The organism is Synechococcus sp. CC9311 (genome assembly GCF_000014585.1).
Classification (GTDB): domain Bacteria; phylum Cyanobacteriota; class Cyanobacteriia; order PCC-6307; family Cyanobiaceae; genus Synechococcus_C.
The window spans coordinates 57,672-114,648 of sequence record NC_008319.1 but is presented as its reverse complement, the minus strand read 5'-3'; the positions used below and the strand labels follow the sequence as shown (position 1 = coordinate 114,648).

The window sequence follows — 56,977 nt, the reverse complement described above, 5'->3', positions numbered from 1 at the left end:
ATTTGCGGTTTGAACTCCACCCACACCTACGGCAACAGCCACAAAAGCCATCAGCATTAGCAAAAACATCAGCACTCCTTGAAGCACATCGGTGCGGGCCACAGCTCGCATACCACCGCCAACGACATAGAGCACAATCACAACCGTGAGCAGTACTGCTCCCACTTCAAAAGGAACGACGCCTCCAGTGAGACTTTCCAGCAAATACCCCGCACCCAATGGCTGCAGAGCCAAATAAGGAAGGGTGAACAGCACCATTACTGCAAGCACCAATAAGCGCACCCCTTCTCCAGGCAGGAGATGGCCGATCAATTCAGAAGGAGTGATGAGGCCATGTTGAGCGCTGAGTCTCCTCACCCGACAGCCAAGGCTGCCGAAGCTGAGAGCAGCTAATCCTGTTCCAAAAGCCATCATTGGGTAATAGGCAATCCCGATTCGATATCCCGCCCCGGCAAAGCCAAGAAAGAAAAAAGCACTGAAGTTGGTCGCGATCAGCGTGAAAAACAACACGCCGGCACGCAGGCGGCGATCGGCCAAAAAATAGGAGTCGGCGCTGTTGGTTTGTCCCCCAAGACTTTGAGCACCTAGCCAGAGCAAAGCCAGCAGATAGACAACAAGAGAGATGAGCGCAGAAATCAGGGTGGTGGTCATGGGCGGGCGATCCAAGCAGCGATCAGGGTGAGTGCCGCCTGAAGGACGATGAACATCAACACCCAGGCAGGCAGGCCAGCCCAAAACGGCAGGGCCGATGCAGCCTGAAAATGCACCACTAATGCCAAAGCAACAGCAGCGAGCAAGGCCAACCATGGCAAGCGGCTTGGCATGACAACCATGAATCGCACTCCTTCTCAACCTTCATTCTGATCAATCACTTTTTCAGCCCAAGACCCCACACCAAGGCAACTAGAGCGCAGCGTCTCAACGCTGCAGGCTTCATCCTTGAAACACTGGACGCCAAGCCATGAGCACGGAGCATGACACCTCTCTCGAAGCGTTAAGCGCCAGGGGTGTTCGTCAGATCGCTATCACCTGGGACAACCACGCGGGCGAGTCGCTCGTCAAGGTTGTTCCATTGCGCCGTTGGCAACTCGCCATCGACGTTGGCGTTGGCTTCTCGCCGATCTCCGACGCCTTCCGCTCGGACGGAATCATCGATCCGGCACATCGCCTCACTCGACCGGATGGGGATCTGCGCCTCAAGGCTGATCCATCATCACTGGCGATGCTGGAACCCGATCAAGGCTGGGCCTGGGCCGCAGGCGAACGATGGAACCGCAACAGCACTGGTGCCTACGAGGCAGATCAGCGCCACTTCTGCCGCCGAATGGGAGAAACATTGCATCGAAAAGGCCTTTCCCTCACTGCTGGATTTGAACTGGAGTGGGTCGTCATCACCCCAGACAACGATGGCTCCCCAAAGGCAGTGATCGCTGGTGGCCCTTATGGCGCGGACCGCTTGATCGAGGGCCTCGATTACGCCTCGGCACTCCTCAAGGCATTGGATGCAGCCGATGTGGACTGGCTCCAATTTCATCCCGAATATGGCCCCTCACAGTTCGAACTCTCCTTCGCAGCCCAAGCCCCCCTTCAAGCGGCGGACCAACTGATTCGTGCCCGATTGGTGATTCAACGTGTGACACGCCGCTTCGGCTGGTTCAGCAGCTTCAGTGCCAAACCCAGGCTCGACTGGGTTGGGAATGGCGGCCATCTGCACTTCAGTGTCCGAGATTCGCAAGGCCCCTTGCTACAGGAAGGTTCCGGGCCCTATGGGCTGCGTCCTGAGGGCGAAGCCCTGATCGCAGGAGTGCTCGAACAGCTACCTGGACTGGTAGCCCTGGCTAGCCCATCACCCGTGTCTTATCTACGCCTAGTGCCCAGCAGCTGGTCTGCGCCCTTCCAGGTCTGGGGGATGGAGAACCGTGAGGCAGCCGTTCGGTTCATCCCCACTGCGTCAGATCAAAGTGCGGCCCACCTGGAGATCAAGGCAGTCGATCCCACTGCAAATCCCTACCTGTTACTCGGTGCACTACAGGCCCAAGTGCTGGATGCCATGAGACATAAACGCATCCTTCCACCAGAGCAGATCGGCGATCCGGCACTCGTTAACGACCACAGCGTTTGCAGGCTTCCAGCCAGTCTTGTTGAGGCACGAATAGCGCTGGAGCGCGACGCTGTCCTTCTTGAGGCCATGGGCCCGCTGTTGCACGGATCACTCTTAGACAGCCTTGCCGCTGAAATCCACCGGGTAGAAACAAAATCGGAAGAGCAACAAGTGAGTGACAGTTGCTGGTGGCCGATCGTGGGAGGACTGGTGTAGTTGGATTGTTTATGCCTTGGTCTTCTCTGCGCTGATCTGGTCTGCGACCCAGTGCCGGCCTTGCCAAACGCCGGTCAAATCGTAGAGACCTCCCTAATGGAACTTTGCTTAGGGGGCTGTGCTGCCAATACCGCTTACGACTTGGCCAAGTTGGGCGTAGATGTGTGTTTAGGGGGGTGCATTGGAGAAGATCCATTCGGCGACTTTCTTCTGCGAACCCTGGAGGAAGCTGGAGTTCAAACCACTGGGGTAAGCCGCTGCTCCCAGGCCACGACCGCAACATCAGCTGTGATCAATGTGGAGGGGGGTGATCGACGCTTGATCTCAGTGGTGGGAGCCAACCGGCTTTTCAAATGCAGCATGATTCCGGAGGGCCTGATCGAATCCGCAGCCGTCATTCATATCGGCGGCTTTCTCTTGCTAGACGCCCTCGAAAGCGTTCAAACCCAAGAACGCCTTCAACAGGCCCGCGCTAACGGTGCTCTTGTGGTGCTGGATGTCATTGAGGTCAAAGACCCTCTTGCCATGGAACGGGTGCAGCGCGTTTTGCCCTTCACCGACGTGGTGCTCCCGAATCGTGATGAAGCGGCTCTCTTGACTGGGCGTAAGAACCCTTGGGACCAGGCACAGATGTTCGGCGATGCCGGAGCTAGCACGGTGGTGATTACGGATGGTGCTCAAGGGACCTATGTCGTGACCGATGGACTGCGCCTTCGTAGTGATGCTTATTCCACCTCCTTTCTCGGCGGGACGGGCGCCGGGGACGCCTTTGACGCAGGGTTCATTGCTGGGTATCTCAACGGGGAGGACCTAAAAGGCTGCGTACGCTGGGGAAGCGCCATGGGTGCAAGCTGCGTGCGAAGCACCGCAGCGACATCCAGCGTGTTTAGCAAAGAAGAAGCACTCCGCTTCATGGGAAATCACACCCTTCACATCCACGAGGTCTGATAACAGCACCTCATCAGGAGGGCACCATCGGAATCAGCTCAGAATGAGCTATTCAGAAAAGAATCCGATGGTTTGAGGAGAAGCAAGGGATCCCCCATCCGTAGCAACGCCCAACCGTCATCGATTCAGGAAGGTGAGAACATCCTGCTCTTGCGGCTGTGGATCGATGGCTCCGGCACCGCTGCAAACAAGAGCACCGCAGGCTGACGCAAAGTACAGCCGCTCATTCACGGGACGATCCCAACAGTGCAATAGACCCGCAGTGAACGCGTCCCCTGCCCCAGTGGTGTCGATGACCTGAGAAGGCTGAAACACCGGCATACTCCCAGCCTCATGCTCGATAAACCAGCGAATGGGGTTGGCTCCATCGGTTACAACAACATCGGGCTGCTGCGGCAAATCTTTAGCGACAGCAGCAGGATCATCACTGCCGAAGAACCACAACGCCTCCTCCCGAGCCAATTTGATCAGGGAGGCCTGTTCCAACAACGGCTTGATCACCGCCAATGCATCAGCGGTAGGACCAGCTGCTGGATCTGCCTCGGGATCCCAAAACGTGGGGCGCCAATTCACATCTACAGCAAGCGCAAGGCTTGCCGCCTGGGCTTGAGCCAACAACCACTGCAGCGAATCAGCAGAAGTTGGCGTTGCCAATGGAATCGTTCCAACGAGCAACCAGCGAGCCTGCTTCGACACCATCGGCCAAACCGCTTCCAATTCGCCAAGATTCAGCATCTGATCGGCAAACCCCAGGGCGTGATCTCCTGCAAAACCCTGAAACACACGCTCACCATTGGCATGGCGGCGAACCAACACCACCCGACTTGGGTGACTTACATCGCGTTGAAGGGCTTGAACAGCCACACCCCGCTGCTGAAATAGATCACGAAAGGCAGAACCAATTGAGTCTTCACCAAGTCGACCAACCAGACCGACAGGAGTGCCCAATCGGGCAAGAGCACAGGCCACGTTCGCAGGTGCACCGCCCAAACGATCATCACAAGATTCAGGAGCTGCCGTCACGGGATCTCCCCCCAGCGGCCCAAGTCGATCAACCAATGCCTCACCCAGGCACATCACACGAGGAGCCAAAGCAGAAAGATCGGCCATAACAGCAAGTCGGATGTCTTAAGGCTGGCTGCGGCTAAGCGTGATGCCAACCAACTTCACCCCACAAGCAGGCCGCTCAGGAGAGATGGTCCAAAAGCGCAGCAATGATCCGCGCATTTGCTGCAGGAAAGGGAAAGTCAACCAAAGACTCCGGACGCACCCAGCGCACTTGCTGGCTCGCAAGCGGCTGGGGTTCACCCTTTCGCCACTGGCAGAGGTGCACCACAAAACGCAGCTTTTTATGGCTGTAGGCATGGTCAAGACTGATCAACTCCTCTCCCACAGCCACGTCGATCGCCAATTCCTCTTGCAATTCACGGGTAATGGTCTGAACGATGGCCTCGCCTGGCTCCTGTTTCCCGCCAGGGAATTCCCATAGCCCGCCCAATAGCCCCTCATTCAGGCGTTGATCAATCAACACCTCCCCAGAATCGTTCAACACCACACCCACGCCAATCACTTGAAAAGGCACTGCTCGAGGGGTGTCTTTCACGGGGTAGCGCTCCACATCACAAGCAGCGTAAGCAGAGCAATGCATCTGCCAAGGACAGCACGCGCAATTGGGTGAACGGGGAATACAGACGGTGGCACCGAGATCCATCAGAGCCTGATTGAGATCACGAGCCCGACCGGGTGCAGCCTCAACAAGAGCCTCACTCCAGTTCCAGAACAAGCGCAGGTCACGCGTCGGCGGGCGCGAATGAGCCCTAAACCTCGCCAGCACCCGACGCACATTGCCATCCAGGATCGCAAGGGGGCTATTGAAAGCCGAGGAAAGAATGCCTCCAGCCGTACTAAGGCCAATTCCAGGCAAATCCAACCAGAAACCTGGCTCCTGGGGCCAGCTCAGAGGATCTTCGCAGGACTGACAGCCGATTCGCTCTAGCAAAGTCTGGGCAGAGCCATGCAAACGACGGGCTCGGGAGTAATAGCCGAGCCCCTGCCAACTCAAAAGGACCATTTGCGCCTCGGCTTCAGCCAACGACTCGAGGGTTGGGAAGGACTCCATCCAGCGCTGCCAGTAAGGCAAAACCACTTGCAGCTGTGTTTGCTGCAGCATCACTTCAGCGACATGGATCGGATATGGATTCAAGTGCTCGTAGGGCTCAGACCATTTCCCCTCAGGAGTGAACATCCAGGGTTTGAAAGCAGGATCTTTGCGGCCATGCACCTCCCACCAGGCCAACAAGGAGCGGCTCAGTTCCGGTGTCAATGCACTGGGTTCCTCCATTGATCAGCGCGCAAGCTCTCATGATTCCTACCTTCACTGCAGGACCTAACGCTTCCTAGACCAACGCCATTGGCCCAAAGCCACCAGGCAGCACCCGCCAACAGTTCGCCGACTGTGCCCGATAGGAACTGAGGGAGAAGCCAGGGCGTCACTGGTACTCAATAAGAGGTATGGTCCGCGGAACTATCGGTTGCATTGTGCGGGGCTCTTTTGTTGTCGTGCTGACTCTCTCTGTTGCGCTTGCAGCATGCGGGCAGAGCAAGAAATCAGGCCCAACCTTCTTATCCATCAACACTGCAACGATCTCCCAGGGCAACTTCAAACCAAGCATCAAAGCCGTAAGCCCCCTTGAATCCACCACCAATGTGACGCTCAGCCCTGAAACAGATGGTCGGGTGATCAAAAAACTTGTCAGAGAGGGAGATCAAGTTCAAGCAGGTCAAGTGATCCTTGTGCTCGACAACACGCAACTGAGTGCTCAACTTGATGCATCTCAATCACAAGCGCGTTACGACAGAGTGAATGCTGAGCGATACCAATTCCTTTACGAGCAAGGAGCTGCATCAGCGAAACGTCGTGATGCCTACGTCACGAAAGCGATCACATCAAGAGATCAGGCCATCGCCGATAAGGCCACCCTTAACTACAAATTTGTGCGTTCTCCAATTAACGGAGTCATCGGTGACTTGGACACCGTAAAAATTGGCGATTACGTGAAAACTGGAGACATCATCACGGGGATTGTGGACAACTCAACCCTCTGGACATTGATGGAGATCCCCGCATCGCAGGCATCCCAAGTGAAAGTGGGACAACCAGTTCGGCTCGCATCTCAATCCACCCCGCAGGTCACCGGTAAAGGAACAATCACATTTGTATCTCCTTACTATGCAATCCCTAAAGCTGGCAATCCACCCAACACACTGATGGTGAAGGCGGAGTTTCCCAACCTCACCGGACAGTTAAAGACAGGCCAATACGTCACCTCCGAAATTATTACTGGATCAAGCGAGCGGTTAGCGGTACCGGTGCAGGCCGTGATGATGCAAGCCCAACAGCCTTTCGTCTATGAGGTAGTGCCCATCAGCAAAGCGCTACCGAACATCAAACGCTCACCCAACACAACAGCTAAGGCGTTGAAAACACTGGAAAAACTTCCAGGCAACACGCCAATCGTGCTTCAAACCAAAGTGCAGCTCGGGGATCTACAAAACAATCTCTATCCGGTGATATCAGGACTCAAATCTGGGGACAAAGTGGCGATTAGCAACACAAGTCGACTTCGCAGCGGCATGCCTGTGAAGGTTTCAGTGGGATCCAACTGAACCGATGGCCTTTTCCGACAATTTCATCAAGCGACCGGTTCTGACCACGGTCTGCAGCATTTTGATTGTGCTAGTTGGGATGATCTCGATCCCGATGCTGCCCATCGCCTACCTGCCAAACATTGCCGATCCTCTAATCCAGGTCATCGCAAACTATGGAGGCGCCAATGCGGAGGTAACCGAGCAAGCGGTAACGAATCCATTGGAACAACAGATCAATGGCGTTCCCGGAGTGAGCTATATCTCCTCGAACACAGATATGACAGGCAATAGCACAGTCAATGTCTATTTCGATCAGTCAACTGATATCGATATTGATCAAGTCAATGTCCAGAACCGTGTGTCTCTGGCCAACCCCCAACTCCCAGAGCAAGTAAGCGAAGTAGGTGTATCCGTTAAGCAGAGCAACCCGTCGATCCTGCTTGCCTATGAAGTGAGTTCCAGCAAAGGGCAATTTGATGCAGCCTATTTAAATGGACTCGTCTACGAACAACTCTATTATCCACTCTCTCGGGTGGAGGGTGTTGCCACAGTCAATATCATCGGAGGCGCCACTCCAGCATTTTGGCTGTTTGTTGATCCCAACAAACTTGCAGCCAACAAACTCACATCCGAAGACGTAATCAATCAAGTTAAGTCTCAAAACAGTGTGGCTGTTGGAGGACTTGTTGGAGGCCCGCCGGCCTCAGGCGATCAAGCCTTCACCTATCCGATTGTGGTGAAAAACAACGGCAACCTTATCTCCATCGATGACTTCAACAATCTCATCCTCAACCGCTCGCCATCTGGCAATCTGCTCAAACTGAAGGATGTCGGCGAAGTGCGCTACGGGAGCAACACCTTCTCTGCGCAGGCTGTTGATCAAAACGGACACGAAGCGCTCACGATTGCTGTCTATCAGACCCCTGCCAGCAATGCTCTCGACGTCTCTGAAGCAGTCGTTGATCAAATCAACCAATTCAGAAGCACGTTGCCTCCTGGCGTCACGATTGATCAGATTTATAACATCGGCCAATTCATCGAATCCTCCGTGGATGGAGTGATTGACGCTCTCGGACTTGCCATTGTGCTGGTTCTGATCATCCTGTTTCTGTTTCTACAGAACTGGCGCGCCACCGTGGTGCCCAGCCTGGCGATTCCGATTTCTCTCGTGGGAACATTCGCATTCCTCAACGTTTTCGGATTTTCGATTAATCAGCTCACGCTGCTGGGTCTCGTACTAGCAACAGGCCTCGTGGTGGATGACGCCATCGTGGTGATCGAAGCCGTCTCCACCAACATCGAGAAGGGAATGAAGCCCCGCGAGGCAGCACTCGCTTGCATGGGCGAACTCTTCGGTGCACTCCTTGCAACCGCCCTCGTGCTGATGGCGGTGTTTGTACCGGTTGCCTTTTATCCCGGTGGGACCGGGATCATCTACAAGCAGTTCGCACTCACGATCGCCTTTTCGGTTGCCATCTCTGCCTTTAATGCCCTGACGTTTTCACCCATGCTCTCGGGTCTGATCCTTTCGCAGAAAAAACCACCGGAACCCAAGGGGCGCAGCTGGATTGTGGTGGGAGTGATCGTGGGCTTGGCCTTTGGCCGCTTTAGTGCTGCTTCCTTTGGGAACTGGACTTACATCGCTGGCATTGTGATCGGTGCTCTCGCGGGTTCGAACCTGCCGCTTATCTTCAAGGTGTTTAACAGCAACTTCGAGCGTCTCGAAACCACCTACTCAAAGCTCCTCAAACGGATGATCCAAGCCCGCCGCATTGTGCTGGCTGGCTTGGTTGTAGGAATCGTGGTGACCAGCTTCGCCTTCACCATCCTTCCTACAGCCTTTATCCCCGATGAGGATCAAGGTTATGGGATGGGAATTTTCCAACTGCAGAACGGGGCTTCCCTGGTGGAAACCAAAAAGCTTGGAATGCAAATCGCCAAGGTTCTCAGTGAAGAAGACGATGTAGCCAATGCATCGATCATCAACGGCTTTGGATTCAACGGCTCCAGTCCCGATCAAGGCATCTTTTTCTTCGGTCTCCAGCCCTTGGAAGAGCGCAAAGGCGCTGAACACAGTTCAGATGCCATCGTGGATCGCCTCAATGCAAAATTAATCCAATTAAGCGACGGCCTCGCTAAGGCTTCAGGCCCACCAGCAGTACCTGGATTCTCACCTCAAGGAGGTTTCTACTTCCAGTTCAACGATCTCAGCAACGGTACCTATAGCTTCAACGACCTCTCCAATTTGTCAGGCCAACTCATCAAGACGGCTAATGCAAGTGGAGACTTTTCCAACGTCTATACACAGTTCACTCCAAGCGCTCCAGCGATCGGCCTCAATATCAATCGAGAGGTGATGTATGCACTCAACGTCGACTTCCAAGAGGCGATGGACACCATTTCCGCGCTGGCCGGTAACAACTACTCCGGCATCACCTACGAGAGTGGTCAAGTTCGCAACATCTACGTACAAGGCACGCCAAATCAGCGACAAAACATCGACGACATTCTTAGCTTCTACGTTCGATCAAAGGATGGCGACTTAGTCCAGGTGTCCCAATTTGCTGAAGCCGAGCTCAGCAGTGCCCCGCCAATTATCAGCCACTACGACTTGAATCGCACAGTACTGATTCAGGGCGCAGAAGCCATCGGCAAGAGCAGCGGTCAGGCCCTGAGCAAAATCCAGCAATTGTTTAACGCTGAAAATTACACCAACATCGGTTCAGCCTTCACTGGTCTGGCAGCTCTGCAGCTCTCAGCCGGGAACGCCAGCATCCTGGTGTTTGGACTTGGTGTGCTCATTGTGTATCTGGTGCTCTCAGCCCAGTACGAGAGTTACATCACACCAGTCATCATCCTGGCAACGGTTCCCCTGGCCATGCTTGGCGCTCTCGCCTTTCTTGCGATCCGTTCAATCGATTTGAACATCTATGCACAAATTGGCCTGGTCACCCTGATCGGCCTAGCGGCCAAGAATGGAATTTTGATCGTGGAGGTGGCCGAGCAAAAGCTCAAAGAGGGGAAAAGCACCGTGATCGCCGTTGTCGAATCGGCCGAATCTCGACTTCGTCCCATCCTGATGACAGCGATAGCCGCCCTCGCTGGTTTCTTACCTCTTGTGGTCGCCAACGGCGCAGGAGCGAATGCACAACAATCTCTTGGAACCGTCATTTTTGGTGGATTGATCGTTGCAACCGTGCTCTCAGTAGGGGTTGTCCCACCCGTTTATGTGCTGGTTAAGGACCTGGAGAGCAGGCTCTTATCACCAAGGGAATGAACACTCCTTTGGCTCCGATTCAGATGCTTTGGACCTGGAAGTCTCATCAAATTGGCTGGTCATTGGTGGGAGATCGAACGGCACCAACAGCCGTGCTCCTGATCCATGGCTTTGGAGCCAATACAAATCATTGGCGCTTCAACCAACCAGTCCTCGGCAAGCAAGTTCCCACCTATGCCATCGATCTACTGGGTTTCGGCAGGAGTGATCAGCCACAGGCACGGCTGAACGATGAACCCGCTACTGCAAAAACAGTTCAATACTGTTTTGATCTATGGGCCCAACAGGTCGCAGATTTTTGTCACAACGTGATCGATCGCCCCGTGGTTCTCGTTGGCAATTCAATCGGTGGTGTTGTAGCGCTAAGAGCTGCTCAACTTCTTGGAGAGGAACACTGCAAAGAAGTGGTGTTAATCGACTGCGCTCAGCGACTGATGGATGACAAACAGTTAGCGACACAACCGGTCTGGATGGCCTGGATTCGCCCCCTCCTTAAAACTCTGGTGAGTCAGCGCTGGCTGAGTACAACCCTTTTCCGAAACGCGGCCCGCCCAGCTCTCATCCGTAGCGTGCTCAAACAGGCCTATCCGAGTGGTAGCAATGTGGATGATGAGTTGGTGTCTCTTCTACTGAGACCCAGCCAACGGCATGGAGCTTCAGAAGCCTTCCGCGGGTTTATCAACTTATTCAATGATCACTTAGCACCGGACTTACTCAAAAATCTGTCGATTCCGGTCCATATGATTTGGGGCGAAGCTGACCCATGGGAACCAGTTAAAGAAGCCAAAGAATGGAAGGAAAAATATGAATGTATTCAATCACTTTTGGTGATTCCCCATGCAGGACATTGCCCCCATGACGAATCGCCAAAACCAGTGAACAAACAATTGCTGCTAATAGTCAATCAGCAGGCAACGTAGGCCTCAACTTGAGGGCTAAGGCGACGCAATCCAGCTAAACCATCACGCTCTAGGTTGCGCACGCGGTCACGGCTAATGCCGATGATGCGGCCAATACCCGTGAGGCTCATCGGCTCTTCTCCATCCATTCCATAGCGCATTCGCAACACTTTTCCCTGCAATTCAGGCAGCTGGCTCAATAGATCCCGCAGGTCTCCCTTCAAGCATTCACCTTCCACCTGATCTGACGGCAGTTCACCATCACCCGCCAGAAGTTCCAGCAGTTCGGTGTCGTCGCCATCGCCCACCTTCATCTCCAAACTCACAGGCTGGCGGGCACGGCACATCAGATCCTTCACTTCCTCCTCTGGAAGTTCCACAAATGACGCCAGTTCCGTCACCGATGGGGTGCGGCCGAGCTCTTGGCTCAACTCCCGTTGGCCTTTCTTCAGCTTGTTCAACATTTCGGTGATGTGGATCGGCAAGCGAATGGTTCGGCTCTTCTCCGCAATCGCGCGGGTGATGCCCTGACGAATCCACCAGTACGCATAGGTACTGAACTTGTAGCCCCGGGTGGGATCAAACTTCTCCACTCCACGCACCAAACCAATCGTTCCCTCCTGGATTAAATCCAGCAGTTCCATATTCCGCTTGGTGTATTTCTTCGCGACGCTCACCACCAACCTCAAATTGGCGGCCACCATCCGCTCCTTGGCGCGACGGCCAGCCTGCAGTTTTCGCTTCAGTTGCGCCGCACTCACACCAGCAGCTTTGGCTACCTCTTCTCTCGCGACCTCCTCACCACCACGCTGATCCTTCAGTTCCGCTTCTAACGCCTCTAAATCCATCAGCTCCTGCACCTGACGGCCCAGGGTGATCTCCTGCTGATGGCTCAACAACGGCACTCGGCCGATGTCTCGTAAATACGAACGAACTAAGTCGACTTCAGCGCCGGAGGCGCGACCAGTGGAGGCAGATGCGGGGCGGGAAGCAACAGCAGCAGCAGGAGCCATGACGCTTCATTGAGTTCTGTAAAGAGTAACCCTAAGAAACGTAAACGAACTCTCAGAAAGCAAGCGCAGCGAGTAAATGAGTAGAAATACTCGTGGCTTCGAGCAACTGGGGCGCATGCAGCAGCAACCACTCCGCTGTTTTCAGGTAGATGAACACGCCCGCCACATCTGTGGCAGTGGTGATGAAAGGAGCGGACATCAACGCTGGATCTAGGCCCATACGGCTAAACAGCAACGGCAAGGCAGCACCAGCCGTGGCGGCCAGGGTGGTAATTGCAAGCAAACTGATCCCGACCGCCATCCCGACAAGGGGGCCGTCGCCACGCCACCAAGCGAATGGCACCACGACAAAAAGCATCAGCAGACCAAGTAGGGCCCCGGCTAGCGCCTCTCTGACGACAGCACGCAAGGGGCCCAACGGTTGAATGCGCTGCGTGCTCAATCCACGAATCACCACAGTGGAACTCTGGGCACCCACATTCCCACCAGTCCCAATCAATAAAGGAATGAATGCCGCGAGCATCACAACCTCACGCAGCACTGCATCGTTCATCGCGATCACCTGGGTTGTGAAGATATTTGCAATCACCAACACCGCGAGCCACAACACGCGGCGCCGCGCCACCGTGAACAAATTGCTCTGAAAGTAGTCATCCTCATCACCAGCCTCCACCGCACCAGCGGCATAGAGGTCACGGGTGGCCTCCTGCTCGATCACATCGATCACGTCATCCACCGTGACGATCCCGACAAGACGACGTTCCCGGTCCACAACAGGCACAGCCAGGAAGTCATAGCGCTGAATCGCACGGGCCACCTCCTCCTGATCGGTATCGGTGCCAACGCTCACAACCTCTCGCGTCATCACATCACCGATGCAATCGGTGGGGTCGGCAGTGACCAAATCACGCAATGACAAGATGCCGGTGAGATGGCGCTGCCCATCGGTTACGTAGAGGCTATAAATCGTTTCCGTTTCTGTCGCACGGCGGCGAACGATGGTGAGAGCTTGAGCAGCACTATGAAATTCCTTGAGATCGATGTATTCCGTTGTCATCAAGCGGCCAGCCGTTTCGGGGGCATAGCCAAGTAATTGGGCGGTCACACGCCGCTCGGCAGGACTGAGCTCCACCAAAAGACGGCGCACCACTTTGGCCGGCAACTCATCAAGCAGGCGCACCCGGTCATCCGGGGACATCTCTTCCACAAGCTCCAGAACCTCACTGGAGCGCAGCCGTTCCAACAAGCTTTGCTGAATGGCTGGCTCTAGGTATTCGTACACCTCAATCGCTTCGTCCTTCCCGAGCAAGCGAAAGGCGAGTGCCTGCAGCGTTCGCGGAAGGCAGCCCACCGCTTCCGCCACATCCACGGGCTGAACCGGAGCCAAGAGCAACTTGACACCGTCGTAATTGCCAACAGACAACATCGATTCCAGTTGCTGAGTGACAACCTCAGCCACCAAATCATTCGTCACGCTCACACCGCTGCGGCCGTGGGCTTCTTCCATGCTGTCCGCCCGGCCCTTCCCAGTGTAAGTGGGGCTGGAGCCGGTTATCGTCGGCGCCGATTGAACCCTCAACGCTTATGGCTCCCAACATCAGCAACGTGTCCGTCAACACCCCCGACGGCGCCAACAAAACACTCGGTTCTTACTCCGGCAAGGTGCTTTTAATCGTGAACGTGGCTAGCCGCTGCGGATTTACTCGCCAGTACAGCGGTCTGCAAGCGTTGCAAGACAGCTACGCCGCTCAAGGGCTTCAGGTGTTGGGATTCCCCTGCAACGACTTTGGCGGTCAAGAGCCCGGGTCTTTAGAGGAGATCAAAAGCTTCTGCTCCACCACTTACAACGCCAGCTTTGAGCTGTTCGACAAAGTGCATGCCACTGGAAGCACCACTGAGCCCTACACCACCCTCAACAAAACAGAGCCTGCGGGCGATGTGGCTTGGAACTTTGAGAAGTTCCTCGTAGGCAAAGACGGCACGGTCATCGCAAGATTTAAAAGCGGAGTTGAGCCCGATTCAGATGAGCTGAAGACTGCGATTGAATCCGCCCTTAACGCCTAACCAAACTCCGGCCGACTAAGACTCCCAGGGCTGCGGCACCAAGCCCCAGCCCCAGGGTGAGGCCAATCAACCCCAGGGCAGAAAGCCAGTCACCTTGGGCGATGAAGGTCACGCAATGCACCATCCAGCTACTGAACGTGGTAAGCGAACCGCAGAAACCAATCCCGATCAACAACTGACGCTTCGGTCTTAGAGGAAGCCCGACCAACCAACCCAAAATGAACGCTCCGAGCACGTTCACAATCAGGTCTTTGTCATGGAAGTGAGACGCAATTTGCCAGCGCATCACAGCACCAGGAACAGCACCAAGCGCCACTAGAGCCAATTCGTTCAGGTCTTGCCGAAGGCTGAGCTGTCCGGTCACAGAGGAAGAAGATTGAGGCATCAGGCGATCCCCTCGGCCAATCCAAGGCCATAGCCAAGACCAGCCGCAATCAAGCCACCCAGGATCGAGCCCACGCCGAGGAGCAGCGATTCACGCCAATTTCTCTGCTTCAGGGTGTTGAGCAACTCAACGGCAAAGGTGGAAAACGTACTGAGGCTGCCGAAAAAGCCCACTGCCACCAACAAAGTCAGCGCCGAAACAGCTTTAGACGTTGAACAGGGATCATTCACCTGCAGTCCCAGCACTAGACCTAGGGCAAAGGCTGCTACGAGATTGACTGCAAACGTTCCCCAGTGCTTGAGGGGAACCATCGGCTCAAAGTGATTGACAATTCGCAGCCGAAGCCACGCGCCAGGAATGGCACCAATCCCCACCATCACAACCTGACCAGCCGTGAAGGAGTCAGCCACGTAGCCAACCGCGAACTGGCTGAAAGCCAGCTGGCAGGCCCTGACCTGAGGACATCTGAACTTGAATCCAATCGCGGCCGTCGTCTCCACGCCAATGACGCAACAGCTGTAGCGGCGTGCCTAACTCCAACCGGCGCAGGGCAGGGGCCTCAACCAGCGGACTCGATCTCAGCACACAGCACTCACCACTGAGTAGGGGACTTTTGCCTTCCTGCCGGCGTAAGAGAGGAAGCCTCCTCTGAGCTCCACCAGCAGGCAAGGCCGCTGGTGCCATTAATGCGACTCCCAGCAACCAGCCCCAACGCAACACAGCTCCTGTCGACATACGCATCAGATGTCGAGTGACGCCATATCCAAGTCCGCGCTATGGGTTTCGATAAATTCCCGGCGCGGCGCCACTTTGTCGCCCATCAGGATCGTGAAGATTCGATCGGCCTCCAGCGCATCTTGCACTTCCACCCGTTTCATCATGCGCGTGGAGGGATCCATCGTGGTTTCCCACAACTGCTTCGGCATCATTTCACCGAGACCCTTAAATCTCTGAATGTTGTAATTGGCTTTCTCACCAAATCCAGCCAGGGTTTTCTGCAATTGCTGCTCGTTGTAGCAATAGGTATGGTTCTTTCCTCGCTCAACTTTGTAGAGCGGCGGACAGGCAATGTAGATATACCCACCTTCAACCAATTCTTTTTGATAGCGATAGAAAAAAGTGAGAATGAGGGTTCGAATGTGTGCTCCATCCACATCCGCATCAGTCATGATTACAACCCGATGATAACGAAGATTTTTGACATCAAAATCTTCACCTTTAATCCCCAAGCCAAGCGCAGTAATCAGCGCTTGAATTTCAGTATTTTTATAAATCTTGGCGTCATCAGTTTTCTCGATATTGAGAATTTTTCCGCGCAAAGGAAGAATCGCCTGAAAACGACGATCGCGCCCTTGCTTGGCGGAGCCTCCAGCAGAGTCTCCCTCCACGATGTAAATCTCAGATTCAGAAGGATCTCTGGAACTGCAGTCGGCCAACTTGCCCGGCAGCGTTGAACTTTCCAGCACGCTTTTACGGCGCACCAACTCACGCGCCCGGCGAGCCGCTTCCGCCGCGTTGAAAGCCTGGATTGCCTTCTCGAGGATCATATCGATCACCCCTGGATTGAATTCCAAGTACTGACTCAGCGACTCTCCAACCAAGTTGTCAACGATGCCCCGAACCTCGGTATTACCAAGCTTCGTTTTGGTCTGACCTTCAAATTCAGGCTCGGGGACTTTTACCGAAAGCACAGCAGTGAGGCCTTCGCGAATGTTTTCGCCAGCCAAATTCGAATCAGCCTCTTTACGCTTACCTCGCTTCTTCGCAAACGTATTAAGGGTACGAGTAAGAACGGTTTTTAAGCCTTCAATATGAGTACCACCATCCACCGTACGGATGTTGTTAGCGAAGCCAAGAATGCTGTCGGAATAAGCATCAACGCACCACTGCAATGCCGCCTCCACAGACACACCATCTTTTTCGGAATTGACATAAATGATTTCTGGATGCAGAGGATCTTTCTCCGCATTCATATAGGCAACGTATTCCTTGATTCCACCTTCGTAGAAATAGAGCTCCTCACGAGGCTTGCCCTCTTGATCTCGTGCAGCCTGTCGCTCATCGCGGAACACGATGCGCACACCACCATTTAGATAAGCCAGCTCACGCAAACGGGCCGACAGCGTGGAGTAATCAAACTCAATTCCAACCGTGAAAATTTGGTGATCAGGCTTGAAGCAAACGCTCGTGCCTGTAAGCCCTTTTTCTTCAGCTGGCTGAGGCTCTGAAGCAAGGCTGCCGATAGCGGCACCGCGCTCAAAGCGCTGGCGATGCACCTGGCCTTGACGGCGCACGGTGACTTCAACCCACTCGCTCAGGGCATTCACGACAGAAACGCCAACGCCGTGCAAACCACCCGAAACCTTGTAGCCACCGGCTCCAAACTTGCCGCCGGCATGCAACACCGTGAGCACGGTTTCCAGAGCGCTTTTGCCCGTGCGGGGGTGAACGTCCGTTGGGATTCCGCGGCCGTTGTCACTCACAAACGCTGAGCCGTCTTCCCCGAGAACAACCGTGATTTCGTTGCAATGCCCTGCTAGGGCCTCATCCACGGCATTGTCCACCACCTCGTACACCAGGTGGTGGAGCCCACGGGGACCAGTGGTGCCGATGTACATGCCCGGGCGCTTACGCACCGGCTCCAGGCCTTCAAGAACCTGAATCTGTTCAGCGCCGTAGGCGGCTTGAACTTTTGCGGCTTCGCTCATGCGCTCGTCGTCGGCCCGGCCACCTTTTCAACCTCAACTTACCACCGGTATCCCAGAGACGCTCGCAGAAGCCTCTGACGCGTCATTTTTAAAGGGGATGCACCCCATCGTTTCTTCGATGAATCAGATCAACTCTGAATTTGGCCCCGATGCCGGTGCAAAGGCACCCCTCGTTGTGGCGCTCGTTGGGCCAACGGCGAGCGGCAAAACCGCGCTCGCGCTTGAGCTTGCTGAGCACTTCCAACTGGAGATCCTCAACATCGATTCTCGCCAGCTTTACCGAGAGATGGATATCGGCACGGCCAAACCCACAGCCGAGCAACAACAGCGCGTCACCCATCACCTCCTCGACCTGCGCTCCCCTGATCAACCGATCACGCTTCAGGAATTTCAGCAAGAAGCCACTGCGGCCGTGAGCCAGGTTCTCAAAGAGCGAGGCGTTGCTTTTTTAGCTGGAGGCAGCGGCTTGTACCTCAAGGCTCTCACCCAAGGACTGCAGCCTCCAGCCGTGCCTCCTCAAGCCGAGCTTCGCCGCCAGCTGAGCTCACTCGGTCAAGCGAACTGCCACCAGCTCCTCCAACAGGCCGATCCCCAAGCAGCCGCCAAGATCGCCCCTGCCGATGCGGTTCGCACCCAACGTGCTCTGGAGGTGCTGTACTCCAGCGGCAAACCGATGAGCGCGCAACAGTCGACCAATCCCCCGCCCTGGCGCGTACTGGAGCTCGGACTCAATCCCATGGAGCTGCGCTCACGCATCGCCCAACGGACTCTCCAGATTTATCAGGAAGGCTTGCTTGAAGAAACGCGGCAGCTGAGCCAGCGCTATGGGCCTGACCTCCCCATGCTGCAAACGATCGGCTACGGCGAAGCACTAGAGGTGCTGCAAGGAGGCCTAAGCGAAGCTCAGGCTATCGCTACCACCACCCGCCGCACCCAGCAGTTTGCCAAGCGTCAACGCACCTGGTTCCGCCGCCAACACAGTCCCCACTGGCTCACAGGTCAGGATGCCCTCAGCGAAGCGATACGTCTGATCGAAGCGGGTCTAGGCTGAAGGGCAAACTCTGCTGAGCACCGCTTTCAATCAGCAGCCCTTCACAACACTGAATGCCTCCACGTCCTCGCTTTGATCGTCGCGCCCCCGTCCGGGAGCTCCCCAACATCAATGACCGCATCAATTACCCACAGCTAAGGGTTGTTGACGCAGACGGAGAACAACTCGGGGTGATCGACCGGGAACAAGCATTAGAAGTTGCGCGCGAACGCGAACTCGATCTCGTGCTGGTGAGCGAGAAAGCCGATCCTCCGGTTTGCCGGATCATGGACTACGGCAAATTCAAATTCGAGCAAGAAAAGAAGGCCAAAGAAGCGAAGAAAAAGTCGCATCAGACCGAAGTCAAAGAGGTCAAGATGCGTTACAAAATTGACCAGCACGATTACGACGTCCGGATCGGGCAAGCCCAGCGCTTTCTGAAAGCCGGCGACAAAGTGAAATGCACGGTGATTTTCCGAGGCCGGGAAATTCAGCACACTGCTTTGGCTGAGGTGTTGCTGCGACGGATGGCCAAAGACCTGGAAGAGCCAGCCGAGGTGCAACAGCCCCCGAAGCGCGAGGGCCGCAACATGATCATGTTTCTCACACCCCGCAAAGCACCTCTGGTGAAGAAAGACAAGGACGAAGAAGTAGTGAACAAAGCGGTGCGCACGATTCCTTCACCAGCACGCCGGATCAACACTCAAGACTGAGCTGCGTCGAGAAGCAGTCGCCATCCCTCCTGAGCTGAGGATTGGTGATATTGATCACGGGCTTCACACATGAAGCCGTGATCAGCTCCCTCAAAGACGCTGTAGCGCAAACGCAATCCAGTGGGATCACCCGCTTTCAGTGCAGATTGAATCGCCTGTTGATCTGAGTCTGAGATCAGGGAATCAACGCTGCCGCACAAACAATGCAGCTCTCCTTCCACTGAGGGCAACAGCTCCAAGCTTGGGGCTCCGCCACCGGGCCGCCCACGGCTAACCCCTGCTCCATAAAAATCCAAGCTGACCTGCACATCAGCCAGGGTGGCGGCCAGTAGAGCGGCATGTCCCCCGAAGCAGAACCCCACCACAGTGATCCGCAGCGGTTGGCCAGTGGATGCAAGGGCCAGCCGTAACCAATCGATTGAGGCCTGGACATCCGTAAGGATCCCCTCGGTGCTCGTGGTCTCCTTATGACGCCGACCTTCGCGGGTGGACTCAGGGTCATACCCCAGCTCAAGCTCTGGAGCAGTCCGCGCAAAGAGCGGCATCGCTAAGGCCGGAACACCAGCCGCCGACAAGCGGTCGGCCACACCCCGCACCCAACGATTCAAGCCAAAGATCTCAGGTAGCACGATCGCTGCATGGGTTGCTGGCTTTGCATTGCTGGTGGGCGCCCACCAGCAATGCAGCGGCACCGGACCCGTGTTCACCGTTACCCAAGCCCCTGGCGATGGCTCGGGCAACACAGGAGGAAGAACGGAAGACATAGACATCAGCGCGTGAAGATAAGCCGCTAGATCGGGGCAAGGATCAGCTCAGCAATTGTCACCAAGCCGTCCAGTCCTTAAGGTGGCCACATCAATCCGGTCCACCGGCGTGCGATTCCACATCCAACAGGAAAGCGACATACCGGCATCGACCCAGCTCTACAACCAGATCTGTTTCGCTATTGCCGCCCGGCACTACCCGCCAGGGCATCGTCTTCCGAGTACGAGACAGCTCGCGATGCAGACCGGCTTGCATCGCAACACCATCAGCAAGGTGTACCGCCAACTGGAAACCGATGGCGTGGTGGAAGCGATGGCAGGTTCCGGGATCTACGTGCGTGATCAACAGAAGCCACGGGAGATCCGAACCCCTCCCCATATCCGCAATCGTGGCGTCACCGATCTCGATCGAGAGGTGCGCAAATGCGTGGATGGCCTGCTCAACGCGGGTTGCACCCTGCAGCAAACCAGAGAAATGCTCACGCGTGAAATCGATTGGCGCCTGCGCTGCGGCGCCAGGGTGCTCGTGAGCACCCCTCGAGAAGACATTGGCGCTTCGATGCTCATCGCAGAGGAACTCGAACCCAACATCAACGTGCCTGTGGAAGTGGTACCAATGGAAGAGTTGGAAAGCGTGCTCGAGAACGCCAGCAATGGCACGGTGGTGACGAGCAGATACTTCCTGCAGCCCGTAGAAGAGCTTGCCAAGAAGCACGGTGTGCGCGCTGTTGCGGTGGATCTCAACGACTTCAAGGCTGAATTGGGGATGCTCAAAGAGCTCCGCCAAGGCAGCTGCGTTGGCCTTGTGAGCATCAGCCCCGGCATCCTGCGAGCCGCCGAGGTGATCCTGCACAGCATGCGCGGCAATGACCTGTTGCTGATGACGGCGACTCCAGACATCGGCAGCCGGCTACTAGCCCTTCTGCGCGCCTCCAGCCACGTGCTCTGTGATCGCCCCAGCATGCCGTTGGTGGAACAAAGCCTCCGTCAAAACCGCTCCCAGCTGATGCGCATGCCCCAAGTGCACTGCGCCGAGAGCTACCTCAGTGGTGACACGATCGAACTACTCCGCAAAGAAATCGGCCTGATCAGCCACTGATCAGGCACTGATTCGCCGCGAAAAGGGTTGCCCGCACGAGATGATGAGTGCACTAGCCACAGGCTCAAAGCAGCAAGGCCATGCTTGATCAAATTCGGGCCGACTTTGCAATCATCCGCGAACGGGATCCTGCGGCGCGCGGACCTTTGGAGATCCTGCTCTGCTACCCAGGCTTTCAAGCGATCAGCTTGCACAGGCTGAGCCATCGGCTTTGGCGCTCCCGCCTACCCCTGAAATTGCCGGCACGCCTGCTTAGCCAGCTGGGGAGAGGAATCACCGGGGTGGAAATCCACCCGGGAGCCACGATTGGCCAAGGCGTGTTCATTGATCACGGCATGGGGGTGGTGATTGGTGAAACGAGCGAAATTGGCGATCGCTGCCTTCTTTATCAAGGCGTGACCCTGGGCGGAACTGGCAAAGACAGCGGCAAGCGTCACCCAACCCTCGCCAACAACGTTGTGGTGGGAGCTGGCGCCAAGGTGCTGGGAGCCATTGAGGTGGGCGCTAACACCAGAATTGGCGCTGGATCCGTCGTTGTGCGCAGTGTTGAGCAGAACTGCACTGTTGTAGGCATCCCCGGGCGGGTCATCCATCAAAGCGGCGTACGGATTAACCCCCTGGCGCACTCAGCTCTACCTGATGCTGAAGCCAATGTGATCCGAAACTTGATGGAGCGGATTGATCAACTTGAAAATCAGGTAAGCGAATTGCAAAGCTGCCTGAGCGCTGTTGCCGCAGGAGGAACCGGAGAAACCATTCGCGAAATAAGCATGGGCAAATCCCAAAACCTCAAGGACAGGGAAATTCTTGAGTTCCTGGGAGATTAACTCTAAGAATTAAGCCGTGGTCGCCTGCGCTGCTGCAGGCGGAGCGGGCCGGAACATAAACATCGAATAGATCACATTGCGGCGCATATTCGTCATCATCTCGAGGAACATATCGTAGCCCTCATTTTTATATTCAATCAACGGATCTTTCTGCCCATAACCACGTAATCCCACCGATTCACGCAGGGCATCCATGGCCTGAAGATGTTCACGCCAGAGAGTGTCAATCTGTTGAAGGATGAAGAAACGCTCAGCCTCTCGCATCAGCCCTGGACGCAACTCCTCAATCTCGCCTTCTTTAAGGTCGTAGGCATTACGTAACTGCTCTTGCAGGAAGGCCTTGAGATCATCCATCGAAAGGCCCTGGAGTTGGTCAGGCTGCAGGTCTTCGAGCAGATAAACAAACTCTTTTACCTTGCTTACCAGTTGCGATACATCCCATTCCTCGGGTGGAAGGTCTGGATTCACATAGGCCTCAACAATCTCATTCATGGTGCGTTCGCCGTAGCCAATCACCTGTTTTTTGAGTTCACGGCCATCGAGCACACGGCGGCGCTCGGTGTACACCGCCTTGCGCTGATTGTTCATCACTTCGTCGTACTCAAACACCTGCTTACGGATGTCGTAGTAGTACGTCTCAACCTTCTTTTGCGCCCCCTCAAGAGAGCGCGTGAGCATGCCCGATTCAATCGGCATGTCTTCCTCCACCCGGAAGGCATTCATCAATCCAGCCACACGCTCACCACCAAAGATGCGCAGAAGGTTGTCGCCAAGCGACAAGAAGAATCGCGTGCTGCCTGGATCACCCTGACGGCCAGCACGCCCACGAAGTTGGTTATCAACCCGGCGTGATTCGTGCCGCTCGGTGCCAATCACGTGCAGGCCTCCAGCCTCGCGCACGCCCATCTCCTCCTGTTTCACCACAGCGTCGTATTCGCCTTTCACCTGGGCGATCGAGGCACGCAACTGGGCAATCTCAGGATCTTCTGTGGGGGCTTTTTCTGCTGCCGTGGCAATGCGATCTTCCAGTTCGATCACGCTGAGAGCGCGATCACCCCAAGCTTTCACCAGCTGCTTGGCAAGCTCCACTAAGGCTTGATCTGTCTCCTCCGTGAGCTGGCAGGGATAGAGGTTGCCAATCGCCTTGGCTTCACTGGGGGCATTGCCGTGGGGACCACTGGCAGGAGCCGTGGCAGAGAACCCGCCACCGCCTTCCTCGCTGCGCTGGAGAGGCACGGGGGGGCGATGATCATCCTCCGGCCGCACCAGCCGGGGAAGTAGCACTTCGCGCAACTTGAGGCGCGCCATGTAATCGCTGTTGCCACCAAGAATGATGTCGGTGCCACGGCCCGCCATGTTGGTGGCGATGGTCACAGAGCCAGCTCTTCCTGCCTGAGCAACAATTTCCGCCTCCCGCTCTACGTTTTCTGGTTTGGCATTGAGCAGGTTGTGGGGGATGTTTTCCTCCGCCAACAGTGCACTGAGTAGCTCACTTTTCTCAACACTGGTGGTGCCCACCAAAACGGGGCGACCTTGCTTATGCACCTCAGCGGTTTCTTTGGCAACGGCACGCCATTTCGCCGTTTCCGTTTTGTACACCTGATCCACCCAGTCCTGGCGAGCACGCACCCGGTTCGTAGGCACGATGGCGGTTTGCAAGGAGTAGGTCTTCTCAAATTCCACTTCCTCCGTTTTGGCAGTACCAGTCATCCCAGCCAAACGGGGATAGAGAAGAAAGAAATTTTGATAAGTAATCGAAGCCAGGGTTTGCGTTTCTGGCTGAATCGCTAAGCCCTCCTTGGCCTCAATCGCTTGGTGCTGCCCATCACTCCAACGCCGGCCTGGCATCACCCTTCCTGTGAACTCATCCACGATCACCGCCTCACCATCGCGAACGATGTAGTTGACATCGCGAACGAATAGTTCTTTTGCCTTTAAGGCATTGGTGATGTAGTGAGCCCAAGGATCCTGAGGGTTGTAGAGATCGGCCACTCCAATTAAGGCCTCAGCCTTGGTAAATCCCTCATCGGTGAGTGTGGAACTGCGCTGCTTTTCATCCACCTCGTAATCACCTTCGGGGTCGATGCCGTCCTTCCCCATTTCGGCGGCCCGCTCTAGAGCGTTCGCCACCTCTGCCGCCTTCTCATATTTCTCCTGGGGGCGTTCCACCTGGCCTGAAATGATCAAGGGCGTGCGTGCTTCATCAATCAGGATTGAGTCGACTTCGTCGATCACACAAAACTGAAACTCACGCTGCACCACCTCATTGATATCTGCGGCCATGTTGTCGCGCAGATAATCAAATCCAAGCTCTGAATTAGTGGCATAGGTGATGTCACAGCCGTAATTAATTCGGCGTTCAGCCGGGGTCATGTCTTGCTGGATCAAGCCCACCGATAGGCCAAGGAATCGATGCACTTGCCCCATCCATTCCGCATCGCGGCGAGCCAAGTAGTCGTTCACGGTGACCACATGTACACCGCGGCCTGTGAGCGCGTTGAGGTAGCTGGGGAGGGTTGCAACGAGGGTTTTGCCCTCACCGGTTTTCATCTCGGCGATTTGCCCCTCGTGCAGCACCATGCCACCGATCATTTGCACGTCGAAGTGGCGCATGCCCAGCACTCGCTTACCGGCTTCACGCACAACGGCGAAGGCCTCGGGCAACAAGTCATCCAATAAAGGCCTTTGTTTATCCAGCGATCCAGCAGCTTCTAAGCGCTGGCGGAACTCAGCCGTACGGCGGCGCAGGTCATCGTCGCTCAGAGGCTCAATCTCCTCCTCAAGCAGATTGATATCTGAAACGATCGGCTGATAACGCTTCAGCTTGCGGGCGTTGGGGTCACCCAGCAGGAGCTTGAGCATGGAAATCGCCAAATCGACTGCGCTACACCCTACTGAGGCCCACCGGATGGGATGGGGATGACGACGGGAAATTAAGGCTGTTTAGCGATCGATCATTTTTGTGAGGAGAAGATCGAATCGAAAGCCTCCGACCAAACCTTGCGAGCAAATAAATAGAGATATCTGTCGCGCGCCTCAAGGCTCAGCGCTGTTCGAAGTGCGGGCGAAGTCGCCAATTGATTGAGAACCAACGACAACTGATCAGGCTGTTGAGACCAAGGCAATCCAGACAGCTGTCCGACCCAGCCCATCCCAGAACGCTTGTTTTGAAAAGCAAGTGACGGAATCCCGGCCGCCATTGCCTCTAACTGCACGATCCCGAAGGCTTCTGTGGAACGATCCGAGGGGAGCACCAAAACGTCTGCAGAGGCGAGTTCTGCCAACTTCGCCGTCTCATCCAAACGGCCCAAGAAATTCACAGCGGAACTCACGCCAAACAACTCGGCACTGAGCGCTTCAAAGGCAAGCCTGCGTGGACCATCACCGACGACCGCCAAAGACCAAGGAGCGTCTAACTGGGAAAGAGCTTCCAACAACCAGTCCAAGCGCTTGTAACTATCAAGCCGGCCGATGAATAACACCCGCAATGGCATTCCTGTTGCGGAGCGCGATGGCAACGCCAATAGAACCTTTTCTTGCTCTGCATTCAGACAACAGGGCAAAACAGCCACACGAGCGGCCTGGCATCCACAACGAATCAACTCTTTCGCCAGTACGGGAGAGGTCGTAATGACTTTGGTTAGGTGTGGGACAACACGAAGGGCCAACCACTGATAGACAGCAAAGAGGCGATTCTTCGAACCTGGTTCCGGGGCAACAAAGCAGTGCCAATGCGCGAACACTGGCCGACGCGGTTGCAAAAGACGGGCCAGCAGTAACACCAACAGCACCCCTGGCGATGGCAAATGCCCATAGAGAGGCCGATGGGAGCGCAACAGGCTCCATAGCGCACGTGATGGCAAAGGAAGCAACAACCGGCCGAAAGGTGGACTGGCCGGCAATACCACTCGCGGATAAGAAACCTGCAAAGGATCAATCTCATCAGCGCTGCGGGATTGCGCATCAAAGCTGAACACCGTTGCTCCCCACTCACTCGCTAATTCATGGGCCACCCGCTCCACTCCTCCATAGCCTGGAGGCCATTCGCGCAGGAGTTGAACAAAAGAGTCCATCACCCATCAACCTGATCTTGAGCAGACAAACGATCAGGAATTGCAGCGTTCACAGGATTAGATCTTTTCTTTTCATCATCTCAGCCAGGCGCAGTTCGCTTGATGTTCGACCCGTGTCGATGATGGTGGACGAATCAAAACGCCATGGCTCGCATCCGACTCGTGCAACATGCCGCCGGCGCCCCAGGCCTGAGATGGTTTGGACTGGGCCCTGATCTCAAGCCAAGCCGCAGCCTGCTCAAGCTGCGTCGCTTGCTACACAAACATGCGTTCTGGGCGCAACAGCGCAACACAGCAGATCTCAAACGGATGCTGGCGGGCAGCAGGGTTGTAGTGAGCCTTTGGCGGGGCAAGCGAATGGTGGGGTTCGGACGAGCCACCAGCGATGGAATCCATCGCGCCGTGCTTTGGGATGTGGTCGTTGCCGGAGACCTTCAAGGCCGCGGACTCGGCAGGAGGGTCGTGGAAGCCCTGCTCAGCGCTAAAGCCATTCGCAACGCCGAGCGCGTGTATCTGATGACCACCAACAGTTCCGGGTTTTACCAACAGTTGGGGTTTGAACCAGCCAGCACTCAGCAATTGCTGATCCGCAAGCAATGAAGCAAACAAACAGCCAGGAAAATAGGAATCAAATCCTATTGAAAGACAAAAACTGCCGCTAGAGAAATATTCCCGCAAAACAACTTTACTTTTCAAAGAAAACCTGTTTTTTAATGAATCAAACCGATAGCGAAGCGATTCAAACATACGCTATTTCCAGGGTTTTAATGAGGCCCTTAGGGAATAGCTTCATACACAATTAAGACTCAATTGATCTCACACAAAGAGAGGGCCAAAGAGCCAAGCAATGTGCAAATGAATAAGAATATTCAGCCCTTCAATGAACGGTTCGTTAAACATTTTTCAATCCATTCTCCAGGCAATTGAGATCGACTCAGCCGCGTTGATCCATGCGTTTTTGAAACTCTTGGCGCCAAACCTCCCAGGTCTTTGAACCTGGCGTTTGCTGAACCATGCGCACTGTTTGCTGACGTATAGCTTCTTCCGGCTGGTTCAGATCGAGACCTGTCATGGCATGAAGCGGTACATACCAATCCGTTCGCACGAATAGCTCAATCGTGTTGCCTTCAGGGTCTGGGACATACAGCGACCAACTCCCGCCATGGTTCAAGGACTCCATGCCTGTTATGCCAAGTTGAGTGAGCGCCTGAAAGGCGTCGATAAGCTTGGGCAGGGTCTCAATTTCGAATGAGACCTGGTTAACCGTCGAAGCGCTGGTTTCCGAACGACCTGGAGCCAGCACGATTTGATGATGCTCCAATAAGGAGCGGGAGAGAAACAGTATTTCCTGATCACCATTCCTAAGGCGATCCGTAACGTAAAACCCGAGAACATCGCAATAAAAGCGCTCCATCACGGACAGGCTTTTCACGTACAGCCCGAGATGAGAAAAGGAGGGCTGCAGCGGCAAGACTGAATTCACAGATGAAGCGACAACGTTGCGGCCAACGTAGCCAGACCACACTCGGATCCCCATGAACTGAAATACCCCTGCTCAGAGGCTGGGTGCTCTCCATTAACAGGCTCCCCCACCACTAGGACGTGTGCAGTAGAGAACCAACGAAAGCCCACTTATAACGAAAAGCGGATGAAGAGATTCGAACTCTCGACCCTCTCCTTGGCAAGGAGATGCTCTACCACTGAGCTACATCCGCAAAGCCGTGTTGAACGCTGTGTTCACTACGACTTGGGCAGCATGCAACACAAAGGGGCCGTTGGTCAATGCCCCGGCAATACCTTCATCAAGGAAGCCATCTCTAAAGCCTCCAATCCGTAGCTCCAACCGAGATTGCTCTTGATCCCTGCACGCTCAAGAGCCTGCTGCATCGTATCGGTCGTCAACACCCCAAAGATCACAGGAACACCAGTGTCACGCGCCACTGCTGCAATGCCTTTACTGGCTTCCGCGACCACCACATCAAAATGGGGGGTGTCACCGCGAATCACGGCCCCGAGAGTGATCACAACCTGATAGAGCCCACTACGGGCCAGGTTTTGGGACACCAGCGGAAGCTCAAATGAACCTGGCACCCAGGCCACATCAAGCTGACTGCTCTCAGCAGTCGTATCAACGCCGTGACGGGATAGGCAATCCAAACATCCACTCAGCAGCTTTGCCGTCACCAGATCGTTGAAACGGGCCACCACAACGGCGATACGAACTTGGCCTAGATCAGTGAAGCGTCCTTCAAATGTGGCCATAAAAAGCCAGGAGCAAGTATGTCCATGCTCCCATCAAGACGTAACCAAATCAGAAGTGATCTTCAGACCACGAAGTAGCTCACGCCCCAGTTGAGCAATACCAGGGCCACCCAGGCGATCCCACCCAGCAGGATCAAGCGGTTGGAACGTCCGCTGTCCTCATTCGAGGCGTACAGCACAGGAACCGCCACGATGAGGGCAAACGACATCACCACCAGGGCCAGCACGGTGAGGGTGTTGAGGATCTGCATGGAGAGAGGTCGACGCCAGGGCGGTGCGAAAGATTCTCACATGCACGAGGAACCCTTGCCCACCTTGGAATCAACCTTCACAGCTTGTGGTGATCCAGCGATGTCTTCCGCTGCTGTGAGTCTTACGATTCACTGATCGCTTAGCCACCCGTGCCCCAACCGGACTTGGCCCTGCAGGGCAACCTTTTTGGGGATGCGGAACCAGCCAGTTCAGCACCAAGCAAGGGCCAGAAAAGACAAGATGAGCCCGATCAGCTCGATGATCACGAGCTGACGCAAGACGCCAAGCAGCGCCCACGCCAGCGTCAAGGCCAACAAGAGCATTCCGAGCCCTCAGCAAGCAGCCAAAGCGAGGAAGCACACTCCGAAGCCTCCACGCCCGCAGGCAAAGACCAAGACAACAGCGACGACGATCTGCCGCCGTGGTCACACCACAGCCAGGTCACCCCGGAGCAACTCACCCCGATGCTCCGCCACTACGTGGAACTCAAAGCCGCCCATCCCGAGCGGATCTTGCTGTATCGGCTCGGTGATTTCTTTGAGTGCTTTTTCGAAGACGCCATCCATCTGTCGCGCCTGCTCGAGCTCACCCTCACGGGGAAAGAGGCAGGAAAACAAATTGGAAGGGTGCCCATGGCTGGCATTCCCCATCACGCTGCTGAGCGCTACTGCTCAGAACTGATTCGCCGCGGCCTTAGCGTGGCGCTGTGCGACCAGCTCGAGGCGGCCCCTGCCAGTGGCTCTGCCAAGGGGACCTTGCTGCGGCGCGACATCACAAGGGTGCTGACACCAGGCACCGTTCTGGAAGAAGGCCTGCTCAGCGCGCGCCGCAACAACTGGCTTGCAGCGGTGGTGGTTGAGCCCGCTCAAGGCCGGCAGCCCTTTCGCTGGGGGCTGGCCTGCGCCGATGTGAGCACGGGCGAATTCTTAGTCCGCGAACAAGACAACAGCGCTGCGCTGCATCAAGAACTCGCGCGGCTTGATCCAGCGGAACTGATCCACCACAACCAAAACAGCGTTGCACCCAGCTGGTGTCCGGAGCGCCTGCAACGCTGCGACATCGGCAATACACCCTTCAGCCAACCCGAAGCAGAAGCGCTGCTCTTGGAACGGTTTCGGTTACAAACCCTCGACGGTTTAGGGCTGCAGAACGTTCCCCTTGCCATGCGCGCCGCCGGCGGACTGATCGCCTATTTAGGCGAGACCTGTCCCCTAGACGACAACGGCATCACACCTCCGCCCTTGGAGAGACCAATCACCTGCTTCCCAGGAGATGCGCTGGTGCTGGATGCCCAAACGCGCCGCAATCTTGAGCTCATCGCCACCCAGCGTGACAACCAATTCCAAGGCTCGCTGCTCTGGGCGATCGATCGCACCCTCACCGCCATGGGCGCGCGTTGCCTGCGCCGCTGGATTGAAGCCCCACTGATGGACCCTTCGATCATTCGCTCCCGCCAGGCAAGCGTGAGCCAATTGGTGAGCAAGCGACCGTTACGGCAAGCCTTGCGGCGCCTGCTGCGGCCCATGGGTGACTTGGAACGACTCGCTGGAAGGGCTGGTGCAGGCCATGCCGGTGCCCGAGATCTCGTGGCGATCGCCGACGGCTTAGAGCGCTTACCTCAACTTGCGAACCTGATCACCAGCCAGCTCGATGGCGGCCCCTCTTGGCTCTCAGATGTACTGGAACCTGATCCAGCGCTAGCGGTAATCGGAGCGAGCATCCGTCATCAACTGATGGACAACCCACCGCTGAGTCTGAGCGAGGGAGGGCTGATCCACGACGGGGTTGACCCACTCTTAGATGGCTTACGCAATCAGCTTGATGACCAGGAGAGCTGGCTGGCAGAACAGGAGCAACTCGAACGTCAGAGCAGCAACAACAGCAACCTCAAGCTTCAATATCACCGCACCTTTGGGTATTTCCTATCGGTGAGCCGGGCCCGTTCAGGCGCCGTGCCAGATCACTGGATTCGCCGCCAAACCCTGGCGAATGAGGAACGCTTCATCACCCCCGATCTCAAGGCAAGGGAGGGGCAGATCTTTCAGATGCGTGCCCGTGCCGCCCAACGCGAGTACGAACTGTTCTGTGAATTGCGAGGGCAGATCGGCGAACATGCTGAAGCGATCCGCCGATCCGCGCGGGCGATCGCAGGCCTTGACGCCCTCACAAGCTTGGCGGAGGCCGCTGCCACGGGAGGTTGGTGCGCTCCTGAGATCACAGCAGATCGAAGCATGGTGATCGAACAGGGACGTCATCCGGTTGTCGAGCAACTGCTGGTGGAGGACGCCTTCACCCCTAACGACAGCAACTTGGGGACAGGTATTGATTTAGTGGTGCTCACCGGGCCGAATGCCAGCGGCAAAAGCTGCTACTTACGCCAGATCGGGTTGATCCAGCTGCTAGCCCAGATCGGCAGCTGGGTGCCGGCGCAGGCGGCAAGGATCGGAATCGCTGATCGCATCTTCACTCGCGTGGGCGCCGTGGATGACCTCGCTGCCGGCCAGTCCACCTTCATGGTGGAGATGGCAGAAACCGCCAACATCCTGCATCACGCCAGCGAACGCTCGCTCGTACTGCTCGACGAAATCGGCCGGGGTACTGCCACCTTTGATGGACTCTCGATCGCTTGGGCCGTGAGCGAACATCTGGCCGGTGATCTCCAGGCCCGCACCGTTTTTGCCACCCACTATCACGAACTGAATGCCCTGGCCGGAGAGCGCTCCAACGTGGCCAACTGCCAAGTGCTTGTGGAAGAAACCGGCAGCGATCTGGTGTTTCTCCATCGCGTCGCCGCTGGTGGAGCAAGCCGCAGCTACGGCATCGAAGCTGCCCGCCTCGCTGGGGTGCCTGCCAGCGTGGTGCAGCGAGCACGCCAAGTGTTGGATCAACTAGCCACCTGACGCAGCAACGCATTCACTGCTGCTGCCACCAGACCTGCCCCGCCGCGGGTGCCGTCCAAGCGGATCTGATCCAGAGTGAACTGCGCTAAGCGACGCTTGCTTTCCGGAACTCCCACAAACCCCACCGGCATGCCAATCAACAGGCTTGGAGCCGGTGCTCCCTCATCCAGTTGATCCAGGAGTTGCTCCAAGGCCGTTGGCGCACTGCCAATGAGCACCAGCGGTAGGGGCTGACCAGCGATCTCAGCTGCCTGGATTAGCTCCGGCCAAGCGCGAACCATCGCCGCCGCCGATCGGGTGGATCCCTGCGGCGACTGAGCCGGCGCCCAATCGAGCAAGCAGCGCACTTCATTGCCAGCGGTACGAGCCGCCATCGGCCGCACCGCCGCTGCCGCCATCGCCGTGTCCGTGAGGATCAGAGCTCCCGCTTTGAGGGCCTGAAATCCGGCATCACAGGCACCGGGGCTGAACTTCAGCAGGGCCGCCAAAGAGGGATCCCCACTGCTGTGCACCAGCCGTTCGAGAACATCTTTCGACATCGGGTCCAAACCGGTGTCTCCCAGCAGGGCCCGAATGCGGCGAATGCTTTCAGTAAAGATCGGATGATCGCTGTTCAGAGGAATCCAGACGCAACTCCGGCATCATCAACGCAAAGCCGCCTCCTGAGCTACCAACTTCTCCATGCCAATCCATCTGCTCTGGGGTGACGACAGCGCTGCCCGCGATCGTGCCGTCGCAGCCCTGATCGAGGAGGCGATTGATCCCACCTGGAGCAGCATCAACCTGAGCCGCCTCGATGGCAGCGAAGCTGGCCAAGCCCAACAGGCCCTGGAGGAAGCACGCACACCTCCTTTTGGGGCGGGAATGCGGGTGGTATTGCTGCAACGCTCACCCTTTTGCAATGCATGCCCAAGCGAACTGGCCGATCGCTTTGAAGCGGCCCTCGAACTCATCCCAGACAGCACCCAGCTCGTTCTCACCAACCCAGCCAAACCAGATGGACGCTTACGCACCACGAAGGCTCTGCAGAAACGGGTGAAGCAGGGTCTCGCCAGCGAACAAAAGTTCCAACTTCCGGCGATCTGGGATGGAGCCGGCCAACGCCAACTGGTGGAGCGCACAGCCGCAGGTCTCAATGTGGATATGGAAGCAGAGGCCGTGTCCGCCCTCGTTGATGCCATCGGCAATGACAGCGCACGCCTCACGATGGAATTACAAAAGCTGGCGCTCCACGCCGAAAGCCATGGGCACAAGCGCATCAGCGCCGAAGCCGTACAGACTCTGATTGAAGGCCAAGCCACCAGTGCCTTGGCCGTGGGCGATGCCTTGCTGGAAGGCGATGCTGGGGGTGCCATTGGCCTCCTGGATGCCCTCATTGATGCGGGTGAACCCGCCCTACGCATCGTTGCCACCCTCACAGGACAAATCCGTGGCTGGCTTTGGGTACTGCTACTGGAACAACAAGGAGAACGCGATGTGGCCGTGATTGCCAAAGCCGCCGGCATTGGCAATCCAAAGCGGATCTACGTGATGCGCAAGCAATTGCAAGGCGGAAACCCGAAACGGCTTTTATCTCTCTTGGGACGACTTTTAAAGGTGGAAGCGATGCTTAAACGAGGAGCTTTAGCAGGAGATGCATTTCGAGAAGGATTGCTGGGCTAATTGCTCATCCGCCTCACGCACTAACAGCATCCACAACCTCACTGTTAATCCATCTCCAATACGTCCAAAGTGTTCTGCCGACGTTGAGCATCACCCCTTGCATAATCATCAAGGCATTGATCTTTCCGAACCAAGAGGCAAGACACATAATCTGATGCGGCTATTAGAGCGGCACGAACAGCTTTGGAAGCTGGAGTTTTTTTCGTTTCGCTCGAAGACTCATTGAAACTCAATGTTCCAGCTGCTGCCAGACCATAAGCACCAGTACCGCTAGCACCTGTTAATCCACCAACCAAACCAGCCAGAGGAGCTAAAGAGCCACCAGATCCCTTTACTTTGGCCGTATTTTTCGCCCTGCCTTCAACAGTTTTATAGCCAACAACTTCACCCGTAGTTGTATCAACAACACGAAGATCTAGTGAAACATACGCCTTAGTTTCTGCCACATCCTTGGAGCCTCCAAACCCCAGAAACCTCATTCCGCTTCCAGACTGCTTTGTTTCCACATTATTTTCAAAGCCGCTTACTCGACCAAGAATGACGTATTGAGAACCAGTCATCTGTCCAGACTTTGCAGCACGATCATTATTTCTAACGATGCCAAGTTCGGCCATCTCCTGCTCGGATAACACAGCCCTAACATTTTGCCTTTCGACCACAGTGAGTCCACCTGCAGCAGACAATTCGTTCGAAAGAGCATCAGCCAGTTGCCTACTCACCCTGGGACTCCACCATGCCAACTGGCCAACTTCGTTTTTAAAATCTGGTACAGATACAGTTGGACCTGCGATCGACGCAAATGAGCCAACAAAAGCAAGTCCAATAAAAAACGAGGGAAAGATTGCAGCCGTCCGATCTTTCATAACAATAAGTATCAGCAAATAAATTAACCACGATTCCCTGAGTATGTAAACAACAGCTTTTCCAAAGTAAATTGAGTCAATGGTCATTCTCAACGCAGCCACAATGAGACAATCTCCTGCTGTTGGAGACCGTTGAGATGGCCCTGCTGGTGCAGAAGTTCGGCGGCACGTCCGTCGGCAGTGTGGAACGCCTGCAGACCGTCGCCCGGCGAATCGCCGACTGCAAAGAAGACGGCAATGATCTGGTGATTGTGGTGTCGGCCATGGGCCACACCACAGACGAGCTCACCGCCAAGGCCAAAGCGATCAGCTCCGATCCGCCGCAGCGGGAGATGGACATGTTGCTTTCCACAGGAGAACAGGTCTCGATCGCCCTGCTCTCGATGGCCCTGCATGAACTGGGGGTACCAGCTGTTTCGATGACCGGAGCCCAAGTGGGAATCGTGACTGAATCCGCCCATGGCAGAGCCCGCATCCTCGATGTGCGCACCGACCGGCTACGCGCCCGGCTTGCAGAAGGACAAGTCGTGGTGGTTGCTGGCTTCCAAGGCACCAGCCTCAGCAGTGGCGGAACCGCCGAAATCACCACCCTGGGCCGCGGAGGTTCAGACACATCAGCCGTAGCCCTAGCAGCAGCCCTGGGTGCGGATGCCTGCGAGATCTTCACCGACGTGCCAGGAGTGCTCACCACCGATCCGCGCAAGGTGGCCAATGCCCAACTGATGCCACAAGTGAGCTGCGATGAAATGCTCGAACTCGCCAGCCTGGGTGCAGCGGTGCTCCACCCCCGTGCTGTTGAGATCGCCCGCAACTACGGCGTGAAGATGGTGGTTCGATCCAGCTGGAGCGATGCACCAGGCACCACGCTTACCAGTCGCAATGCCAAACCGATCGGCCGCGAGGGGCTGGAACTTGGTCGTCCTGTTGATGGCGTGGAGCTCCTCGAAGATCAAGCCGTGCTGGCCCTCTCCCACGTGCCTGATCAGCCAGGGGTTGCTGCTCGCTTGTTCGAAAGCCTGTCTGCAGGCGGCGTGAACGTGGACCTGATCATTCAGGCCACCCATGAGGGCAGCAGCAACGACATCACCTTCACCGTGGCGGAAACGGATCTCGAACAAGCCCGCAGCATCTGCACCACGCTGGTGGACAGCCTCGGCGGCATCCTTAGCTCTGACGGAGGCATGAGCAAGCTGAGTATCAGGGGCGCTGGGATCATGGGGCGCCCCGGGATCGCCGCAGGCTTGTTCGACACGCTCTCGCGAGAGGGGATCAACCTGCGCTTGATCGCTACCAGCGAAGTGAAAGTGAGCTGCGTGGTGGAAGCTTCCATGGGCAGCAAAGCTTTGCAAGCTGCTCAACAGGCCTTTGAGCTGAGCACACAACAGCAACACATCAACCCTCCTGCCAGCGGAGAGGGTGAGCCCGAGGTGAGGGGCGTCGCCCTGGATCGTGATCAGGCGCAACTTAGCGTTCGCCATGTACCTGACCGACCGGGGATGGCGGGTTCCCTCTGTTCAGCGCTCGCCGATGCTGGCATCAGCCTTGATGCCATCGTCCAATCCGAACGCCAGCACGGCGATGGCAGCCGTGACATCAGCTTCATCGTGAAACGCGAGGACCGCGCTGCCTCTGATCAAGCTCTAGCGCCGCTCCTTGCCCAATGGCCCGGTGCCGTTCTCGAAGATGGGCCTGCAATTGCCCGCGTCAGCGCAATCGGTGCTGGGATGCCTGCCACCGCAGGGACAGCTGGGCGCATGTTCCGCTTCCTTGCCGAAGCTGACGTAAACATCGAATTGATCGCCACCAGCGAAATCAGGACCAGTTGCGTCGTGGCCGAATCCGATGGAATCAAAGCCCTTGAAGCCGTCCATGCCGGCTTCCAACTCGGCGGATCTGAATCCCATCAAGCACAGGGCACAGAATCTCCTCTTGAGTTAGAAGCCTTTAAACCCTGATCATCTGCTGCTCCCCACCAGTTTCTGTCGCAACTTCTTGATTCGATCCCGCAGGTTGGCCGCTTCTTCAAAGTCGAGCTTCTTGGCTGACTCCTTCATCTTCAGCTCAAGTTGATCGATGAGCTCAGGCAGGGCGTCGAGCGCCAAGCCATCGACATCTTCCTCTAAAGCCTGGACCGCTTTTCCGGCCACCTTCACCAGGTCGGCATCTGGGCCATCAGCTTTGAGCTTGCGAGACAGTTCGAGAAAACTCAAAATCGAATTGCTGGCTTTCTTACCTGCAGCAGTGGGCGTAATGCCGTGCTTTTCGTTGTAGGTGTGCTGGATCTTGCGGCGGCGCTCGGTTTCTTCAATCGCCTTCGCCATGGAGTCAGTCATGGTCTCGGCATAAAGCAACGCTTTGCCTTCCACATGCCGTGCTGCTCGTCCGATGGTCTGAATCAAGGAGCGCTGGGCGCGCAGGAAGCCTTCCTTGTCGGCATCCAGAATCGCCACCAAAGAAACTTCAGGGAGATCCAATCCTTCCCGAAGCAAATTCACGCCAACAAGTACGTCGTATTCACCTAGACGCAAATCCTGAATGATCTCGATTCGCTCAATGGAGTGAATCTCTGAGTGCAAATAACGCACTCGAACTTTATTTTCTGCCAGGTAGTCCGTTAGATCTTCCGCCATACGCTTGGTGAGCGTTGTCACCAACACCCGCTGCTTCTTGGACGCACGATCACGGATCTCGCCAAGCAAATCATCCACCTGTCCAGTGGTGGGGCGCACCTCCACAAGCGGATCCAGCACACCCGTAGGGCGAATCACCTGTTCTGCCACTTGCCCCTCACTGACCTCCATCTCCCAGTTTCCAGGGGTGGCACTCACGAACACGGTTTGCTTGGCTTTACTCCAGAACTCCTCCGATTTAAGCGGCCGATTATCAGCCGCACTGGGCAAACGGAAGCCGTGATCAATCAGTACCTTTTTACGTGCTTGATCGCCGTTGTACATCGCTAGAAGTTGAGAGCAGGTCACGTGGCTTTCATCCACGATCAACAACCAATCATCCGGAAAATAATCAATTAAACATTCAGGTGCGGATCCAGGTTCTCGACCAGCCAAATGACGGGCATAGTTCTCAACTCCATTGCAATATCCAATTTGCTGCAGCATCTCCAAGTCATAAGTAGCGCGTTGTTCTAAACGCTGAGCTTCGAGCAACTTGCCCTCTCCGTTCAAAAACTCAAGTCGCTCTTTAAGCTCACTACGAATCGCTTTCACCGCATCATTAAGACGCTCTTTTGGCGTCACAAAGTGCTTGGCCGGGTAGATACTGATCGCATCCAAACTTTGGAGGATTTCGCCGGTGGTTGGATCTACATAGCGAATTGCTTCCACCTCATCGCCGAAGAGCTCAACACGCACTAGGCGGTCGTCATAGGCCGGCCCAATTTCCAGCACATCACCCTTAACGCGGAAGCGTCCTCTTCCGGCTTCTGTGTCATTACGGCTGTACTGATTGTTCACCAAATCGCGCAGAGATCCTCGCAAATTCAAGGTCTCACCAACCTTGAATGGCACAGCCGCCTTGAGGTATTCACTTGGAATTCCTAGCCCATAAATACAACTAATCGAAGCCACCACGATCACATCACGGCGCTCAAATAAAGAGCGCGTCGCAGAATGACGCAGCATGTCAATCTCTTCGTTGATCGATGCTGTTTTGGCGATGTAGGTATCACTTACCGGAACGTAGGCTTCCGGCTGGTAATAGTCGTAATAGGAGATGAAATATTCGACAGCGTTGTGAGGAAAGAACTCCCGGAGCTCATTACAAAGCTGGGCCGCCAATGTTTTGTTGTGGGCCAACACCAAGGCCGGACGTCCGGTTTGGGCGATCACATTGGCCATCGTGAACGTCTTGCCAGTACCCGTGGCTCCTAGAAGCGTTTGATAACGCTCTCCACCATTCACACCCTCCACCAGTTTGGAGATCGCCGTTGGTTGATCTCCCTTGGGCGTGTAAGGCGCCGATAGCTCGTAGGCGGGCATGGTCCTGTGGCGTTAAGCCTGAAGGAAGGTTGATCAGGCTACGGCGATTGCTAAGGCAACGGCGCCTTCCCCAGCGCCAAAAGCCAACCATGGGACTGTGCTGTATCAGCTCTAGGCCAACGACCCGATCAAGGCGGCCCTGGTGAAGTCCACATCAGCGAGGCCAAGAGCACGCAAGACCACGGCACTAATCACGCTGTAGATAACCGCGCCACCAATGGCACTGATCAGACCGTTCTTAAGGCGAAAGCCCGGAATCAGCCAAGCGGCCAAACCAAACAAGATGACCGTAATCAGCCAGTTGAACAGAAAAGACACCGGCGAGATCAACCCACCCAGCGAGGTGATGGCCCAAACCGGACCCATCACCACTTTGAGCGGCAGGATCAGCAGCGTGCCCAACAAGCCAATCAACACCGCTGCCCAGAGTGCCGTACCAAAGCTGGCCAGTTCCACACCAAGCGGAAGCGCTGCTACGACCAGCAACACCAGGGCTCGAATCGGCCATTGCAGCAACCAGCCAAGCGTTCCCATCACAGTCCAATCAGCACTGATCGCAACCTAGAAATTTTTTTGGAAACCGCCCAAAAAAGCGACTGGTCAAGGCAGCGGGAGCAAAGCTGCCAAGAACAGGATCGTCGTGCCAGTGCAACCGCAATCAGACGCGGCTGATCACTGGACGCCCCAAAGCCTCGCGCAGCCCGCGCACTACAGCGGTCATCGCCAGCTCATCGTTGAGGCGATTAACCGCTGATCCCACTCCTACACCAGCGGCACCAGAAGCAATGGCCATTGGCACGGTGACAGCAGACAATCCAGAGGCGCAGAGCACGGGGACAGCGCACTCGGCCTGTTGCAGCGCAGCACTGATGCTGTGGGATGCGGCCAAAGTAGGAGCTGCTTTTTCAATCAATCCAAGGCTGCCAGCGCTGAACGGCTTTGCGCTGGTGCCGCCTTCGGTTTGGATCAGATCAGCACCGGCTGCAACCAAATCCACAGCCAACTGCTCTTGCTGATCCAGCGGCAGCACATGGGGCACCGTGACGCTCATCACCACGTCGGGAAGCAGCTCGCGGGTTCGGCGGGTGATGGCCAGCACTTCAGCGGCATCAAAGAGGCGGCCTTGAGGATAGAAAGCGTCGTAATTGCCAATCTCCACCATGGCCGCACCAGCAGCCACAGCGGCAGGAAACAGCTCAGGATCCACCGCAGACACACAAACAGGCACACCAGCGGAGGATTCGATCGCCAGCTTGACCAGCGCCGCATCACAGGCCACATCAATCAAATCAGCACCGCCGCGACCCGCGGCAGCCGCCACCATCGCCACGTTGGCTTGATCGAAGTTCATCAGACCGGCGATCACCTTGAGTGCAGAACGCTGCTCCAGGCTGCGACGGAGCTCAGCTGGCAGCAGAGAAAGGCGGGACATCCCAGCGAAATCAGGTTCCATCATTCTCACACCACACGTGTGATCGCGCCTAAGAACAGGCAAGATCAAATTTCTGTTGTTCCACTCGCTGGCCACACCATGGCTGCATCCAAATCATGGCTGCCTTGGCACGACACCCTGCACCGCCAACTGCTGAGGCAACCGAACCTGCTGCCCGATGGGGAAACATTGCTGATCGCTCTCTCCGGCGGTCAAGACTCCATGGCCTTACTAGGCCTACTCCTGGGGCTTCAGCATCTGCATCATTGGCACTTTCAGCTGTGGCACGGAGACCATGGTTGGCACGATCAATCAGCAGCCACTGCTTCCGAACTCAAGGAGTGGTGCCAAGGCCAGGAGCTGGATCTACAGATCAGCCGCAACACGAGAGATCACACAGGCACAGAGGCCAGCGCCCGATCCTGGCGCTACCAAGAACTTGCCGCATTAAGCCAACAGTTCTGCTGCCGCACAGTTCTCACCGCTCACACGGCGAGCGATCGGGCAGAAACATTGCTGCTGCAATTGGCCCGAGGCACGGATCTAGCCGGCCTTGGCAGCTTGCGGCCCATCAGACCACTTCAAAACAATGACCCCAACGGCACTCGGCTGGTGCGCCCCCTGCTGACCTTCAGCCGAGACGACACAACCCAGATCTGCCAGGACTTGCAACTGCCCGTTTGGCTTGATCCATCGAATGCCAATCCGGCCTTCAGCCGTAACCGCATCCGCAACGATGTGCTGCCGGTGCTTGAGGAGTTACATCCCGGTTGCAGCCAACGCATCGCCCAACTCAGCGAGCGGGTGTCCCAAGTGGAGGACAGCCAACGCACCCTCGCCACACTGGCCCTGGAACAGCTGCGCTATGAACGCGGCTTGCATCGCAAGGCACTCAAGGTTTTGCCAGACGCCACCCGTCGGCTCTTGCTCCATCATTGGCTGCAACAACAAGGCGTTCGCACGCTCTCCGCCAGCCAACTCGACACCCTGAGTGTTGCCATTGGCCCTGGCCGCCCCCCCGGGAGCCGCTCTTTAGCGGAGCACAAGACTCTGCAATGGACCCGAGACTCGGTACAACTGGTGAGCCAGCCGTAACAACCTCGCTTGGACGCTGATTTTCAGGAGCAATACGTCGCCGCTGAACAGGCCTACAGCGCCAGTGAGTTCGATAAGGCCGATGACTTAGCGCGACCACTGCTGGGGCAACTAGACCCACTTCCTGCCTCAGGAGCGGAACGGGAAGCAACCCTGGCCTGGAGAGCCTTTGTGGCCCTGTTGCTCGGTCACATCCACCTCTATGGAAAGGATGATGTCAGCCAGAGCGCCGACTTCTACAGGCTCGTACTTGCCAGCGAGCCGCCGGACACGCTGCGGGAACTTGCTCAACAAGGTCTCAACGAAGCTTTGGAGCGCTCACCTGTTATTGATGTTGCCGTGTCTGCACCATTGGCAGAAGAGCTGGCAACAGTGCCCTTTGCAAACGCATCAAGCCAGTTAGCAGGCAACGATCTCATCCGTGATCCGTTTTTAAACACCCCCGCAAAGCGCGCAGAGGCAGACAACCCCGAAGCTGAAACAATCGAAACGGCCATGCCCTGGCTGAAAGATGAGTCGCGACAGCCAAAGGAATCTCAACAGCCAAAAGTTCTTGACAGCGCTGAAAAGCGGGCTGAAAAATCAGTCAACTTGGAACACGCTCCTCAGAAGGCTTCAGCTCCATCGCTGACACGCGACTTTGATACGGCCCCCAAGCGTTTGGAGGACGGACTGCTGCGCGTCAATCTGAACCACATTTCACAAGTTGGATCGTCATCCGCTCAGACAGCTAATGACGACCAAACAACTTCACTTTCCTTGCAGAAGCGGTTGGGATTGGCCTGGCGTTCCCTACGCCGCCGCTGAACGACGACGACGAGTACGACCAGCTGGCATCTCGGGCTCTGGAGCACTGGTCACAACCACTGAAGACGCAACAGGCTCTTTAACTGGAGCAGGGGTGGGCGCTGGCGTTGCTTCTGCTGTAGGTGCCGGTGTTCCAATCACACGCGAAGGAACCACCCGAGCAGGGGCCGCATTGCGATCACGCCGGACATGGCCGTTGCCGCTATCGCGGCCAGGACCACCATGACGACCGCCACGCCCGCGGGATGCCGGGCGGGTATCAGGTTCTGCATCGGCCCGGCCTTTGTAAACCGGTGTGCCACCAGGTGCCGGCTGAATGAGACAAAGAATCAAAGGCTCCACTTGCATTTCGCGGCGCATGCGACGACCTAAGCCCACTTCCACTTCGCGCTGGACGCCCATCCAATCCACTTCGGGAGAGCCCGCATCCACATGGCGGCAGAGCTGCTTCCAGCGATTTTCAAGCACCCACTTAATTTCACGTTCCGTCCACAGCGACATCTTGCGTGCATCCGCGGTGGTGACCACACCACGCAAGTTGACGCGCGGTGGAGCCACCATCGCCCCATCGGTGCTGATCGCGGCCAAGATCGTCACGATTCCGTCAACGGCAAGCTGTTGACGCTCCTTGAGCACGCGTGCATCAACGATGCCATTGCGCGACTGATCGAGCAGCTCGATACCTGCTTTGACTGGATCACCTTTGCGCATTGAATCCGGAGTGAGCTCAACGACATCTCCGTTATTGATGATCAGCGTGTTGTCTTCTGGCACGCCCATGGAATGGCCCGTGCGGGCATGCTTCACCAACATGCGGTGCTCACCATGCACAGGCACGAAATATTTCGGGCGGGTGAGAGCCAACATCAACTTCTGATCTTCCTGGAAGCCATGGCCTGACACGTGAATGCCTTCACCCTTGCCATACACCACCTTGGCTCCCAAGATCATCAACTTATCGATCGTGTTCACCACTGAGATGGTGTTGCCAGGGATAGGGCTCGCAGAAAAAATGATCGTGTCTGAGGTTTTCACCTTCACTTGCGGATGATCACCACGTGAAATCCGGCTCAAAGCAGCAAGAGGCTCACCCTGGCTTCCGGTCATCAGCAACAGCGTCTCGCGATCTGGCACATCGTTGATCTGCTTGATTGGCACAAACAGCTCGTCGGGTGCACGCATGTAGCCGAGTTCACGGGCTTTGGCGATCACATTGAGCATGGAGCGCCCAAGTAGACCCACCTTCCGTCCGTTTTTAAGCGCCAGCTCAAGAATCATCGAAACCCGGTGAATCGAGCTCGCAAATGTGGTGATGATCACCCGCCCTTCCGCTTCCGCGATATGGCGATCGAGGTTGGGGAACACAGAACGTTCAGGCGGGCAGTACCCAGGGACCTCCGCATTGGTGGAGTCACTAAACAGACACAGCACTCCCTGATCGCCGTAATGGGCAAGGCGGGCCAAGTCAAAGTGCTCCCCATCCACAGGGGTGTGGTCAAACTTGAAATCACCAGTGAAAATCACAGTGCCCACTGGAGTGGTGATCGCCAGCGAAAAGCTGTCGGCCATCGAGTGGGTGTTGCGAATGAACTCCACCGAGAAGTGCTGACCCACCTTCACCACATCTCTTGGGCCAACTGTCTGGAGCGTGGTGCGATCGGTCACACCGGCCTCATCCATTTTTCCAGTGAGCATGGATAGGGCCAAACGAGGCCCATAAATCACCGGAATATCGAAATTCTTGAGGTGGTGAGCGATCCCACCGATGTGATCTTCGTGACCATGGGTCACAATCATGCCCCGAATCCGGCTCTGGTTTTCACGCAGGAAGCTGGTGTCAGGCATCACCACATTCACCCCGTGCATTCCATCACTGGGGAATGCCAAACCGGCATCCACAAGCATCAGGTCATCGCCGTACTCGAACACGCAAGTGTTCTTGCCGATTTCATGCAAGCCACCGAGTGGAATCACACGGAGACACGCCTGCTTGGTTTTAGAAAGAGTGGATGTCATCGATAAAGTTCGCGAAGAATTTAAAAAAAGGAAAAAAATCTGTACTGGCAGCCGGAGCGTCAGGTCTGACGCAGGGCAGTGAGAAGGTCGGCTAAGGAATCGCGCATGGCTGAATTAAGTGGCAATAAAGGAAGACGAGGAGCACCTACTGGCCATCCACTCAGCTCAAGAGCAGCTTTCACAGGGATGGGGTTGGAGGTTGCAAAGAGGGCCTGGAAGAGCGGCGTTAACTGCTCGTGTTGACCAAGGGCAACAGCGTTCTGACCGCTGAGGTAAGCATCAATCATGTGGCGCAAACGCCTGCCAACAACATGGCTGGCCACACTCACCACACCAACAGCACCAGCGGACAACATCGGCAAGAGCAAGCCGTCATCACCGCTATACACGGCAAGGCGAGGTCCACAGGCCAAGCGCAGCTCGGTGACTTCTTCAATGGAGCCGCTGGCCGCCTTAAAACTCACCACATTGGCGCAATTCATCAGCTGAGCGGCCGTGGCTGGAGCCAAGCTCGTGCCAGTGCGTCCAGGCACGTTGTAGAGCATCAGAGGCAGCTCTGGAGCCGCGTTCGCAATCGCTCGAAAATGCGCTTCCAAGCCTTCTTGGGGAGGCTTGTTGTAATAAGGCACAACCACAAGGGCACCATCAGCACCTGATGCCGCCGCTTCCCGCGTGGCCTTCACCGCCTCCCCCGTGCTGTTGCTGCCCGTACCAGCAAGCACCTTGACGCCAGGTCCAACGGCTTGACGGACCACCTCCAGCATCTTGACTTGCTCCTGCCAGCTCAGGGTTGGAGATTCACCCGTGGTGCCACAAACGACTAGCCCCTCTGAACCTTCCTCGACAAGATGACGGGCCAAACGACCTGCCAAGGCAAAATCCACGCGGCCCTCAGCATCGAAGGGGGTCACCATGGCCGTTAACAAGCGGCCAAACGGAGTTGGAGAAAGTTCAGCAGCAGGACTCATATAGATCAAACAGAAGGAAGAAGCAGTTCGGCAATTTGAATGGCATTCAGAGCAGCACCTTTGCGAATCTGATCACCACACAGCCAAAACTCAAGAGCATTTGGCTCACTGATGTCCTGACGAATCCGCCCCACCATGACCGGGTCTCGACCCGTTACATCGGTGGGCATTGGGAATCGGTTGTGGGCGGAATCGTCGAGTAACTCAACACCGGCAGCTGCAGCCAGAAGTGAACGTGCCTCCTCTACGGAGAACGGCTCATGGAATTCCACATTGACCGCTTCTGAGTGAGCGCGCAACACAGGGACCCGCACACATGTTGCAGTAAAACGCAAATCAGGTAGTCCCATGATCTTGCGGGTTTCATTCACCATCTTCAGCTCTTCTTCGCAGTAGCCATTCGCCTGCAGCGGAGAATTGTGCAAAAAAAGATTGAACGCAAGCGAATGGGGCAATACCTCACTGGTGGGGGTGCCTCCATCCAGCACCACCTGGGAGAGCTGGCGAAGCTCGTCCATGGCGCGAGCACCTGCACCACTGGCCGATTGGTAGGTGCTCACCACCACGCGACGCAATGGTCGGCGCAACGCCAGCGGCGCTAACGCCAAGCTCAGCAAAATTGTGGTGCAGTTGGGATTAGCAATCACGCCCTGGTGCTGATGCGCTGCATCTGGATTCACCTCGGGCACGACAAGAGGCACACCATCTTCCATGCGAAACGCGCTGGAGTTATCAACCATCACAGCTCCCGACGCCACGATCGCTTCGCGCCAAGCCTTGGAGACCGATCCACCGGCCGAGGCAAGCACCAAGTCAACTCCTTGGAAGGCTGTGGCTGTGGTCTCTTGAACGATGAGCTCCTGCCCCTTCCAAGAGCAGCGACTCCCAGCAGACCGGGCGGATGCCAAAAGGCGCAGTTCAGCAACAGGAAAATTCCGCTCCTCAAGGAGCTGGAGAAGCTCTTGTCCCACGGCACCACTGGCACCCAGGACAGCAACGGTTAGGGGTCGGTTAGGGAATGGAGCGGCGGAGATCAAACGAATGAAACTGGAACAAAATCTGGTGTAAGCCGTGGCTACAAGCCACTCACTGCATCGATCCCTGGCGTTGTGACGCCGCAGGGAGTTGCTAAAGCGTTCCAACCACCTTACGCGGATGGCAAAGGACTCACACTTAATTAAGGTGACGGGTCTGCTCTTAAACGCCGCCGATGAGTGCCGCCAGCCTGAAGGTCACCTCCACAGCCCGCCCCGGCAGCCGTCTGGCCGTTGAAGTAGCGATTCCAGCCGAACGCAGTCAAGCTAGTTACGAAGCAGCAATCTCACAGCTCAGCCGCAGCGTGAATTTGCCTGGATTCCGCAAAGGCAAGGTGCCTCGCTCCGTTCTCGTACAACAACTTGGCGGACTGCGCATTCGCGCGACCGCGCTTGAGAACCTTGTGGACGCCATCTGGCGGGACACGATCAAGCAGGAAACGATTGAAGCCTTAGGCCAACCCGAAGTGGATGGCGGCTACGAAGCCCTGCTGGAGTCTTTTGAACCTGGAAAACCCCTTTCCATCACATTTGAAGCCGATGTGGCTCCCACCCCAACCCTGAAGACCACCAAGGGGCTGAAAGCAGAAGCGGAGAGCGTCAGCTTCGATGCTGCAAAAGTGGATGAAATGCTCGAGCAGTCACGCCGTCAGCTGGCAACCGTGGTCCCTGTCGAGGGCCGCAAGGCTGCACAAGGCGATATCGCTGTGGTGGGTTTTAAGGGCACCTACAGCGACGACGGCAGCGAGATCGAAGGCGGCAGCTCCGAATCGATGGATGTGGACCTCGAGCATGGCCGCATGATCCCCGGCTTCATTGAAGGCGTTGTGGGGATGACCGTTGGTGACAGCAAAACAGTGGCGTGCAATTTTCCTGAGGACTACCCCAAAGAAGATGCGCGCGGACGCAAGGCCAGCTTCGAGATTGAACTGAAGGATCTCAAGACCAGAGAACTTCCCGACCTGGATGACGACTTCGCCAAACAAGCCAGCGAGCAGGAAACTTTGGCTGAGCTCCGCACCGACCTTGAGAAGCGTTTGAAGGACGACGCTGAGCGCCGTACTACCAGCAATCGACGCGATGCCCTCCTCGCCGCTCTCGTCGAGCAACTCGAGGTGGAACTGCCCGAAACCCTGGTTCAACAGGAAGTCCGCAACCTGGTGGAACAAACCGCAGCTCAATTCTCTCAGCAGGGAATGGATGTGAAATCCCTGTTCACTCCTGATCTAGTCCGCAACTTGATGGAGACCTCACGCCCAGAAGCAGAGGAGCGTTTACGCCGCAGTCTTGCCCTCTCAGCCCTGGCGGAAGCAGAAAGCCTCAAGATTGAGGACCCAGAGATTGACGCCAAAGTGAAAGAGGTCACAGCCCAACTCTCCGGTGAGCGTGACATCGACCCCAACCGTCTCCGTCAAGCCGTGATCGAGGATCTACTCCAAGAAAAACTGCTCGGGTGGCTGGAAGAAAACAGCACCGTGACCGAAAAGGCCCCTGACAAGGACAAGCCGAGCGTCACAGATGCCTGATCGGCGTCCATAGATTGCATCAACCTGTCCTCCCGCCCGCCGCCGCGTGATCAACGCCCGCAGCCACCACCCGATAGAAAACCGCTGGCGGGGAACCCTTCCCGTCTCCGCTCACACACCGCATGCCTCTCCTGGGGTTCCCACGGTGGTTGAGCAGTCCGGGCGGGGTGAACGCTCGTTTGATATTTATTCCCGTCTGCTCAGGGAGAGAATCATCTTTCTGGGAACCGATGTAAACGACCAGGTGGCGGATGCTCTGGTTGCTCAACTTCTGTTTCTAGAAGCAGAAGACCCCGAAAAAGACATTCAGGTGTATATCAATTCACCGGGTGGATCAATTACTGCAGGCTTGGCGATCTACGACACGATGCAGCAGGTGGCTCCTGACGTCGTCACGATCTGCTACGGCCTCGCCGCCTCAATGGGCGCTTTTCTGCTGAGCGGAGGCTGCAAAGGCAAACGCTTAGCCCTGCCCAACGCCAGGATCATGATCCACCAACCCTTAGGGGGTGCCCAAGGTCAGGCCGTGGACATCGAAATCATGGCGCAGGAAATTTTATTTCTTAAGGAAACCCTGAACGGCCTGATGGCGGACCATACCGGCCAGCCGCTCGCCAAAATCACCGAGGACACCGAACGGGACTACTTCCTTTCTCCGGCAGAAGCGGTTGAATACGGATTGATCGATCGCGTTGTGGACAATCTCGGAGGCGAAGGAATCATTACGGGGGGCTGACACAGCCCATATTCCCAACGATCCTACGTACTCAGTCCGATCCCACTCCGACCGGTTCTGTCTTTCCGTTTGATGAGTCCAGAGCCCGATGGCCAAATTTGACGCCCATCTGAAGTGCTCTTTCTGCGGAAAGTCCCAGGAGCAAGTGCGCAAGCTGATCGCAGGTCCTGGGGTTTACATCTGTGATGAATGCATCGATCTCTGCAACGAAATTCTTGATGAAGAGCTGATCGACGCCCAGGGCAATCCTCGTCACGGCGCCGAACCTTCCAAAAAAACTGCTGCAGGCGGCACTCGCAAAACCAGCAAACCTGCGCCAACGCTGGCCACGATCCCCAAACCCCAAGAGATCAAGGGTTTCCTCGACGAACAAGTTGTTGGTCAGGAGGCGGCTAAGAAGGTGATGTCTGTTGCCGTCTACAACCACTACAAACGTCTGGCCTGGCAGGGCGATGGCCAGGGTGAAGCTGCCCAAACGGCCACCCGCCTCCATAAGAGCAACATTCTGCTGATTGGTCCAACCGGCTGCGGCAAGACGCTGCTGGCCCAAACCCTGGCGGAAATGCTCGATGTGCCTTTCGCCGTTGCCGATGCCACAACCCTCACAGAGGCTGGCTACGTCGGAGAAGACGTTGAAAACATCCTGCTACGGCTGCTGCAGAAAGCCGATATGGACGTGGAACAGGCCCAGCGAGGGATCATCTACATCGATGAAATTGACAAAATCGCTCGCAAAAGCGAAAACCCCTCAATCACACGCGACGTGTCTGGGGAAGGGGTTCAACAGGCCCTTCTGAAAATGCTGGAGGGCACCGTGGCCAATGTGCCTCCTCAGGGTGGTCGTAAGCACCCCTACCAGGACTGCATCCAGATCGATACGAGCCAAATCCTGTTCATTTGTGGTGGAGCCTTCGTCGGCCTGGATGACGTGGTGCAGAAACGTATGGGCCGCAATGCCATCGGCTTTGTTCCAAACGATGGAAGGGGGCGCAACCGCGCGACCCGCGATATCCAAGCTGCCCAGGTGCTCCGCCATCTCGAACCCGATGATCTGGTCAAGTACGGCCTCATCCCAGAGTTCATTGGGCGCATGCCTGTGAGCGCCGTGCTTGAGCCCTTAGACGAACACGCACTTGAGTCGATTCTCACTGAGCCACGCGACGCCCTGGTGAAGCAATTCAGCACTCTCTTGAGCATGGACAACGTGCAACTGGACTTCGAAGCCCAGGCCGTTGAGGCGATTGCAAAAGAAGCTCACCGTCGCAAAACAGGCGCCCGAGCCCTGCGCGGCATCGTCGAGGAGTTGATGCTTGATCTGATGTACGAGCTGCCCTCCGATCAAAACGTGACTGCATTCACCATCACCAAAGCCATGGTCGAGGAACACACCGGTGGCAAGGTGCTTCCCCTCCCCGGCACCAAGCAGCACAAAGAGTCGGCTTGAACCTCACCCTGAATGGCTGCCGCTGACCATCTTTCAGTTCCACGCCAACACGGTTTATTTCTGCATCACGGCATCGATCTGGGCGATGGCACCATCGCCCATTACCTCGAGGGACGAGAAATTCTGCGCAGTCCGTTGGAGGAGTTCAAACGCGGATTAGAAACCAGCGTTGTTGAGCATGACCATCCATCTCCAGCGGGCGTCACACTGCGGCGCGCAATGAGTCGCATCGGCGAACAGCGCTACAACCTGCTCTTCAACAACTGCGAACACTTCGCCAGCTGGTGCAAAACCGGCCGGCATCAGAGCGGTCAAGTGGAGAACTTCCTGCACACCACCAGCCTCGGCGCTTTGGCAATCGGCCAGCTGATGCCCGCAGCGCTTCTCACGGGACTCCGATTGCTCCTGAAGCAGGGGTTGGTGAATAAACAATCCCGAGATCGCGCTCGCCGCGGCCTCTTACAGCTAAAAAAACTCCGTGAAAGTTTGCTCGACCAGCTGGAAGGCACGCTTGAGCAGGCAGAGGGGTGGATTCGCGGCGGCCCCAACAATGGCGCCAGCGATCGCTACGGAGGACAGAGCAGAAAGCTACTCAAAGCAGGGCAAAGCCTCGCCGATGAACTCGCAGCCTTAGAAGAACTCGAGCAACGCATCAGCGATTTGCTCAACGAGCAACATGGGCCTTCCATCAGCGATCAAGCTGAGTAACCTCAACATCTTGCGGGTAGTGCATGAGTCAGGCCTATCAGCCGCTGCATCACAAATACCGTCCTCAACGGTTTGATCAGCTGGTGGGTCAGGAGGCGATTGCCGCCACGCTCGGCCATGCCCTCACCTCCGGACGTATCGCACCGGCCTATCTGTTCAGCGGCCCGCGCGGAACCGGCAAAACATCCAGCGCCAGAATCCTTGCGCGCTCCCTCAATTGCCTCAGCCACGACGGTCCAACGCCACAGCCCTGCGGGACTTGTGAGCTGTGCAACACGATTGCACGGGGCACAGCCCTTGATGTGATCGAGATCGATGCCGCCTCCAATACCGGGGTCGATAACATTCGCGATCTCATCGAACGCTCCCGGTTTGCTCCTGTGCAAGCGCGCTGGAAGGTGTACGTGGTGGATGAGTGCCACATGCTCTCCACAGCCGCATTTAACGCGCTGCTCAAAACCTTGGAAGAGCCACCGCCGCAGGTGGTGTTCGTGTTGGCCACGACCGATCCCCAACGGGTGCTGCCCACAATCCTGAGCCGCTGCCAACGCTTTGACTTCAGGCGAATTCCCCTCGAGGCTTTGAACTCGCACCTCGCCTGGATTGCCGAACAGGAGTCGATTCCGATCCAACCAGAGGCACTGCATGTGGTGGCCCAACGCGCCCAAGGCGGTCTGCGCGACGCAGAAAGCCTGCTCGATCAGCTCAGCCTCCTCCCGGGACCGATCAAGGCGGATGCGGTCTGGGATCTCTTGGGAGCCGTTCCAGAACAAGAGCTTCTCAACCTGGCTGAAGCGCTTGCGGAGGGAGAACCGCTCACGCTTCTGGAGGCGAGCAGACGCCTGCTGGATCGTGGCCGGGATCCAGGTGCTGTACTTCAGGGGTTAGCTGGAATTTTGCGCGACCTGGTGTTGATGGCTGTCGCACCGGACCGCCCAGAGCTCACCGGGGTATCACCACAATTTCGAGAGCAGTTGCCTGCACTCGCGAAACGCCTAGGCCGTCAGCGACTTCTGTACTGGCAAGCACAACTCAAAGGCAGCGAACAGCAACTGCGTCAAAGCGTGCAACCAAGGTTGTGGCTTGAAGTGTTACTGCTGGGCCTCCTTGCTGAGGCCGAGCTCCCCGTTGCAAAACCCAGTTCTGCAGCACCGGGCAGCAATCCACCAAGCAGCGCTCAAGCAAGCATTCCTCCAGCCATCAGCACACCGGCGCTAACCAGCACAGATCCAGCAGCTGAAACAACAGCACCACCACCCGTCAGCCTTCCCAACACAAGTCCGCAACCGGTCGTGAGCTCAGAGCCTGCTCCGACGCCACAATCAGTGCAAGATCCAGACCCTGACAGCCACAACCTGGCTGAACTATGGCAACAGATTCTCGCCAGTCTGGAGCTCCCCTCCACCCGAATGCTGCTGTCACAGCAGGCACAACTGGTCCGACTCGATCCCCATCGCGCTGTGGTGCAGGTGGCTGGAAACTGGATGGGGATGGTGCAAAGCCGGGCCAGTTTGCTGGAACAAGCCATCAAACGTTCCATTGGCGGGAACCGACAACTGGTTTTGGAAAACCACGGTGGCGCAGCCCCGATGGCCTCAACGCCAGCCGCCGCAACGCAATCAACACCATCCACGCCGATCACAGCTCCAACGGCGTCTCAAGCCCAGCCTTCTCAACCGAAGCCAGCGTCTCCAGCGCCAGTCGCGGTGCCTGCTGTACAACCATCATCCATCACTCCTGTGGCAGCGCCCACAACAAACTCACCTCCCGCAAGCGCGAAACCGCCCAGCGTCGTCTCAGCTGAGGGCTCTGGACCGGGCTCCCCATCCATGGGCTCACCAACTCCTCCTCCACAAGCGGACGTGAGTCCCCCTTCGATCATGGATGAAAAAGTGAAGCGCTTTGCCGACTTTTTTAACGGTCAGGTCCTGGATGTGGAACTGGACAATGACTAAACCGTTTTAACCATCAAAGCTCAAGCTTTGACCGTCTCCTCATTCCCGCGATGGCTGGTTTTTGCCCAAACCAATCGCTTGGGAAGCACCGCCATTCGGAGCGTGACCCAGGGAATGACAAAGAACCAATGGCTGAGGTAGGCAATACCCAACAGCAATGAAAATGGATCGGGTTGAGGTAGGGAAGGACCTTCGCTGAAGCGGCGGCACCCTCTCCAATACGCCACGCCTGACACGCCAAACGCCACGATCGACAAGGGCCAGTAAGCCGGTGAGGTTCGCGTGAAAACACTGGTGAGCAAGTCGGCAAAGGAGAGAACAGGGAGGGCGTACTGAAGCAAGAAAAAACAAGCCAGGTCACGTCTCTGGCCAACCGTTAGGCGATTGGATAGCAACCCCGGCCAGTAATCAAAGAAGCGCTGCAACCCTCCTTCTGCCCAGCGTTGTCGCTGCTTCCAAAGCGCCGAAATGGTCTCCACCGCTTCTTCTCGCACCGGTGGATTCCAAAGCAGCGTTGTGCGCGCACCCTGGAGCAAGAAACGAAAACTAAGGTCCAGGTCGTCTGTGACCGTGTCCTCGTTGAAGCCACCGCAGGCTTCCAACACGTCACGACGCAGCAACTGCCCATTGCCACGAAGTTCTGACACCCCTCCGCCCAACAGGCGCCCCTGCTGAATCAGCGCATCAAACGCCATCTCCATGGCCTGGAGCCGCGTCAGCAAGTTGGTATCAGCATTCGTCACCGCTTTGCGCATCTGCACCCCAGACCAGTCACCCATCACGGCGATAGGAATCAAGCGTTCCAGCTGGTCTTCACTGATCTGACCATCGGCATCCAGCACGAGAATCCACTCCCCACTGCTTTGAGCTAACGCAGCATTCAGCGCACCCGACTTCCCTCCGCCTGCATTGCGCGGCCGGCGAATCACGTTCAAGTTCGGGTACTGAGGCTTCAGTTCATCCAACAGATCTGGTGTTTTGTCTTCGCTGCCGTCATCAATGATCCAAGTGGTGAGTTGGTCAGCTGGATAGCGAAGTGCTCCCAGGCGTTCCATCAAACGTGCCACCACAGCCTCTTCATCCCTGGCCGCCACCACAACGTCCACGTTGGGCCAAGAGGCAAGGCTCTCGACCACAGCGGGTTCTGCAGCCAAAGAGGTGTCTTTACTTGAGGGCTCATCCCCCTCGTTTGCAGGCGTGCCATTCGCGGGACTAGCACTCTCGTCAGAGCCTCGAAGCGTTGTACTGAGGGAATACCCACCCAGCACGAGCGCAAGCGTGAGCGAAGGGATGAGGCTCCTTGAGGGATCAAGCCAATGGGGTGCAGCTCCAGCGCAACCGCAAGCCACCAAAAACAGGGCTGTCTTGCCGCGCCGGCGATCGCCTGTCCCTGCGGCCAACACCCTGTCACCATTCGAAGTCATGGGACTTTAAGGGGCCTGACCAGTTACGGAGCTTGCTGACGGCTGAACCGAGGTCAATGTTGTGCCCGGGTAGTAGTGGCTGAGGATCCGTTCAAAGCTCCAACCTCGAGCCGCCAAATCGATGGCGCCAGCTTGCGAGAGGCCCACTCCATGACCAAATCCTCCACCGTTAAAACGCCATCGATCGGGCCCAAGTGTCTCAATCACAAACAAAGTGCTGGGCAGGCGACGCAAGGTGCGACGGATGCCATCCAGCTGCAACAGGACCGCCTCCCCATCACCCGACATCTCAATGTCGAGAGCCAGCACTCTTCCACTCGCACCTCTCTTCTGAACGCTGAGATCACTGGGGACACCAGAAGGAAGACCAGCTGCACTTAAAGCCTGGGCCACTTGGCCAGCGCTATACGTTCGCGACCAACGAAAACGGGGGTGATTCGTGCCATAGGCACCCTCGCTGCGCGCTAGCAAGCCACTCACGGAAGAGGCGTCCTTCATTGGCAACGCCATTCCATTGACCCATGCCTCTGAGCCATCGGCACGGGCCTGAACGTAAGGAAGTGAGTCCATCGCCCAGGCCTCATCTCCGCCAGCCATCACTCCACCATTACTGGCGTGATACCAGGCTTGAATCGGCTCGCCATTCCACGCCAACACTTGTCCGGACGTGGCACGAATCGCCTGACGCACTGCAGCACTGGCTTGACGGGGATCGCTGTACACCTGGCACTGCGTATCACTGCAGAGGTGATAGCCATCGATTGCAAACCGATGGCTATTCGCCAGGGCCCAGGTGCGCGCCAACACCGCCTGAGCCTCGAGTGCCGCCCTGGGAGATCCGGCGCCAATTTCATGGGGAACCACCCCCTCTAAATAACGCTCAAGCGGAACTTGTTCCAGCAATGTCCAACTGCCGTAGGCATCCGGCTGAAGACGAAATGGGCCACGCAGAACGCCTCCCTGCCAAAGAAGACCGTTCGGAGCCTCCAGCATCAGCGGACCCGTCAAGGTGCGTCCACCCGATGGGCCCTCCAAGACGGCTTTCATTTCCGTTTTGACCGTGCGCATCCATCTCCGCACCGGGACCCCTTCAAGCGGCTCAGCATCAATGGGTGCCCACACCTCCCAGTCGCCGGGATGGGCGACACGGGCAACCACACCTTGATTGCGCCAACGATTGGCAATCCGCTCCGCTGATTCAAAACTGGCGAAGGGGCCAGCAATCTGGCGTGCAATGTCTACAGGTTCCGCCAAAGGAGCAAGTCGCCAGCTGAGACGCAGCGACCTTGCCTCGGCGACCTCGGCTCCAGATCCATCCCTCATGCGCAGGGACTGCTGGCCAGCACTGTTCAAAGTGAGCAAAGGCCCGGAACGTTGCGTGGTGGTGCCGCGGCCGAGGTGATCGTCCAGTGCCACCCACAAAGGCGCTTGATTGGCCTTGGGCGGCAAAGGCACAGACCGATGGGTCACAACGACAGGAGAACCCGACTCAAGGGTCGCTTCTTGAGCGCGGCAGCCACAAGCGATGGCACTCACCAACGCCAACGGCACTACGACCCGGCACTTCAGCCAGCCAAAGGGAGGAGTCAAGGACACGTCCGCTGCAACTGGGTTCAGCATGACGTGGCTTGAATTGATTGGCTTTGGGGAAGGCAACGTTCTATTGTTGTCGCTTATGCCGCGTGCTGCCAGGCCAATGCCCAAGCTCAAGACCCGCAAAGCAGCCGCCAAGCGGTTCAAAGCAACAGGCACTGGCAAGTTCATGCGTCGCCGCGCCTTTCATAATCACCTTCTCGATCACAAAACGCCGAAACAGAAGCGTCATTTGAAGACCAAGGCTGTGGTGGATCGCACCGATGAGGAACGCGTCACGCTGATGATGCCCTACGCCTGAGCTCAGCCCTGAGTCCTGCCAGGTGGTAATCCACGCAGGACATTTCCCTCAACTTCTCCACATCTGATTCATGGCTCGCGTCAAGAGAGGCAATGTTGCCCGTAAACGCCGCAATAAAATTCTTCGCTTAGCCCGTGGTTTCCGCGGCAGCAACGGAACACTCTTCCGCACAGCAAACCAACGCGTCATGAAGGCGCTTTGTAATGCCTACCGCGACCGTCGTCGTCGCAAGCGTGATTTCCGCCGTCTTTGGATTGCACGGATCAACGCTGCCGCACGGATGAATGGCGTGAGCTACAGCCGCTTGATCGGTGGTCTCAAGAAAGCTGATGTGCGGATCAACCGCAAAATGTTGGCACAAATGGCCGTTGTTGATCCTGCGAGTTTCGCCAACGTTGTGAATGCCACTCAGGGTTAATGATCAGTCCCCATCGGGACGTTTCTTTGGTCTGACATGAATTCCTTGCTGCCTCAGACCTATTTGTTGGGCCTGATCGGCCTCTTGGCGATCGTTGCTGTTGTCGGCGGTCGCCAATTTTTACGTGTTCGTCGCGACGAACAAAGTTTGCTCAAGATGGAGCAAGACAAGGTCGCCTCCTCCAAAGACGCAGGTGCTTTGTATGAGCTGGCGTCGGTTCAATTGCGCAAGCGTTTGTACCCCCAGGCCATTGTGACCTTGCGCCAGGCGGTTAAAAGGCTCAACGACGAGCCCGATGAAGCGCGGGCGCTCATTGAGAATGCCCTGGGCTACGCGCTAGCAGCGGAAAAAGATTTTACGACTGCCGTACGCCATTACAAATCGGCTCTCCGAGCTAAAGAGAATTACCCGGTGGCAATCAATAACCTTGCTTTTGCGCAAGAGCGCTTACTAGAAAACGAGGAGGCTTGTGCCCTTTATCGCAAAGCACTCGTTCTCGACCCTAAAAACAAAACTGCACGCAAGCGGTTGAACCGCTTGGAACGTGCAGCGTCAAAAAGCAAAAATTCGAGTCAAGCTTCACCAAAGAGCCCGGATGGGCGCGGATTCTGAAACAGCGCAGCTGCCTGAAAGGTCAAGACGCCCTCCGGGGTTGGTCAGCCTTGGAGCTACCCATCCCGCCAATGAAAAATCCTGTAATCCTAAAAATCTCCCGCCAATTTCCAAGTCATCGGTGAGCTCAGAAGACAAAGGCAGAAGGTCAAGCTGATCCGATTTGGCATTGAGATTGCCCTGAACAGGCGTTGAAATCGAGCCGATGCGCATTTCACCGCGCAAATCCACCATCTGGCCCATTGGCTTCAAGCGGGTCAAGGTCAATTCAACATCCACGGTGGAATTGGACGTGAACGAGGTGTAATTTCCGCACCACTGGCGTGGCAGGGTTGCAGCGAGATCAGCAGCACGGGCGACAGGATCAAAACTCTCAACAGATCCCTCAAGTTCGAGAGGTATAGCTAGTTGTGAACTATCAAACGATTGGGAAGACTCAAACGGTGCCTGAATCTCAACCGGTACGTCCATGACGGGAGGAACGGGCATGCAAGCAATAGATGACTCGCGCAGGTTAGAGCGGTTGCGGCCTGCTTGGACCCCATCACGATCCGGTTCTCCAACCAAACCGCAACTGACCACTATGGATCCGACCCACTCTCACGACGATGCACTCCAAATCGGAGGACGCACTTTCAACAGCAGACTGATCACCGGGACGGGCAAATACCCAAGTCTGGAGGCCATGCAGCACAGCCTGCAGCGCTCAGGCTGCGAGATGGTCACAGTTGCCGTTCGGCGGGTTCAGGCGGTCGCTGAAGGACATGCAGGGCTGATGGAAGCGATTGACTGGTCACAAATCTGGATGCTTCCCAATACGGCGGGGTGCACCAACGCGGAAGAGGCCGTGCGGGTCGCCCGGCTCGGCAGGGAGCTCGCCAAGCTGGCAGGTCAGGACAACAATTTTGTGAAACTCGAGGTCATTCCAGACAGTCGCCATTTGCTGCCCGACCCTTTTGGAACATTGGAAGCAGCAGAAATGCTGGTGAAGGAGGGCTTCACAGTGCTGCCTTACATCAATGCCGACCCACTGCTGGCCAAGCGCTTAGAAGATGTGGGCTGCGCCACCGTGATGCCGCTGGGATCCCCTATCGGATCAGGTCAGGGATTGCGCAATGCCGCCAACATTGGCCTAATCATTGAGAACGCCAAGGTACCGGTGGTGGTCGATGCTGGAATTGGCGTGCCCAGTGATGCAGCCCAGGCCAT

General features: G+C 56.5%; 53 protein-coding genes, 1 tRNA gene and 1 pseudogene (2 of these 55 only partly in view). 26 read left to right on the top strand and 29 right to left on the bottom strand.

Annotation, left to right across the window (positions count from 1 at the left end):
- Together SYNC_RS00560 and SYNC_RS14500 are read right to left on the bottom strand one after the other, a co-directional pair.
- Positions 1-651 carry the 5' end (the start) of a sodium:solute symporter family protein gene (locus SYNC_RS00560; RefSeq protein ID WP_041426242.1) on the bottom strand. It extends 807 nt beyond the left edge of the window, so only the first 651 of its 1,458 coding nucleotides appear in the window; its start codon is at positions 649-651; the stop codon falls past the left edge of the window.
- Positions 648-824, bottom strand: coding sequence for a hypothetical protein (locus SYNC_RS14500; RefSeq protein WP_167897119.1), 177 nt, complete (start codon positions 822-824; stop codon positions 648-650). Before SYNC_RS14500 ends, SYNC_RS00560 begins: the two co-directional genes overlap by 4 nt.
- A gap of 137 nt (positions 825-961) precedes the next feature.
- Here SYNC_RS14500 and SYNC_RS00550 point away from each other — a divergent pair, with 137 nt between their 5' ends.
- Both SYNC_RS00550 and SYNC_RS00545 read left to right on the top strand, forming a co-directional pair.
- Positions 962-2,317, top strand: a complete 1,356-nt coding sequence (locus tag SYNC_RS00550; protein WP_011618092.1) for a glutamine synthetase — start codon at positions 962-964, stop codon at positions 2,315-2,317.
- Positions 2,318-3,265, top strand: a complete 948-nt coding sequence (locus tag SYNC_RS00545) for a carbohydrate kinase family protein (RefSeq protein WP_041426238.1) — start codon at positions 2,318-2,320, stop codon at positions 3,263-3,265. It begins immediately after the preceding gene.
- Positions 3,266-3,382: 117 nt separating this feature from the next.
- On the opposite strand, the gene SYNC_RS00540 is transcribed toward SYNC_RS00545, so the two are convergent.
- From SYNC_RS00540 to SYNC_RS14495, 3 genes are all read right to left on the bottom strand, one after another.
- Positions 3,383-4,375, bottom strand: coding sequence for a carbohydrate kinase (locus tag SYNC_RS00540; protein WP_011618090.1), 993 nt, complete (start codon positions 4,373-4,375; stop codon positions 3,383-3,385).
- Between the two features lie 76 nt (positions 4,376-4,451).
- Positions 4,452-5,606: an 8-oxo-dGTP diphosphatase MutT gene (gene mutT / locus SYNC_RS00535; RefSeq protein WP_011618089.1), complete on the bottom strand. Its 1,155-nt coding sequence runs from the start codon at positions 5,604-5,606 to the stop codon at positions 4,452-4,454.
- A complete protein-coding gene (locus tag SYNC_RS14495) occupies positions 5,585-5,758 on the bottom strand; it encodes a hypothetical protein (RefSeq protein WP_167897117.1) in 174 nt (57 codons plus the stop codon). The genes mutT and SYNC_RS14495 overlap by 22 nt, the downstream gene beginning before the upstream one ends.
- Positions 5,759-5,776: 18 nt before the next feature.
- Between SYNC_RS14495 and SYNC_RS00530 the strand changes: the two genes are divergently transcribed.
- From SYNC_RS00530 to SYNC_RS00520, 3 genes are read left to right on the top strand one after another with little or no spacing between them, the layout of a single operon-like run.
- Complete coding sequence (locus tag SYNC_RS00530; protein ID WP_011618088.1) at positions 5,777-6,931, top strand: efflux RND transporter periplasmic adaptor subunit; 1,155 nt, start codon at positions 5,777-5,779, stop codon at positions 6,929-6,931.
- A 4-nt stretch (positions 6,932-6,935) separates the two neighbouring features.
- Positions 6,936-10,190: an efflux RND transporter permease subunit gene (locus SYNC_RS00525; RefSeq protein WP_011618087.1), complete on the top strand. Its 3,255-nt coding sequence runs from the start codon at positions 6,936-6,938 to the stop codon at positions 10,188-10,190.
- Positions 10,187-11,110: an alpha/beta fold hydrolase gene (locus SYNC_RS00520; RefSeq protein WP_041426235.1), complete on the top strand. Its 924-nt coding sequence runs from the start codon at positions 10,187-10,189 to the stop codon at positions 11,108-11,110. Before SYNC_RS00525 ends, SYNC_RS00520 begins: the two co-directional genes overlap by 4 nt.
- Here the strand turns inward: SYNC_RS00520 and SYNC_RS00515 are convergent.
- Positions 11,095-12,102: an RpoD/SigA family RNA polymerase sigma factor gene (locus SYNC_RS00515; RefSeq protein ID WP_011618085.1), complete on the bottom strand. Its 1,008-nt coding sequence runs from the start codon at positions 12,100-12,102 to the stop codon at positions 11,095-11,097. The genes SYNC_RS00520 and SYNC_RS00515 overlap by 16 nt on opposite strands.
- A 52-nt stretch (positions 12,103-12,154) precedes the next feature.
- Positions 12,155-13,609 carry a magnesium transporter gene (gene mgtE / locus SYNC_RS00510; protein WP_011618084.1) on the bottom strand — a complete coding sequence of 485 codons (1,455 nt, stop codon included), beginning with the start codon at positions 13,607-13,609 and terminating at the stop codon, positions 12,155-12,157.
- 77 nt (positions 13,610-13,686) lie between these two features.
- Here mgtE and SYNC_RS00505 point away from each other — a divergent pair, with 77 nt between their 5' ends.
- Positions 13,687-14,166 (top strand): glutathione peroxidase, encoded by a 480-nt coding sequence (locus SYNC_RS00505; protein WP_011618083.1) that lies wholly within the window; start codon positions 13,687-13,689, stop codon positions 14,164-14,166.
- Here SYNC_RS00505 and SYNC_RS00500 read toward each other — a convergent pair.
- The 4 genes from SYNC_RS00500 to gyrB are packed head-to-tail and all read right to left on the bottom strand — an operon-like array spanning position 14,156 to position 17,259.
- Positions 14,156-14,551: a CrcB family protein gene (locus SYNC_RS00500; RefSeq protein WP_011618082.1), complete on the bottom strand. Its 396-nt coding sequence runs from the start codon at positions 14,549-14,551 to the stop codon at positions 14,156-14,158. The genes SYNC_RS00505 and SYNC_RS00500 overlap by 11 nt on opposite strands.
- Positions 14,551-14,928, bottom strand: coding sequence for a CrcB family protein (locus tag SYNC_RS00495; RefSeq protein ID WP_041426827.1), 378 nt, complete (start codon positions 14,926-14,928; stop codon positions 14,551-14,553). The genes SYNC_RS00500 and SYNC_RS00495 overlap by 1 nt, the downstream gene beginning before the upstream one ends.
- 25 nt (positions 14,929-14,953) lie before the next feature.
- A complete protein-coding gene (locus tag SYNC_RS00490) occupies positions 14,954-15,292 on the bottom strand; it encodes a hypothetical protein (protein ID WP_041426233.1) in 339 nt (112 codons plus the stop codon).
- A complete protein-coding gene (gyrB, locus tag SYNC_RS00485) occupies positions 15,292-17,259 on the bottom strand; it encodes a DNA topoisomerase (ATP-hydrolyzing) subunit B (protein ID WP_011618079.1) in 1,968 nt (655 codons plus the stop codon). The genes SYNC_RS00490 and gyrB overlap by 1 nt, the downstream gene beginning before the upstream one ends.
- Before the next feature lie 118 nt (positions 17,260-17,377).
- Between gyrB and miaA the strand changes: the two genes are divergently transcribed.
- Entirely contained in the window at positions 17,378-18,310 is a 933-nt protein-coding gene (gene miaA, locus SYNC_RS00480; protein ID WP_011618078.1) for a tRNA (adenosine(37)-N6)-dimethylallyltransferase MiaA, read from the top strand.
- A 53-nt stretch (positions 18,311-18,363) separates the two neighbouring features.
- Entirely contained in the window at positions 18,364-19,002 is a 639-nt protein-coding gene (gene infC / locus SYNC_RS00475; protein ID WP_011618077.1) for a translation initiation factor IF-3, read from the top strand.
- On the opposite strand, the gene SYNC_RS00470 is transcribed toward infC, so the two are convergent.
- Positions 18,993-19,772 (bottom strand): dienelactone hydrolase family protein, encoded by a 780-nt coding sequence (locus tag SYNC_RS00470; RefSeq protein ID WP_041426230.1) that lies wholly within the window; start codon positions 19,770-19,772, stop codon positions 18,993-18,995. The two genes, infC and SYNC_RS00470, sit on opposite strands and share 10 nt — an antisense overlap.
- A gap of 103 nt (positions 19,773-19,875) precedes the next feature.
- Here SYNC_RS00470 and SYNC_RS00465 point away from each other — a divergent pair, with 103 nt between their 5' ends.
- Both SYNC_RS00465 and cysE read left to right on the top strand, forming a co-directional pair.
- The gene (locus SYNC_RS00465; protein WP_011618075.1) at positions 19,876-20,865 is read left to right on the top strand and encodes a GntR family transcriptional regulator; all 990 of its coding nucleotides are present in this window, start codon (positions 19,876-19,878) and stop codon (positions 20,863-20,865) included.
- Between the two features lie 77 nt (positions 20,866-20,942).
- A pseudogene (cysE, locus tag SYNC_RS00460) lies at positions 20,943-21,692 on the top strand (serine O-acetyltransferase); the annotation flags it as partial.
- A 9-nt stretch (positions 21,693-21,701) separates the two neighbouring features.
- Here the strand turns inward: cysE and secA are convergent.
- Positions 21,702-24,554 carry a preprotein translocase subunit SecA gene (gene secA / locus SYNC_RS00455; RefSeq protein ID WP_011618073.1) on the bottom strand — a complete coding sequence of 951 codons (2,853 nt, stop codon included), beginning with the start codon at positions 24,552-24,554 and terminating at the stop codon, positions 21,702-21,704.
- Positions 24,555-24,646: 92 nt separating this feature from the next.
- Entirely contained in the window at positions 24,647-25,765 is a 1,119-nt protein-coding gene (locus tag SYNC_RS00450; RefSeq protein WP_237699241.1) for a glycosyltransferase family 4 protein, read from the bottom strand.
- Positions 25,766-25,909: 144 nt separating this feature from the next.
- On the opposite strand from SYNC_RS00450, the gene SYNC_RS00445 reads away from it, so the two are divergent.
- Entirely contained in the window at positions 25,910-26,365 is a 456-nt protein-coding gene (locus SYNC_RS00445; RefSeq protein WP_011618071.1) for a GNAT family N-acetyltransferase, read from the top strand.
- A 334-nt stretch (positions 26,366-26,699) separates the two neighbouring features.
- Here SYNC_RS00445 and SYNC_RS00440 read toward each other — a convergent pair whose 3' ends face one another.
- The 4 genes from SYNC_RS00440 to psbZ form a co-directional block, all read right to left on the bottom strand.
- Positions 26,700-27,302 carry a VOC family protein gene (locus SYNC_RS00440; RefSeq protein WP_011618070.1) on the bottom strand — a complete coding sequence of 201 codons (603 nt, stop codon included), beginning with the start codon at positions 27,300-27,302 and terminating at the stop codon, positions 26,700-26,702.
- 106 nt (positions 27,303-27,408) lie between these two features.
- Positions 27,409-27,480 (bottom strand) — tRNA-Gly (locus SYNC_RS00435).
- Between the two features lie 64 nt (positions 27,481-27,544).
- Positions 27,545-28,027, bottom strand: coding sequence for a 6,7-dimethyl-8-ribityllumazine synthase (gene ribH, locus SYNC_RS00430; protein ID WP_011618069.1), 483 nt, complete (start codon positions 28,025-28,027; stop codon positions 27,545-27,547).
- A 62-nt stretch (positions 28,028-28,089) separates the two neighbouring features.
- A complete protein-coding gene (gene psbZ, locus SYNC_RS00425; protein ID WP_006855033.1) occupies positions 28,090-28,278 on the bottom strand; it encodes a photosystem II reaction center protein PsbZ in 189 nt (62 codons plus the stop codon).
- Here psbZ and SYNC_RS14490 point away from each other — a divergent pair.
- A complete protein-coding gene (locus SYNC_RS14490) occupies positions 28,277-28,414 on the top strand; it encodes a hypothetical protein (RefSeq protein WP_167897115.1) in 138 nt (45 codons plus the stop codon). The two genes, psbZ and SYNC_RS14490, sit on opposite strands and share 2 nt — an antisense overlap.
- 14 nt (positions 28,415-28,428) lie before the next feature.
- Complete coding sequence (gene mutS, locus SYNC_RS00420) at positions 28,429-31,179, top strand: DNA mismatch repair protein MutS (RefSeq protein ID WP_237699240.1); 2,751 nt, start codon at positions 28,429-28,431, stop codon at positions 31,177-31,179.
- On the opposite strand, the gene SYNC_RS00415 is transcribed toward mutS, so the two are convergent.
- On the bottom strand, positions 31,164-31,718 hold the full coding sequence (locus SYNC_RS00415) for a precorrin-8X methylmutase (RefSeq protein WP_237699239.1): 555 nt from the start codon (positions 31,716-31,718) through the stop codon (positions 31,164-31,166). The genes mutS and SYNC_RS00415 overlap by 16 nt on opposite strands.
- 142 nt (positions 31,719-31,860) lie before the next feature.
- On the opposite strand from SYNC_RS00415, the gene holA reads away from it, so the two are divergent.
- Complete coding sequence (gene holA, locus SYNC_RS00410) at positions 31,861-32,841, top strand: DNA polymerase III subunit delta (RefSeq protein ID WP_011618066.1); 981 nt, start codon at positions 31,861-31,863, stop codon at positions 32,839-32,841.
- Positions 32,842-32,885: 44 nt separating this feature from the next.
- On the opposite strand, the gene SYNC_RS00405 is transcribed toward holA, so the two are convergent.
- Entirely contained in the window at positions 32,886-33,791 is a 906-nt protein-coding gene (locus tag SYNC_RS00405) for a CsgG/HfaB family protein (RefSeq protein WP_011618065.1), read from the bottom strand.
- 50 nt (positions 33,792-33,841) lie between these two features.
- Between SYNC_RS00405 and SYNC_RS00400 the strand changes: the two genes are divergently transcribed.
- Positions 33,842-35,659: an aspartate kinase gene (locus SYNC_RS00400; protein WP_011618064.1), complete on the top strand. Its 1,818-nt coding sequence runs from the start codon at positions 33,842-33,844 to the stop codon at positions 35,657-35,659.
- On the opposite strand, the gene uvrB is transcribed toward SYNC_RS00400, so the two are convergent.
- The 3 genes from uvrB to SYNC_RS00385 form a co-directional block, all read right to left on the bottom strand.
- Positions 35,660-37,699, bottom strand: coding sequence for an excinuclease ABC subunit UvrB (gene uvrB / locus SYNC_RS00395; protein ID WP_011618063.1), 2,040 nt, complete (start codon positions 37,697-37,699; stop codon positions 35,660-35,662).
- Between the two features lie 111 nt (positions 37,700-37,810).
- Positions 37,811-38,233: a phage holin family protein gene (locus tag SYNC_RS00390; RefSeq protein WP_041426224.1), complete on the bottom strand. Its 423-nt coding sequence runs from the start codon at positions 38,231-38,233 to the stop codon at positions 37,811-37,813.
- 124 nt (positions 38,234-38,357) lie between these two features.
- The gene (locus SYNC_RS00385; protein WP_011618061.1) at positions 38,358-39,131 is read right to left on the bottom strand and encodes a DUF561 domain-containing protein; all 774 of its coding nucleotides are present in this window, start codon (positions 39,129-39,131) and stop codon (positions 38,358-38,360) included.
- A 99-nt stretch (positions 39,132-39,230) separates the two neighbouring features.
- Here SYNC_RS00385 and tilS point away from each other — a divergent pair, with 99 nt between their 5' ends.
- Both tilS and SYNC_RS00375 read left to right on the top strand, forming a co-directional pair.
- Positions 39,231-40,226, top strand: coding sequence for a tRNA lysidine(34) synthetase TilS (gene tilS, locus SYNC_RS00380; RefSeq protein ID WP_011618060.1), 996 nt, complete (start codon positions 39,231-39,233; stop codon positions 40,224-40,226).
- Positions 40,227-40,235: 9 nt separating this feature from the next.
- Positions 40,236-41,033 carry a hypothetical protein gene (locus SYNC_RS00375; RefSeq protein ID WP_041426222.1) on the top strand — a complete coding sequence of 266 codons (798 nt, stop codon included), beginning with the start codon at positions 40,236-40,238 and terminating at the stop codon, positions 41,031-41,033.
- Here the strand turns inward: SYNC_RS00375 and SYNC_RS00370 are convergent.
- The 3 genes from SYNC_RS00370 to SYNC_RS00360 are packed head-to-tail and all read right to left on the bottom strand — an operon-like array spanning position 41,019 to position 45,054.
- Positions 41,019-43,049, bottom strand: coding sequence for a ribonuclease J (locus SYNC_RS00370; RefSeq protein WP_011618058.1), 2,031 nt, complete (start codon positions 43,047-43,049; stop codon positions 41,019-41,021). The two genes, SYNC_RS00375 and SYNC_RS00370, sit on opposite strands and share 15 nt — an antisense overlap.
- Before the next feature lie 59 nt (positions 43,050-43,108).
- Positions 43,109-44,017, bottom strand: a complete 909-nt coding sequence (dapA, locus tag SYNC_RS00365) for a 4-hydroxy-tetrahydrodipicolinate synthase (protein WP_011618057.1) — start codon at positions 44,015-44,017, stop codon at positions 43,109-43,111.
- A 5-nt stretch (positions 44,018-44,022) separates the two neighbouring features.
- Positions 44,023-45,054, bottom strand: coding sequence for an aspartate-semialdehyde dehydrogenase (locus tag SYNC_RS00360; protein WP_011618056.1), 1,032 nt, complete (start codon positions 45,052-45,054; stop codon positions 44,023-44,025).
- Positions 45,055-45,227: 173 nt separating this feature from the next.
- On the opposite strand from SYNC_RS00360, the gene tig reads away from it, so the two are divergent.
- The 5 genes from tig (at position 45,228) to SYNC_RS00335 (ending at position 51,420) form a co-directional block, all read left to right on the top strand.
- A complete protein-coding gene (gene tig / locus SYNC_RS00355; protein WP_011618055.1) occupies positions 45,228-46,577 on the top strand; it encodes a trigger factor in 1,350 nt (449 codons plus the stop codon).
- A 46-nt stretch (positions 46,578-46,623) separates the two neighbouring features.
- Positions 46,624-47,313, top strand: a complete 690-nt coding sequence (gene clpP, locus SYNC_RS00350; protein WP_011618054.1) for an ATP-dependent Clp endopeptidase proteolytic subunit ClpP — start codon at positions 46,624-46,626, stop codon at positions 47,311-47,313.
- Positions 47,314-47,401: 88 nt separating this feature from the next.
- Complete coding sequence (gene clpX / locus SYNC_RS00345; protein ID WP_011618053.1) at positions 47,402-48,757, top strand: ATP-dependent protease ATP-binding subunit ClpX; 1,356 nt, start codon at positions 47,402-47,404, stop codon at positions 48,755-48,757.
- A 12-nt stretch (positions 48,758-48,769) separates the two neighbouring features.
- Positions 48,770-49,465, top strand: a complete 696-nt coding sequence (locus SYNC_RS00340; RefSeq protein WP_011618052.1) for a lecithin retinol acyltransferase family protein — start codon at positions 48,770-48,772, stop codon at positions 49,463-49,465.
- A 23-nt stretch (positions 49,466-49,488) separates the two neighbouring features.
- Complete coding sequence (locus SYNC_RS00335) at positions 49,489-51,420, top strand: DNA polymerase III subunit gamma/tau (RefSeq protein WP_011618051.1); 1,932 nt, start codon at positions 49,489-49,491, stop codon at positions 51,418-51,420.
- Between the two features lie 20 nt (positions 51,421-51,440).
- Here the strand turns inward: SYNC_RS00335 and SYNC_RS00330 are convergent, their stop codons facing one another.
- Both SYNC_RS00330 and SYNC_RS00325 read right to left on the bottom strand, forming a co-directional pair.
- Positions 51,441-52,844, bottom strand: coding sequence for a glycosyltransferase family 2 protein (locus tag SYNC_RS00330; protein WP_011618050.1), 1,404 nt, complete (start codon positions 52,842-52,844; stop codon positions 51,441-51,443).
- 6 nt (positions 52,845-52,850) lie between these two features.
- Positions 52,851-54,464, bottom strand: coding sequence for a SpoIID/LytB domain-containing protein (locus SYNC_RS00325; RefSeq protein ID WP_148201789.1), 1,614 nt, complete (start codon positions 54,462-54,464; stop codon positions 52,851-52,853).
- A 76-nt stretch (positions 54,465-54,540) separates the two neighbouring features.
- On the opposite strand from SYNC_RS00325, the gene rpmI reads away from it, so the two are divergent.
- The 3 genes from rpmI (at position 54,541) to SYNC_RS00310 (ending at position 55,768) form a co-directional block, all read left to right on the top strand.
- Entirely contained in the window at positions 54,541-54,738 is a 198-nt protein-coding gene (rpmI, locus tag SYNC_RS00320) for a 50S ribosomal protein L35 (RefSeq protein WP_011618048.1), read from the top strand.
- Between the two features lie 70 nt (positions 54,739-54,808).
- A complete protein-coding gene (rplT, locus tag SYNC_RS00315) occupies positions 54,809-55,156 on the top strand; it encodes a 50S ribosomal protein L20 (protein ID WP_006855011.1) in 348 nt (115 codons plus the stop codon).
- 36 nt (positions 55,157-55,192) lie between these two features.
- Entirely contained in the window at positions 55,193-55,768 is a 576-nt protein-coding gene (locus SYNC_RS00310) for a hypothetical protein (protein ID WP_011618047.1), read from the top strand.
- On the opposite strand, the gene SYNC_RS00305 is transcribed toward SYNC_RS00310, so the two are convergent.
- On the bottom strand, positions 55,736-56,257 hold the full coding sequence (locus SYNC_RS00305; RefSeq protein WP_041426823.1) for a hypothetical protein: 522 nt from the start codon (positions 56,255-56,257) through the stop codon (positions 55,736-55,738). The two genes, SYNC_RS00310 and SYNC_RS00305, sit on opposite strands and share 33 nt — an antisense overlap.
- A gap of 94 nt (positions 56,258-56,351) precedes the next feature.
- Here SYNC_RS00305 and SYNC_RS00300 point away from each other — a divergent pair, with 94 nt between their 5' ends.
- Positions 56,352-56,977, top strand: partial view of a thiazole synthase gene (locus tag SYNC_RS00300; protein ID WP_041426218.1) — the 5' portion only. It continues 184 nt past the right edge of the window; only the first 626 of its 810 coding nucleotides appear in the window; the start codon lies at positions 56,352-56,354; its stop codon lies off the right edge, out of view.

What these genes read in the sequence shown, in the direction of transcription:
- SYNC_RS00385 (WP_011618061.1), bottom strand. Translation starts at nt 39,131, where the DNA reads ATGTCCCGCCTTTCTCTGCTGCCAGCTGAGCTCCGTCGCAGCCTGGAG.
- SYNC_RS00525 (WP_011618087.1), top strand. Translation starts at nt 6,936, where the DNA reads ATGGCCTTTTCCGACAATTTCATCAAGCGACCGGTTCTGACCACGGTC.
- SYNC_RS00540 (WP_011618090.1), bottom strand. Translation starts at nt 4,375, where the DNA reads ATGGCCGATCTTTCTGCTTTGGCTCCTCGTGTGATGTGCCTGGGTGAG.
- SYNC_RS14490 (WP_167897115.1), top strand. Translation starts at nt 28,277, where the DNA reads ATGGAGAGAGGTCGACGCCAGGGCGGTGCGAAAGATTCTCACATGCAC.
- SYNC_RS00390 (WP_041426224.1), bottom strand. Translation starts at nt 38,233, where the DNA reads ATGGGAACGCTTGGCTGGTTGCTGCAATGGCCGATTCGAGCCCTGGTG.
- SYNC_RS00440 (WP_011618070.1), bottom strand. Translation starts at nt 27,302, where the DNA reads ATGGGGATCCGAGTGTGGTCTGGCTACGTTGGCCGCAACGTTGTCGCT.
- ribH (WP_011618069.1), bottom strand. Translation starts at nt 28,027, where the DNA reads ATGGCCACATTTGAAGGACGCTTCACTGATCTAGGCCAAGTTCGTATC.
- SYNC_RS00500 (WP_011618082.1), bottom strand. Translation starts at nt 14,551, where the DNA reads ATGCCTCAATCTTCTTCCTCTGTGACCGGACAGCTCAGCCTTCGGCAA.
- miaA (WP_011618078.1), top strand. Translation starts at nt 17,378, where the DNA reads ATGAATCAGATCAACTCTGAATTTGGCCCCGATGCCGGTGCAAAGGCA.
- SYNC_RS00550 (WP_011618092.1), top strand. Translation starts at nt 962, where the DNA reads ATGAGCACGGAGCATGACACCTCTCTCGAAGCGTTAAGCGCCAGGGGT.
- mgtE (WP_011618084.1), bottom strand. Translation starts at nt 13,609, where the DNA reads ATGGAAGAAGCCCACGGCCGCAGCGGTGTGAGCGTGACGAATGATTTG.
- mutT (WP_011618089.1), bottom strand. Translation starts at nt 5,606, where the DNA reads ATGGAGGAACCCAGTGCATTGACACCGGAACTGAGCCGCTCCTTGTTG.
- SYNC_RS00445 (WP_011618071.1), top strand. Translation starts at nt 25,910, where the DNA reads ATGGCTCGCATCCGACTCGTGCAACATGCCGCCGGCGCCCCAGGCCTG.
- SYNC_RS00330 (WP_011618050.1), bottom strand. Translation starts at nt 52,844, where the DNA reads ATGACTTCGAATGGTGACAGGGTGTTGGCCGCAGGGACAGGCGATCGC.
- dapA (WP_011618057.1), bottom strand. Translation starts at nt 44,017, where the DNA reads ATGAGTCCTGCTGCTGAACTTTCTCCAACTCCGTTTGGCCGCTTGTTA.
- SYNC_RS00400 (WP_011618064.1), top strand. Translation starts at nt 33,842, where the DNA reads ATGGCCCTGCTGGTGCAGAAGTTCGGCGGCACGTCCGTCGGCAGTGTG.
- SYNC_RS00520 (WP_041426235.1), top strand. Translation starts at nt 10,187, where the DNA reads ATGAACACTCCTTTGGCTCCGATTCAGATGCTTTGGACCTGGAAGTCT.
- uvrB (WP_011618063.1), bottom strand. Translation starts at nt 37,699, where the DNA reads ATGCCCGCCTACGAGCTATCGGCGCCTTACACGCCCAAGGGAGATCAA.
- SYNC_RS00405 (WP_011618065.1), bottom strand. Translation starts at nt 33,791, where the DNA reads ATGACCATTGACTCAATTTACTTTGGAAAAGCTGTTGTTTACATACTC.
- tilS (WP_011618060.1), top strand. Translation starts at nt 39,231, where the DNA reads ATGGCTGCATCCAAATCATGGCTGCCTTGGCACGACACCCTGCACCGC.
- gyrB (WP_011618079.1), bottom strand. Translation starts at nt 17,259, where the DNA reads ATGAGCGAAGCCGCAAAAGTTCAAGCCGCCTACGGCGCTGAACAGATT.
- SYNC_RS00335 (WP_011618051.1), top strand. Translation starts at nt 49,489, where the DNA reads ATGAGTCAGGCCTATCAGCCGCTGCATCACAAATACCGTCCTCAACGG.
- SYNC_RS00325 (WP_148201789.1), bottom strand. Translation starts at nt 54,464, where the DNA reads ATGCTGAACCCAGTTGCAGCGGACGTGTCCTTGACTCCTCCCTTTGGC.
- SYNC_RS00415 (WP_237699239.1), bottom strand. Translation starts at nt 31,718, where the DNA reads ATGTCGAAAGATGTTCTCGAACGGCTGGTGCACAGCAGTGGGGATCCC.
- SYNC_RS14500 (WP_167897119.1), bottom strand. Translation starts at nt 824, where the DNA reads ATGCCAAGCCGCTTGCCATGGTTGGCCTTGCTCGCTGCTGTTGCTTTG.
- tig (WP_011618055.1), top strand. Translation starts at nt 45,228, where the DNA reads ATGAGTGCCGCCAGCCTGAAGGTCACCTCCACAGCCCGCCCCGGCAGC.
- SYNC_RS00505 (WP_011618083.1), top strand. Translation starts at nt 13,687, where the DNA reads ATGGCTCCCAACATCAGCAACGTGTCCGTCAACACCCCCGACGGCGCC.
- rplT (WP_006855011.1), top strand. Translation starts at nt 54,809, where the DNA reads ATGGCTCGCGTCAAGAGAGGCAATGTTGCCCGTAAACGCCGCAATAAA.
- SYNC_RS00515 (WP_011618085.1), bottom strand. Translation starts at nt 12,102, where the DNA reads ATGGCTCCTGCTGCTGCTGTTGCTTCCCGCCCCGCATCTGCCTCCACT.
- secA (WP_011618073.1), bottom strand. Translation starts at nt 24,554, where the DNA reads ATGCTCAAGCTCCTGCTGGGTGACCCCAACGCCCGCAAGCTGAAGCGT.
- infC (WP_011618077.1), top strand. Translation starts at nt 18,364, where the DNA reads ATGCCTCCACGTCCTCGCTTTGATCGTCGCGCCCCCGTCCGGGAGCTC.
- SYNC_RS00340 (WP_011618052.1), top strand. Translation starts at nt 48,770, where the DNA reads ATGGCTGCCGCTGACCATCTTTCAGTTCCACGCCAACACGGTTTATTT.
- SYNC_RS00490 (WP_041426233.1), bottom strand. Translation starts at nt 15,292, where the DNA reads ATGCGTATGTCGACAGGAGCTGTGTTGCGTTGGGGCTGGTTGCTGGGA.
- clpX (WP_011618053.1), top strand. Translation starts at nt 47,402, where the DNA reads ATGGCCAAATTTGACGCCCATCTGAAGTGCTCTTTCTGCGGAAAGTCC.
- psbZ (WP_006855033.1), bottom strand. Translation starts at nt 28,278, where the DNA reads ATGCAGATCCTCAACACCCTCACCGTGCTGGCCCTGGTGGTGATGTCG.
- holA (WP_011618066.1), top strand. Translation starts at nt 31,861, where the DNA reads ATGCCAATCCATCTGCTCTGGGGTGACGACAGCGCTGCCCGCGATCGT.
- SYNC_RS00370 (WP_011618058.1), bottom strand. Translation starts at nt 43,049, where the DNA reads ATGACATCCACTCTTTCTAAAACCAAGCAGGCGTGTCTCCGTGTGATT.
- SYNC_RS00495 (WP_041426827.1), bottom strand. Translation starts at nt 14,928, where the DNA reads ATGGTGGGGATTGGTGCCATTCCTGGCGCGTGGCTTCGGCTGCGAATT.
- SYNC_RS00310 (WP_011618047.1), top strand. Translation starts at nt 55,193, where the DNA reads ATGAATTCCTTGCTGCCTCAGACCTATTTGTTGGGCCTGATCGGCCTC.
- SYNC_RS00450 (WP_237699241.1), bottom strand. Translation starts at nt 25,765, where the DNA reads ATGGACTCTTTTGTTCAACTCCTGCGCGAATGGCCTCCAGGCTATGGA.
- rpmI (WP_011618048.1), top strand. Translation starts at nt 54,541, where the DNA reads ATGCCCAAGCTCAAGACCCGCAAAGCAGCCGCCAAGCGGTTCAAAGCA.
- SYNC_RS00470 (WP_041426230.1), bottom strand. Translation starts at nt 19,772, where the DNA reads ATGTCTATGTCTTCCGTTCTTCCTCCTGTGTTGCCCGAGCCATCGCCA.
- SYNC_RS00530 (WP_011618088.1), top strand. Translation starts at nt 5,777, where the DNA reads ATGGTCCGCGGAACTATCGGTTGCATTGTGCGGGGCTCTTTTGTTGTC.
- SYNC_RS00305 (WP_041426823.1), bottom strand. Translation starts at nt 56,257, where the DNA reads ATGCCCGTTCCTCCCGTCATGGACGTACCGGTTGAGATTCAGGCACCG.